General features: G+C 71.1%; 51 protein-coding genes and 1 pseudogene (1 of these 52 running past the window's edge). 22 read left to right on the forward strand and 30 right to left on the reverse strand.

The genetic code is table 11. The features are described from left to right. Positions 1–122 precede the first annotated feature (122 nt). Both ACWEQO_RS19020 and ACWEQO_RS19025 read left to right on the forward strand, forming a co-directional pair. Positions 123–554, forward strand: a complete 432-nt coding sequence (locus ACWEQO_RS19020) for a hypothetical protein (protein ID WP_452984412.1) — start codon at positions 123–125, stop codon at positions 552–554. 71 nt (positions 555–625) lie between these two features. Further along, positions 626–937 carry a hypothetical protein gene (locus ACWEQO_RS19025; RefSeq protein ID WP_452984414.1) on the forward strand — a complete coding sequence of 104 codons (312 nt, stop codon included), beginning with the start codon at positions 626–628 and terminating at the stop codon, positions 935–937. A 1294-nt stretch (positions 938–2231) separates the two neighbouring features. Here the strand turns inward: ACWEQO_RS19025 and ACWEQO_RS19030 are convergent. Next, positions 2232–3104: a GyrI-like domain-containing protein gene (locus ACWEQO_RS19030; protein ID WP_452984416.1), complete on the reverse strand. Its 873-nt coding sequence runs from the start codon at positions 3102–3104 to the stop codon at positions 2232–2234. 198 nt (positions 3105–3302) lie between these two features. Here ACWEQO_RS19030 and ACWEQO_RS19035 point away from each other — a divergent pair, with 198 nt between their 5' ends. From ACWEQO_RS19035 to ACWEQO_RS19045, 3 genes are all read left to right on the forward strand, one after another. Then, a complete protein-coding gene (locus ACWEQO_RS19035) occupies positions 3303–3695 on the forward strand; it encodes a helix-turn-helix domain-containing protein (RefSeq protein WP_452984418.1) in 393 nt (130 codons plus the stop codon). Between the two features lie 89 nt (positions 3696–3784). After that, positions 3785–4195 carry a VOC family protein gene (locus tag ACWEQO_RS19040; protein ID WP_452984420.1) on the forward strand — a complete coding sequence of 137 codons (411 nt, stop codon included), beginning with the start codon at positions 3785–3787 and terminating at the stop codon, positions 4193–4195. Between the two features lie 242 nt (positions 4196–4437). Continuing rightward, positions 4438–5010, forward strand: coding sequence for an O-methyltransferase (locus ACWEQO_RS19045; RefSeq protein WP_452984422.1), 573 nt, complete (start codon positions 4438–4440; stop codon positions 5008–5010). A gap of 17 nt (positions 5011–5027) precedes the next feature. On the opposite strand, the gene ACWEQO_RS19050 is transcribed toward ACWEQO_RS19045, so the two are convergent. The 3 genes from ACWEQO_RS19050 to ACWEQO_RS19060 all read right to left on the reverse strand — a co-directional run bounded on the left by ACWEQO_RS19050 (position 5028) and on the right by ACWEQO_RS19060 (position 6735). Then, complete coding sequence (locus ACWEQO_RS19050; protein WP_452984424.1) at positions 5028–5627, reverse strand: TetR/AcrR family transcriptional regulator; 600 nt, start codon at positions 5625–5627, stop codon at positions 5028–5030. A gap of 114 nt (positions 5628–5741) precedes the next feature. Then, positions 5742–5948 carry a DUF397 domain-containing protein gene (locus ACWEQO_RS19055; RefSeq protein WP_452984426.1) on the reverse strand — a complete coding sequence of 69 codons (207 nt, stop codon included), beginning with the start codon at positions 5946–5948 and terminating at the stop codon, positions 5742–5744. After that, positions 5941–6735: a helix-turn-helix domain-containing protein gene (locus ACWEQO_RS19060; RefSeq protein ID WP_452984428.1), complete on the reverse strand. Its 795-nt coding sequence runs from the start codon at positions 6733–6735 to the stop codon at positions 5941–5943. Before ACWEQO_RS19060 ends, ACWEQO_RS19055 begins: the two co-directional genes overlap by 8 nt. Positions 6736–6865: 130 nt before the next feature. Between ACWEQO_RS19060 and ACWEQO_RS19065 the strand changes: the two genes are divergently transcribed. Both ACWEQO_RS19065 and ACWEQO_RS19070 read left to right on the forward strand, forming a co-directional pair. Continuing rightward, entirely contained in the window at positions 6866–7120 is a 255-nt protein-coding gene (locus ACWEQO_RS19065; protein ID WP_361449467.1) for a hypothetical protein, read from the forward strand. Continuing rightward, positions 7117–7413: a hypothetical protein gene (locus tag ACWEQO_RS19070; RefSeq protein WP_452984430.1), complete on the forward strand. Its 297-nt coding sequence runs from the start codon at positions 7117–7119 to the stop codon at positions 7411–7413. The genes ACWEQO_RS19065 and ACWEQO_RS19070 overlap by 4 nt, the downstream gene beginning before the upstream one ends. 66 nt (positions 7414–7479) lie before the next feature. Here ACWEQO_RS19070 and ACWEQO_RS19075 read toward each other — a convergent pair whose 3' ends face one another. Then, the gene (locus ACWEQO_RS19075) at positions 7480–8301 is read right to left on the reverse strand and encodes an endonuclease I family protein (RefSeq protein ID WP_452984432.1); all 822 of its coding nucleotides are present in this window, start codon (positions 8299–8301) and stop codon (positions 7480–7482) included. Between the two features lie 211 nt (positions 8302–8512). Between ACWEQO_RS19075 and ACWEQO_RS19080 the strand changes: the two genes are divergently transcribed. The 3 genes from ACWEQO_RS19080 to ACWEQO_RS19090 all read left to right on the forward strand — a co-directional run bounded on the left by ACWEQO_RS19080 (position 8513) and on the right by ACWEQO_RS19090 (position 14290). After that, on the forward strand, positions 8513–12244 hold the full coding sequence (locus tag ACWEQO_RS19080; RefSeq protein ID WP_452984434.1) for an ABC transporter ATP-binding protein: 3732 nt from the start codon (positions 8513–8515) through the stop codon (positions 12242–12244). Between the two features lie 159 nt (positions 12245–12403). Beyond that, positions 12404–12745 carry a hypothetical protein gene (locus tag ACWEQO_RS19085; RefSeq protein WP_452984599.1) on the forward strand — a complete coding sequence of 114 codons (342 nt, stop codon included), beginning with the start codon at positions 12404–12406 and terminating at the stop codon, positions 12743–12745. A 102-nt stretch (positions 12746–12847) separates the two neighbouring features. Next, complete coding sequence (locus ACWEQO_RS19090) at positions 12848–14290, forward strand: S28 family serine protease (RefSeq protein WP_452984436.1); 1443 nt, start codon at positions 12848–12850, stop codon at positions 14288–14290. Between the two features lie 49 nt (positions 14291–14339). On the opposite strand, the gene ACWEQO_RS19095 is transcribed toward ACWEQO_RS19090, so the two are convergent. The 3 genes from ACWEQO_RS19095 to ACWEQO_RS19105 all read right to left on the reverse strand — a co-directional run bounded on the left by ACWEQO_RS19095 (position 14340) and on the right by ACWEQO_RS19105 (position 18387). Beyond that, on the reverse strand, positions 14340–14984 hold the full coding sequence (locus ACWEQO_RS19095; RefSeq protein ID WP_452984438.1) for a hypothetical protein: 645 nt from the start codon (positions 14982–14984) through the stop codon (positions 14340–14342). 179 nt (positions 14985–15163) lie between these two features. Next, a complete protein-coding gene (locus ACWEQO_RS19100; protein WP_452984440.1) occupies positions 15164–17098 on the reverse strand; it encodes a glycoside hydrolase family 3 protein in 1935 nt (644 codons plus the stop codon). A 323-nt stretch (positions 17099–17421) separates the two neighbouring features. Further along, positions 17422–18387 carry a LysR family transcriptional regulator gene (locus ACWEQO_RS19105; RefSeq protein ID WP_452984442.1) on the reverse strand — a complete coding sequence of 322 codons (966 nt, stop codon included), beginning with the start codon at positions 18385–18387 and terminating at the stop codon, positions 17422–17424. A gap of 138 nt (positions 18388–18525) precedes the next feature. Here ACWEQO_RS19105 and ACWEQO_RS19110 point away from each other — a divergent pair. Beyond that, a pseudogene (locus ACWEQO_RS19110) lies at positions 18526–19449 on the forward strand (EamA family transporter); the annotation flags it as partial. A 30-nt stretch (positions 19450–19479) separates the two neighbouring features. On the opposite strand, the gene ACWEQO_RS19115 reads toward ACWEQO_RS19110, so the two are convergent. Both ACWEQO_RS19115 and ACWEQO_RS19120 read right to left on the reverse strand, forming a co-directional pair. Beyond that, the gene (locus tag ACWEQO_RS19115) at positions 19480–20280 is read right to left on the reverse strand and encodes a sugar phosphate isomerase/epimerase family protein (protein WP_361449494.1); all 801 of its coding nucleotides are present in this window, start codon (positions 20278–20280) and stop codon (positions 19480–19482) included. Between the two features lie 135 nt (positions 20281–20415). After that, on the reverse strand, positions 20416–21462 hold the full coding sequence (locus ACWEQO_RS19120) for a LacI family DNA-binding transcriptional regulator (protein WP_361449497.1): 1047 nt from the start codon (positions 21460–21462) through the stop codon (positions 20416–20418). Positions 21463–21762: 300 nt separating this feature from the next. Between ACWEQO_RS19120 and ACWEQO_RS19125 the strand changes: the two genes are divergently transcribed. The 3 genes from ACWEQO_RS19125 to ACWEQO_RS19135 are packed head-to-tail and all read left to right on the forward strand — an operon-like array spanning position 21763 to position 24913. Continuing rightward, positions 21763–22914, forward strand: a complete 1152-nt coding sequence (locus ACWEQO_RS19125; RefSeq protein WP_452984444.1) for a Gfo/Idh/MocA family protein — start codon at positions 21763–21765, stop codon at positions 22912–22914. Next, complete coding sequence (locus tag ACWEQO_RS19130; RefSeq protein WP_452984446.1) at positions 22911–24071, forward strand: dihydrodipicolinate synthase family protein; 1161 nt, start codon at positions 22911–22913, stop codon at positions 24069–24071. Before ACWEQO_RS19125 ends, ACWEQO_RS19130 begins: the two co-directional genes overlap by 4 nt. A gap of 41 nt (positions 24072–24112) precedes the next feature. Beyond that, entirely contained in the window at positions 24113–24913 is an 801-nt protein-coding gene (locus tag ACWEQO_RS19135; protein ID WP_452984601.1) for a sugar phosphate isomerase/epimerase family protein, read from the forward strand. A 76-nt stretch (positions 24914–24989) separates the two neighbouring features. Here ACWEQO_RS19135 and ACWEQO_RS19140 read toward each other — a convergent pair whose 3' ends face one another. The 7 genes from ACWEQO_RS19140 to ACWEQO_RS19170 all read right to left on the reverse strand — a co-directional run bounded on the left by ACWEQO_RS19140 (position 24990) and on the right by ACWEQO_RS19170 (position 34790). Continuing rightward, positions 24990–26393: a DUF6177 family protein gene (locus ACWEQO_RS19140; protein ID WP_452984448.1), complete on the reverse strand. Its 1404-nt coding sequence runs from the start codon at positions 26391–26393 to the stop codon at positions 24990–24992. Next, positions 26390–30445: a type VII secretion protein EccCa gene (gene eccCa, locus ACWEQO_RS19145; protein ID WP_452984450.1), complete on the reverse strand. Its 4056-nt coding sequence runs from the start codon at positions 30443–30445 to the stop codon at positions 26390–26392. The genes ACWEQO_RS19140 and eccCa overlap by 4 nt, the downstream gene beginning before the upstream one ends. 85 nt (positions 30446–30530) lie before the next feature. Then, complete coding sequence (locus ACWEQO_RS19150) at positions 30531–31751, reverse strand: hypothetical protein (protein ID WP_452984452.1); 1221 nt, start codon at positions 31749–31751, stop codon at positions 30531–30533. Between the two features lie 21 nt (positions 31752–31772). Further along, positions 31773–33158 (reverse strand): type VII secretion integral membrane protein EccD, encoded by a 1386-nt coding sequence (gene eccD / locus ACWEQO_RS19155; protein ID WP_452984603.1) that lies wholly within the window; start codon positions 33156–33158, stop codon positions 31773–31775. 16 nt (positions 33159–33174) lie between these two features. Next, entirely contained in the window at positions 33175–33444 is a 270-nt protein-coding gene (locus ACWEQO_RS19160) for a hypothetical protein (protein WP_361449515.1), read from the reverse strand. A gap of 309 nt (positions 33445–33753) precedes the next feature. Further along, positions 33754–33963, reverse strand: a complete 210-nt coding sequence (locus ACWEQO_RS19165) for a DUF397 domain-containing protein (RefSeq protein WP_452984454.1) — start codon at positions 33961–33963, stop codon at positions 33754–33756. After that, positions 33942–34790, reverse strand: coding sequence for a helix-turn-helix domain-containing protein (locus tag ACWEQO_RS19170; RefSeq protein WP_452984456.1), 849 nt, complete (start codon positions 34788–34790; stop codon positions 33942–33944). Before ACWEQO_RS19170 ends, ACWEQO_RS19165 begins: the two co-directional genes overlap by 22 nt. A gap of 202 nt (positions 34791–34992) precedes the next feature. Between ACWEQO_RS19170 and ACWEQO_RS19175 the strand changes: the two genes are divergently transcribed. Continuing rightward, complete coding sequence (locus ACWEQO_RS19175) at positions 34993–35319, forward strand: hypothetical protein (protein ID WP_452984458.1); 327 nt, start codon at positions 34993–34995, stop codon at positions 35317–35319. Positions 35320–35659: 340 nt separating this feature from the next. Here the strand turns inward: ACWEQO_RS19175 and ACWEQO_RS19180 are convergent, their stop codons facing one another. The 11 genes from ACWEQO_RS19180 to ACWEQO_RS19230 form a co-directional block, all read right to left on the reverse strand. Beyond that, positions 35660–36400: an immunity 49 family protein gene (locus tag ACWEQO_RS19180; RefSeq protein WP_452984460.1), complete on the reverse strand. Its 741-nt coding sequence runs from the start codon at positions 36398–36400 to the stop codon at positions 35660–35662. A gap of 140 nt (positions 36401–36540) precedes the next feature. Further along, positions 36541–39141, reverse strand: a complete 2601-nt coding sequence (locus ACWEQO_RS19185; RefSeq protein ID WP_452984462.1) for a hypothetical protein — start codon at positions 39139–39141, stop codon at positions 36541–36543. Continuing rightward, a complete protein-coding gene (locus ACWEQO_RS19190; RefSeq protein WP_452984464.1) occupies positions 39138–39527 on the reverse strand; it encodes a DUF6507 family protein in 390 nt (129 codons plus the stop codon). The genes ACWEQO_RS19185 and ACWEQO_RS19190 overlap by 4 nt, the downstream gene beginning before the upstream one ends. A 58-nt stretch (positions 39528–39585) precedes the next feature. Beyond that, positions 39586–39897, reverse strand: a complete 312-nt coding sequence (locus ACWEQO_RS19195) for a pore-forming ESAT-6 family protein (protein ID WP_109382349.1) — start codon at positions 39895–39897, stop codon at positions 39586–39588. A 45-nt stretch (positions 39898–39942) separates the two neighbouring features. Further along, the gene (locus ACWEQO_RS19200; protein WP_279335923.1) at positions 39943–40275 is read right to left on the reverse strand and encodes a hypothetical protein; all 333 of its coding nucleotides are present in this window, start codon (positions 40273–40275) and stop codon (positions 39943–39945) included. A gap of 319 nt (positions 40276–40594) precedes the next feature. Beyond that, positions 40595–40984, reverse strand: coding sequence for a D-ribose pyranase (gene rbsD, locus ACWEQO_RS19205; RefSeq protein WP_452984467.1), 390 nt, complete (start codon positions 40982–40984; stop codon positions 40595–40597). Further along, entirely contained in the window at positions 40981–41886 is a 906-nt protein-coding gene (rbsK, locus tag ACWEQO_RS19210) for a ribokinase (protein WP_452984469.1), read from the reverse strand. Before rbsK ends, rbsD begins: the two co-directional genes overlap by 4 nt. Positions 41887–41997: 111 nt before the next feature. Next, positions 41998–43959: an ABC transporter permease/substrate-binding protein gene (locus ACWEQO_RS19215; RefSeq protein ID WP_452984471.1), complete on the reverse strand. Its 1962-nt coding sequence runs from the start codon at positions 43957–43959 to the stop codon at positions 41998–42000. Beyond that, entirely contained in the window at positions 43949–45559 is a 1611-nt protein-coding gene (locus ACWEQO_RS19220; RefSeq protein WP_452984473.1) for a sugar ABC transporter ATP-binding protein, read from the reverse strand. The genes ACWEQO_RS19215 and ACWEQO_RS19220 overlap by 11 nt, the downstream gene beginning before the upstream one ends. Further along, positions 45556–46623, reverse strand: a complete 1068-nt coding sequence (locus ACWEQO_RS19225) for a LacI family DNA-binding transcriptional regulator (RefSeq protein ID WP_452984475.1) — start codon at positions 46621–46623, stop codon at positions 45556–45558. Before ACWEQO_RS19225 ends, ACWEQO_RS19220 begins: the two co-directional genes overlap by 4 nt. Before the next feature lie 491 nt (positions 46624–47114). Continuing rightward, entirely contained in the window at positions 47115–47732 is a 618-nt protein-coding gene (locus ACWEQO_RS19230; RefSeq protein ID WP_452984477.1) for a hypothetical protein, read from the reverse strand. On the opposite strand from ACWEQO_RS19230, the gene ACWEQO_RS19235 reads away from it, so the two are divergent. Further along, positions 47618–48136 (forward strand): Scr1 family TA system antitoxin-like transcriptional regulator, encoded by a 519-nt coding sequence (locus ACWEQO_RS19235; protein ID WP_452984479.1) that lies wholly within the window; start codon positions 47618–47620, stop codon positions 48134–48136. The genes ACWEQO_RS19230 and ACWEQO_RS19235 overlap by 115 nt on opposite strands. 452 nt (positions 48137–48588) lie before the next feature. Continuing rightward, complete coding sequence (gene darG / locus ACWEQO_RS19240) at positions 48589–49104, forward strand: type II toxin-antitoxin system antitoxin DNA ADP-ribosyl glycohydrolase DarG (protein ID WP_452984481.1); 516 nt, start codon at positions 48589–48591, stop codon at positions 49102–49104. A gap of 1037 nt (positions 49105–50141) precedes the next feature. Here the strand turns inward: darG and ACWEQO_RS19245 are convergent. Then, positions 50142–51020 (reverse strand): aldo/keto reductase family oxidoreductase, encoded by an 879-nt coding sequence (locus ACWEQO_RS19245; RefSeq protein WP_452984483.1) that lies wholly within the window; start codon positions 51018–51020, stop codon positions 50142–50144. A 130-nt stretch (positions 51021–51150) separates the two neighbouring features. Here ACWEQO_RS19245 and ACWEQO_RS19250 point away from each other — a divergent pair, with 130 nt between their 5' ends. After that, positions 51151–51609 carry a winged helix-turn-helix transcriptional regulator gene (locus ACWEQO_RS19250; protein WP_452984485.1) on the forward strand — a complete coding sequence of 153 codons (459 nt, stop codon included), beginning with the start codon at positions 51151–51153 and terminating at the stop codon, positions 51607–51609. Positions 51610–51733: 124 nt separating this feature from the next. Here ACWEQO_RS19250 and ACWEQO_RS19255 read toward each other — a convergent pair whose 3' ends face one another. Beyond that, complete coding sequence (locus ACWEQO_RS19255) at positions 51734–52045, reverse strand: hypothetical protein (protein WP_452984487.1); 312 nt, start codon at positions 52043–52045, stop codon at positions 51734–51736. A 100-nt stretch (positions 52046–52145) separates the two neighbouring features. Here ACWEQO_RS19255 and recD2 point away from each other — a divergent pair, with 100 nt between their 5' ends. From recD2 to ACWEQO_RS19275, 4 genes are all read left to right on the forward strand, one after another. Then, positions 52146–54398 (forward strand): SF1B family DNA helicase RecD2, encoded by a 2253-nt coding sequence (gene recD2 / locus ACWEQO_RS19260; protein ID WP_452984489.1) that lies wholly within the window; start codon positions 52146–52148, stop codon positions 54396–54398. 242 nt (positions 54399–54640) lie between these two features. Further along, positions 54641–55930 (forward strand): citrate synthase, encoded by a 1290-nt coding sequence (locus ACWEQO_RS19265; RefSeq protein ID WP_452984491.1) that lies wholly within the window; start codon positions 54641–54643, stop codon positions 55928–55930. Positions 55931–56595: 665 nt separating this feature from the next. Next, positions 56596–57171 carry an IS607 family transposase gene (locus ACWEQO_RS19270; protein WP_452984493.1) on the forward strand — a complete coding sequence of 192 codons (576 nt, stop codon included), beginning with the start codon at positions 56596–56598 and terminating at the stop codon, positions 57169–57171. Then, positions 57164–57671 carry the start of an IS200/IS605 family accessory protein TnpB-related protein gene (locus ACWEQO_RS19275; protein WP_452984495.1) on the forward strand. It continues 1133 nt past the right edge of the window, so only the first 508 of its 1641 coding nucleotides appear in the window; the start codon lies at positions 57164–57166; the stop codon falls past the right edge of the window. Before ACWEQO_RS19270 ends, ACWEQO_RS19275 begins: the two co-directional genes overlap by 8 nt.

The following is a 57671-nucleotide window of genomic DNA, read 5'->3' on the forward strand; positions in this document are numbered from 1 at the left end:
CCTGAACAGCACCCACAACTCATCCGGTACCAGCCGCTCAACGAGATCCGTCATGCACGGTCCAACGAACGATCACGCCATAAGAAACGACGTCTAAGGGACGCTTCCTCTCCGTCGACCCCGTGACTGGTGGTAGCTGCAACAGCTACGACTACGTGTGCGGCGACCCGGTCAACCTGCTCGACCTCGACGGACGCATGACCGCCCTGGCACTCGTCGGGGCCGCGGGGCTAGGTGTGAGCGCTGGAACGGTGCTCGCCATCATCGGTGTCGGAGCCGTCATCGGCATCGCCGCCCTCATCTGGCTGAAGGGTAAGGCCTGGGCCGTCAAGCAAGTCAAAATCCTGTGGGCGAAGGCGTCAAAAAAGTCCGGCAAGGAAAGAGCCAGCGACGCCCCGAGCTTCGTCAGGGGAAAGAGTAAAATCCCGGGAAAGTCGGCAGAGCAATCTGCGATAGAATACTTTAAGCGGGCGTTCGGTCGGCCCCCTACGAAGCGGGAAAAGGGTGCAGGTGGGCCCATTAGCAAGGCGAAGAAATACTTCGACCGGAAGTAGCGGGCACTTGTAAGCTTTCGGGGGGTACGGTCGCGTACCCCCCGAAAGCTTACCTAAGAAAGAAAGCGTGCATGATGACTGAGCATCACTCCCAGCCCGAGGTTTTCGTCTTGTGGCATGCCCGCCATCTTGCCGTAGAGGAGGACGGGGAGGCGATCCATCGAGATCTGGACGGCGGCATGCATCTGGACGAGGAAGAGTGGCGAATCCTCGGTATCTACAGCGATGAGGAGATGGCCGGGGCGCGGGGTCAGGATGCGAAGCAGTTGCCGGGGTTCCGTGATGAGCCGGATTGTTTCTGCATTTCACCCCTCATGCTTGATGAGGACCTGTGGACCGACGGATATTTTACGGAGTATCCAGAAGGAATTCAGGAGGACTGACTTCCTCATCCATTCGGTGAGCAAAAAGGGGTCTTCGGGCTTGATGGGGGTACGGCTGGCTCTATGCGCGACCGTCGGACTGTCGGCACCCCGGTGCGGACGGAGCGGGTCGTCCGTCCATATTGGCGCGGATGGGTACCGTCCGGTGGCCTGTCCCTGCCAACTTTTAAATCCCGGTAAAGGATTGAAATGAATCGAATTGTCTATCTTTTGGTGCACCGGCATCACATGTCAGTTGAGCCCGAAGATGTAGCACCTGACTTTATGGAAGATGGTGAACCGCTCTTCTGGGATGACAGTGAGGACAGTTTCAAGGTGCTTGGCCTGTACTCAAGCAGGCAGCTGGCTGAAGAACGAATCGAAAGAGCGCGAACCCTGCCCGGGTTCAGACGTTCTCCGAATGGTTTCTTCGTGCACAGATACGTCCTGGATACCATTTGTTGGCCCGATGGGTTCCATGTCGGCACGAGTTGAACGAGGATGGCTGACTGAACCACGATCCGCCGGGTGACGGTCCGTTCGGGGTTTGGGCATGGAAAAGGAGATCCCCTCTGACTAGGGAGAGCGGGAGTCCTGTCAGGGACCTATCGGCGGGGTGTCCTTCGGACCATGGGGTGCTGGTCACGAGAGATACGGAGCGACGGGCTTGAGCACGTCTCGCAAGCGGATATGGGTCGGCATCGATGTCGGCACCCGGCCGGGCGCCACGGTCCACCGCCCGCATCCGGGCGCAACGGGCCATGACCGGGCCCACCCCGGGGGACCCTCGTTCCCCCGGGGTGGGCGGTGGTCGGGTGTAGCGCAGTTCTGTCGGGTGGGTTGAGCGGCGTAGCAGGGAGAATGCCGTGACCGAGGCAGGAAGCAGGCGGCTCAAGGCACTGCAGCACCGACACGGCATCCTTGGCGGATTCCTTGCCGGGACCGGCCTCACTCTCGACAGATCGGACTGACCTCGAAGCGCCGAATTCAGTAAGCGCTCAAATGAGTGACATCTGGACAGTGGGGGCGGATGTGCTCACGGTTTTCACGCGGGTGGGTCACTTCTGGAGGGCGGTGATCCACGACGACCAGTCCGCCACCCAGAAGACCACCGTCGAGGAACCGCGGCCGCCGGAGGCCTCGCCCCGTACCTCGGCCCCGGCCTCACGATCACCGTCCTGGCCGCCCTCTCCGTCACCGTCACCGTCCTCTCCCGGCCCTTCGTGGTCCGGGCCCGGGAGACCCGGGTCGTTTCAAGGCTCTGACCGACATCTCCGGCGTGCGGCGGCGACCCGGGGCCGCCGCACGCCGTCGTTCAGACCGCCGTCCGCTCCAGCTCCACGGGGATCCACAGCTCCGCATCCGCCTGCGCGGCGTCCGGTGACAGGAGGGTCCGCAGGATCTCGGGTCCGGGACGGCTCCGGTACGGATTGGACGGGAACCACTGCGTGAACACGTCCCGCCAGAGGTACTGCAGTGCCTGCGGGAACGGACCGGAGCTCTCGAAGACGGCCCACGTCCCGGCCGGCACGGTCAGCACGTCCATGTCCTCGGGCGCGGCGGCCCGCGTCACCACCCCGTGGTGGTAGTCGAGTTCGGTTCCCTCGGCCCGGCTCGGGTCGAGGTTCACGCTCACTCCCACGATCCCCCGCGGCTCCTGATCGGACAGGTTCCGCATGCGCTGCAGCGTCTCCTGCCCGATGCCCCGGATGAAGTCGACGAGGGCGGGGTTCATCCCCTCGTGCACGAGGGGGACCCGCGCCTTCCTGCCGACCACACGGAACTCGTCCTTCTCCACGATCCTGTAGCGCATGCTGCTGCTCCCTTCGACGGTGAGGCGGAAGGACAGCCGCTGCTGGGACCGCAGGCTCGCACCGGAGCGCCTGGCCTCGCCGGGACCGACGCCGTGCACGGCGCGGAACGCGCGCGCGAACGCCTCCCCGGACGTGTAGCCGTACCGCACCGCGATCTCCAGCAGCGTCCGGTCCCCGGCCAGCACCTCGGCCCCGGCGACCGTGAGCCGCCTGCGCCGGACGTACTCCGACAGCGGCATTCCCGCCAGTGCGGAGAACAGCCGCCGGAAGTGGTACTCCGACGTCGCCGTGATCCGCGCCAGGTCGGCCGCCTCGATCCGCTGGTCGAGGTGGCGCTCGATGTGCTCCATGGCCTGGTTCAGTCGTTCCAGCACCCCGGCCTCCTTCCCTTTTGCCCACCACGTTAGGAAGGGACCACCCTGCCGGACCCGACCTTCCGTGCCCGGTCCGGTCGGGTGCGGCAGGAGGCCGGGCGACGTCCTCCGCCGGGCCGCCGGCGCACGTCGGCGGGGTGCCGGCCGTGCACGGTCCGCGCGTGGCGCGGGGCGGGCGGACCGTGATGGGATGACGGCGTGAACCGCGCCGCCGAGGAGACCAACCGCCGCATGCTCCGGGCGCGGGACGCGATGGACCGCGACTACGCGCGGCCGATGGACGTCCCCGCCCTGGCGCGCGTCGCGCACGTGTCACCGGCGCACTTCTCACGGACCTTCCGGGCCACGTTCGGCGAGACACCGCACCGCTACCTCCAGCGCCGCCGGGTGGAACGGGCGATGTTCCTGCTGCGGGAGACCGGCCGCAGCGTGACGGACATCGGCTTCGAGGTCGGCTTCAACAGCCCGGGAACCTTCAGCCGCACGTTCCGCGACATCGTCGGCCGGTCGCCGCGCGCGTACCGCAAGGAGGCGGCGGCGGTGAGCGTGCCGACGTGCTTCACGATGGCGTGGACCCGGCCGAGTGCCTGACCTCGCCGGCAGGCGTCCGGCCTCCGGCGCCCGGGAACCGAGCAGTTTCGGATAAGTTTTCGTCCCGCCGAGTGGATAGCGTGAGCGTCATGTTCAACGCCATCACGCACTCGCAGATGTACGTCCTCGACCAGGACGAGGCCCTCGACTTCTACGTCGGCAAGCTCGGTCTGGAGGTCACCGCGGACGTCGACATGGGCTTCATGCGCTGGCTGACCGTCGGCGTCCCCGGCCACCCCGAGCGGCAGATCCTGCTGGAGAAGCCGGGCGCTCCGGCGATGTCGGAGGAGACGGCGGAGCAGGTGCGCGAGCTGGTGACCAAGGGGGCCATGGGCGGTTGGTTCATCCTCACCACGGACGACTGCCGCAAGACCTACGAGAGGCTTCTGGAGAAGGGCGTGGAGTTCACCCAGGAACCCACCGAGCGCCCGTACGGGATCGACTGCGGTCTGCGCGACCCCTTCGGCAACCACCTCCGCTTCACCCAGCCGAAGGCCTGAGGCGTTCCGAACGGCTGCCGGGCGGTCCGGGGCCGGCTCGTACGCTCCGCGGCGCACCTGCGCGGAGCCGGACGACCGGTGCCCGTCGCCGCCCGCATCAGCGGTCCGTTTGCTACCGGATCGCCTCGTACCGAGCCGGTACGGCCCATGAGCGGGGACAGAGCGGTCGGACAGCCGGAACTCCGTACGGAGGCTTCTGCCGGTGGATAGCGTGACGTTCACGGTGAAGGGGGGAGGGGCGCATGGCCGAACGTGCGACTCCGCCTCGCGTGGTGGCCGCGGAGCGGGTCGCCTCCGAGGTGGGATTCAAGAAGAGCTGCATCCCTGAAGTGGGCAGGTTGCTCAGGCTGGCCGTTGCCGCGAAGCCCCACGGGGTCATTGCCGAGAGCGGTACCGGCTCGGGAGTGGGCGCCGCATGGCTGCACGACGGCCTGGGTTCCGGGGCACGTCTGGTCACCGTGGAGCGTGACGAGGAACTGGCCCGTCGAGCGGCCGGTGTCTTCGCGGACGACCGGCGCGTCAGTGTTCTCACCGGGGACTGGCGGCTGCTCGAGCGGCATGCACCCTTCGACGTCTTCTTCTGCGACGGCGGGGGCAAGCGTGACGATCCCCAGAGGGTCGTCGAGCTGCTCGCTCCCGGCGGCCTGCTCATCCTGGACGACTTCACCCCCTCGCCCGACTGGCCGCCTCGTTTCGGCGGCGAAGTGGACGAGCTCCGCCTTTTCTACCTCACGCATCCAGCCCTGGACGCCACTGAAGTGCTCACCACACCAGCCAGCTCGGTGGTTGTCGCGGCACGCCGTCTCCGGCCATGAGGGCGTGCTAGGGGTCCTTATGCGGCGGCCCAGGGCTCCAGCAGGTCGCTGAGCAGGTCGGCGAAGGCGTTGTCCAGGGTGTCCTCGCGGAGTCGGTCGCCGACGGCTTCGGGGCAGAGGGCGGCGGGGCGGGCGATCCAGAGGATCTTCCAGGGTCTGGAGGCCAGGGCGCGATCGCCCCAGATCCCGCCGTGCGGGCAGAGGGGATGGAGCAGATCGTCGATGCGGTCCGTCGCGATCCCCACCAGCGGTCCGTCGAGGGCCGTGTGCGCCGCCGCGAACTCCTCGGGGGAGGACCGGGCGACGGCGGCTGTGGTCGGGTGACGGCGGATGGTGCGGACCACTTCCGTCAGGTGCTGGGTGATGCCCGGGACGGTGCCGTCGCTCGGGCAGGCGCGGTCCGCCACGGCGAAGGCGTCCGCGAGTTCGGCCTGCAGTGCGTGCAGATGCAGCGCGGTGACGGATTTCCAGTTCTGGTAGAGGAAGGTGCGGGTGGTGCCGCAGTTCCGGGCGATGGCGGACAGGGGCACGTTCAGGCCTTCGGCGCGCAGGAGGGCGCGCACGGTGCTGATCACCTGCCCCGTGCTGTGGGGGTTGGGGCTGGGGTGCGGGCTCATGGTGGCACCCTTGCCGAAAACCGTGAGCAGTCGGCGGGGAAGTGTCACTCAGGCGCTCAAATGAGTGACCTCTGGACAGGTGGGGCGGATGTGTTCACGGTTTTCACGAGGGGGTCACTGCTGGAGGGCGGCGATGAACGACGCCCACCCGGTCACGGAGAAGACCACCACCGGCCCGCCCGGCACCTTGGAGTCCCGCACGGGTACGCCGCAGCGGTAACCATCGAGCACCTCGAGGCAACTGCCGCCATTGGGGTCGCTGTAGGACGACTTGCGCCAGCCGCTCGCCGTCGGGGTGCCTGATGTGGTCCGGTCAGTCATGGTGTCCGTAGTCCTTTGCAATGGTCCTGAGTAGGTCGAGTGACTCCTTCAACGACAGTGCGTCGCTCAGTGCGAGATCGTAGCGATGCTGCAACTCACGGACGGCGGAAGGGGAGTCGTGCAGTCGCCCCATCCGTAGGCCCTCGCTGTATGCCACCGGCGGCTGGTCCTCGAACCACATCAGAGTGAGCATGCTGTCCATCAGCGGATGAAGCCCCACGCCGAACGGCATCACATGCACGCGGATGCGTCCGGTCTCGGCAAGACGCGCGAGATGCATGAGTTGCTCCGCCATGACGTGCTTGCCGCCCACCGGGCGTCGGAGCACTGCCTCGTCGAGCAGCGCCCACACCACGGGCGTGACCGGGTCTTCGAGAAGCTTCGAGCGGTCAAGGCGTGTGACAAGGCGCCTGTCACATTGCTCGTCGCTCACCGGAGGGAACGCCGAACGCAGGACCGCGCGCGCGTACCTTTTCGTCTGGAGAATGCCCGGCATGTACGACAGGGCGAATTCGCGGATCACGACTGCCTGTTGTTCGAGCAGCCGTACTGCTTCGAAGTAGTCGGCCGCCGCCACGTCCTCCTGAGGCAGGAAGCTGCTCAGCACGTCCCCCGTGCCCAGCTCCCCGTCGAGTCGACGCGCGTCCTCTTTCGACGGCACCCGGCGACCCGCCTCGATGTGGGCGATGTGCGAGCGCGTCATGATGGCCATGTCGGCCAGTTGCTGCTGCGTCAGCCCCGCGGCCTCGCGCTGCGCCTTGAGCCAGTCGCCGTAGATGGTGCCCAATCCGTCAACCTCCCTGTGACAAAAGCTCTGTCACCAGCTCACCTCTGGCGAGCCTAGCGGCAGTCGTCTCACGCTGTGATCGAGTCGCTACACGTGGCGACGCCTTCACGGAACCCGAGGTGCTGACGACATGAACCACCGCATCGCCCGGCTCGTCGAGCCGTTGCTCCACCTTCTGTGGCCCAGCCGGGGACGGCACCGGCGAGTCGCCTCCCCGGTGGTGGTTCCGCAGGCGCCCGCTGCCGACGCCGCACCGCCGGCCGTGGGGCGTGAGGACTCCTGTGTCCTCCGGGGCGAGGACAACGCCATGGTCCGCCCCTACCTCGTGGCTCACGAGCGCCGTGTGCTGTGGCTCGCCGTGCACGGGGTGGAGGTGGCGGCGTGAGGGACGGGAGCGGTGAGATGCGTCTGCTGCCGTGGGCGGGGGAGGAGGGCAAGCCCTGCTATCTGGTCACCGACGGGAGCGGTCCGCTGTCCCGGGTGGCCGACGGTGTCGAGCGCGTGCAGCTCGGGATGGCCGGTGACCTCCTGGAGCACGCCGCCGACCTGCTGGCCGACCGGCGGGCGACCGCCGAGCAGCTCCGGTACCTGCTCGGGTGCATGTGCGAGGCGCTGACGGACGTCCGCCGGATCGCCGAGAGCCGGGGCGCCCGCGCCGGCACGGCCGAACGTCAGTGACGGCCGGGCCCGCCCGGACGGGGGCGCCCGTGGTGCTCGGGGCGCCGAGCACCACGGGGCCGGGGGTCACCAGATCGCCTCGACCCACTCCGGGTGGTCGATGAACGGGTTGCGGTTGTGCTGGTAGGAGTCGTGGATGACCTGGTTGCGGCGCTTCTCGAAGGCGTCCGGCGGGTCCTGCTCGTTCCACGCCTTCAGTACGGAGAGCCTGCCCATGGAGGGGGCGCTGCCGTTGTTGACGTTGTTGTTGGGCTCCAGGTCGGCCCAGCCGTCGCCGCCCTCGTAGCGGACCGCCATGTAGAGGATCATGCGGGCCACGTCGCCCTTGACGGCGTCGCGCGGTTCGAAGGAGTCGGAGTCGGTGCGGCTGCCGCCGCCGTTCGCGACGGCGCTGCCGCCGTTGTCGAAGTCCTTGTTGCCGCGGACGCTGTTGACCTGGACGTCCGTCGGGCGCAGGTGGTGGAGGTCGGTGCCGGGGCCGGTGGCGGTGCCGAAGTTCCCGTGGGACTTGGCCCACACGTGCTCGCGGTTCCAGTTGCCGGTGTTCCCGCCGTTGAGGGACTTGGCGCGGGAGACGCCCGAGTACAGCAGGATCACGTTGTTGCTGTTGTTCGGGTCCTGGTCGGTGACCTTCAGGGCGTCCCAGACGGCCGAGTAGGACAGCTTCGTCTGGCTGCTGATGATCGTGTGCAGCGAGGACTTCAGGGCGGGGCCCGTCTTGCCGACCGCGTTCTTGTAGTACGTCGAGTCGTAGTCCGTGACCGTCGTGGCGGTCGTGGCCGTGGCCGGGGTGGCGGTCAGGGCGGGCGCGGCGAGGACCGTGAGGACGGCGGCCGTGGCGAACGCCACCGCTTTCCGACGCCGGGTGCGCATGCGTATCGCGAGCATGTGGGGGTGTCCGATCTACGCGGGTTGAATGGCGGTATCCGCATCGTGACATGGGCATGCAGTCAAGGGAATGTACGCGACGTGGCGATTACGTGACGTCTTTCGGCGGTCACGGTCGGGAGCGCGGGGATGAAAACCGTCGCGGATCGCGTTGGAGCCTTGCGGAAGATCAGGACGATCGGGTCGTAGGACCGGACCGGAGGGCACCCGCGTGACACCGCAACAGGGATGGGCACGGCGACTGACCGGATACGCCTGGCGCTATCCCAAGGACGTCGTCCTGGCCCTGGGCGCCTCCCTCGGCGGCATGGCCGTGATGGCGCTGGTCCCGCTGATCACCAAGGTGATCATCGACGACGTGATCGGCGACCACAGCCGCGCCATGATGCCCTGGGCGGGCGCGCTGATCGGCGCCGCGCTCCTCGTCTACGTCCTCACCTACATCCGCCGCTACTACGGCGGCCGGCTCGCCCTCGACGTGCAGCACGACCTGCGCACCGAGATGTACCGGTCGATCACCCGGCTCGACGGCCGCCGCCAGGACGAGCTGTCCACCGGGCAGGTCGTCGGGCGGGCGACCAGCGACCTCCAGCTGATCCAGGGCCTGCTCTTCATGTTGCCGATGACCATCGGCAACATCCTGCTGTTCCTGATCTCCCTCGGGATCATGGCGGCGCTGTCGCTGCCGCTCACGGCCGTCGCCCTCGCCGTCGCGCCCGCCCTGTGGTGGATCGCCAAACGCAGCCGTACCCGGCTGCACCCCTCCACCTGGTACGCCCAGGCCCAGGCCGCCGCCGTCGCCGGCGTGGTCGACGGCGCCGTCGGCGGCGTCCGCGTGGTGAAGGGCTTCGGGCAGGAGGAGCAGGAGACGGGGAAGCTGCGCGAGGTCGGCCGGCGGCTGTTCGCCGGGCGGCTGCGCACCATCCGCCTGAACTCCCGGTACACCCCGGCCCTCCAGGCCGTCCCCGCCCTCGGCCAGGTGGCGATGCTCGCGCTCGGCGGCTGGCTCGCCGTGCGCGGCAGCATCACCCTGGGCACGTTCGTCGCGTTCTCCACCTACCTCGCCCAGCTTGTCGGCCCGGTCAGGATGCTCGCCGTGGTCCTCACCGTCGGGCAGCAGGCCCGCGCCGGCACCGAGCGCGTCCTGGAACTGATCGACACCGAGCCGTCCCTCACCGACGGCGCCAAGGAGCTCCCGGCCGACGCCCCGGCCACCGTCGAGTTCGACGACGTCTCCTTCGGCTACGAGCCCGGACACCCCGTCCTCAGCGGCCTCTCCTTCGAGATCCGCCCCGGCGAGACCCTCGCCGTCGTCGGCGCCTCCGGCTCCGGCAAGTCCACCGTCTCCCTGCTCCTGCCGCGGTTCTACGACGTCACCGGCGGCGCCGTCCTCGTCGGCGGGCACGACGTGCGGGAGCTGACCACCGAGTCGCTGCGGGCCGCCATCGGACTGGTGCCGGAGGACTCCTTCCTCTTCTCCGACACCGTCCGCGCCAACATCGCCTACGGCCGCCCCGACGCGACCGAGGAGCAGATCGTGGCCGCCGCCCGCGCGGCCCAGGCCGACCGGTTCATCACGGAACTGCCCGACGGCTACGACACCACGGTCGGCGAGCACGGCCTGACCCTCTCCGGCGGCCAGCGCCAGCGCGTCGCGCTCGCCCGCGCGATCCTCACCGACCCGCGCCTGCTGGTCCTCGACGACGCCACCTCCGCCGTGGACGCCCGCGTCGAGCACGAGATCCACGAGGCGCTGGCCCAGGTCATGCGCGGCCGCACCACCCTGCTGATCGCCCACCGCCGCTCCACCCTGAACCTCGCCGACCGCATCGCCGTCCTCGAGGACGGCCGGCTCGCCGACATCGGCACCCACGACGAGCTCCAGCGGCGCTCCGCCCGCTACCGCCGGCTGCTCACCGACCCCGACGAGCTGGGCGGCGTCTCCCCGGGCCACACCCCGCCCGCCGCACCCCGGGAGGCCCACCCGGAGGACACCTCGGTCCGCGCGGAACTGGACGCCGAGTTCGACGCCGAACGCGGGGTCACCCCCCGCCTGTGGACCGGCGACCGCGAGCCCAAGGACACCGCCCTGGCCGACAGCCCGGCCACCCCCGAGCTGCTCGCCCAGGTCGCGGCCCTGCCCCCGGCGAACGACGTCCCCGACGTCGACGAGAGCCGGGCCGTGCGGCCGGAGGAGTCCTACGGACTGCGCCGCCTGCTGCGCGGCTTCGGCCTGCCCCTGCTGATCAGCCTCGGGCTGGTCGCCGTGGACGCGGGCATGGGCCTGCTGCTGCCGGTGCTGATCCGGCACGGCATCGACGACGGCGTCACCCAGGCCGCCCTCGGCGCGGTCTGGGCGGCCGCCCTGCTCGGCCTGCTCGCCGTGGTCGCCCAGTGGGCCGCGCAGATCGGCGAGATCCGGATGACCGGACGCACCGGCGAACGCGTGCTGTACTCGCTGCGGCTGAAGATCTTCGCCCAGCTCCAGCGGCTCGGCCTCGACTACTACGAGCGCGAGCTGACCGGCCGGATCATGACCCGGATGACCACCGACATCGACGCCCTGTCGACGTTCCTGCAGACGGGACTGGTCACCGCGTTCGTCTCGATGGTCACCTTCTTCGGCATCATGGGCGTCCTGCTGGTGATCGACGTCCAGCTCGCCCTGGTCGTCTTCGTCACCCTGCCCCCGCTGATCGTCGCCACGTTCTTCTTCCGCCGGGCCAGCGTCAAGGCGTACGAACTGGCCCGGGAACGGGTGTCGACGGTCAACGCCGACCTCCAGGAGTCGGTGTCCGGGCTGCGGATCGTGCAGGCCTTCGGGCGCGAGCGGCACGGCAACCGGCGGTTCACCGAGCGCAGCGCCGACTACCGCGCCGCCCGGATCCGGGGCCAGTGGCTGATCTCGGTGTACTTCCCGTTCGTGCAGTTCCTGGCCTCGTCGGCCGCGGCGGCGGTGCTGATCGTGGGCGGGGCCAGGGTCGACGACGGGACGCTGGCGATCGGCACGCTGGTGGCGTACCTGCTCTACATCGACCTGTTCTTCGCCCCGGTGCAGCAGCTCTCCCAGGTCTTCGACGGCTACCAGCAGGCGAGCGTCTCCCTGGGCCGCATCCAGGAACTGCTCCGGGAACCGACGTCCACCGAGGACGCCGCCGAACCCCTCGACGTGCCCTCCCTGCGCGGGCAGATCGCCTTCGAGGACGTGTACTTCGCCTACGGGGACGAGGAGGAGGCGCTCAGCGGCATCGACCTGCGCATCCCCGCCGGGCAGACCGTCGCGTTCGTCGGCGAGACCGGCGCCGGGAAGTCCACCCTGGTCAAGCTGGTGGCCCGGTTCTACGACCCCACCGGGGGCAGGGTCACCGTCGACGGCACCGACCTCAGGGACCTCGACCTCACCGCGTACCGGCACCGGCTCGGCGTGGTCCCGCAGGAGGCCTACCTCTTCCCGGGCACCATCCGCGACGCCATCGCCTACGGCCGTCCGGACGCCACCGACGCCGAGGTCGAGGCGGCGGCCCGCGCGGTCGGGGCGCACGAGATGATCGCCACCCTGGAGGGCGGCTACCTGCACGAGGTCGCCGAACGCGGCCGGAACCTCTCCGCCGGACAGCGCCAGCTGATCGCCCTGGCCCGCGCCGAACTGGTCGACCCGGACGTCCTGCTGCTCGACGAGGCCACCGCCGCGCTCGACCTGGCCACCGAGGCCCAGGTCAACCAGGCGACGGACCGGCTGGCGGGGCGGCGCACCACGCTGGTCGTCGCCCACCGGCTGACCACCGCCGCCCGCGCCGACCGGGTCGTCGTCATGGACCGCGGCCGGATCGCGGAGGACGGCACCCACGAGGAGCTGCTGGCCCGCGACGGGCGGTACGCCGAGCTGTGGCGGACCTTCATCGGGCAGGCCGAACCGGAGGAGCCGGTCGGCGCCGGCCGTTGACCAAGCAACCATTCGCGGTACGCCAGGCGTCCGTATCCGCATACGCCGTTGTGCGCGGCTGATGCGGCGGAGACAACACGTGCTGCGGTGCGGTCCGGGGGAGGAACGGCAGTGGGCAGTAGTGGGGCGATACGGCGGCGGATCGCGCTGGGTCTGGCGATGCTGACCGCGGCGGGGCTGCTCGTCGCCGCCGCACCGGGCCAGGCGCAGGCCGCGGGGCACTGTGCGGGGCGCAAGGTGCGCAGCCTGCCGTTCTCCACCGGCACCGTGGTCGTCCACAAGCGCGGCGGCTACCTCTGCGCCGTCACCCTCGCCAAGAAGCCCGGCGCCCGACGGACGATGTCGGTGAGCATCCGGGCGCGCGGCGGCCGGCCGGTCGTCGACGAGGGCCGCTACACGCGCTACGCCGGCCCGGTCACCGTGCACGCCGGCCGCCGCTGCGTCTGGGTGAAGGGACGGGTGGGCGGCGGCTCGGTCAGCTCCGGCTGGATCCTGTGCTGAGCCACGGGCGCGCCTGACCGAGGGATATCCCCATGTCCCCTGTCGCTGTGGGGAGTTGGTCGGGTAGCTTCCGGCGCACATCTGTCTCACAGGGGAGTGCGCATGCGCAAGGCGCTCAGATGGCTGCTGGCGCTCACGGTGCTCATAGGCACACTGAGTACGGCCGGGGCGGCCACCGCCGCCGAACCGGAGGCCACCGGCACCATCGGCACCACCGACATCAAGGAGAGACTGCTCTCCGTACCGGGCATGAGCCTGGTCGAGGAGAAGCCGTACGCCGGGTACCGCTTCTTCGTCCTCACCTACACCCAGCCGGTCGACCACCGCAGGCCCTCCCGGGGCACGTTCCAGCAGCGGATCACCGTGCTGCACAAGGACGTCGCACGGCCGACCGTCTTCTTCACCGGCGGCTACAACGTCTCCACCACGCCCCGCCGCAGCGAGCCCACCCAGATCGTGGACGGCAACCAGGTCTCCCTGGAGTACCGCTTCTTCACCCCGTCCCGTCCCGAGCCGGCCGACTGGTCCAAGCTGGACATCTGGCAGGCCGCCGGCGACCAGCACCGCGTCTTCACGGCGCTGAAGGGGATCTACTCCAAGAAGTGGATCTCCACCGGCGGTTCCAAGGGCGGCATGACCGCCACCTACTACGAGCGTTTCTACCCGCGCGACATGGACGGTGTCGTCGCCTACGTCGCCCCCAACGACGTGTTGAACAAGGAGGATTCCGCCTACGACCGCTTCTTCGCGAAGGTCGGCACCAAGGAGTGCCGCGACCGGCTGAACGCGGTGCAGCGCGAGGCGCTGGTGCGCCGGGCGCCGCTGGTGAAGCGGTACGCGGCCCTCGCCGCCGAGGACGGCTACACCTTCGACACCGTCGGCAGCCTGGACCGCGCCTACGAGGCGGTCGTCCTCGACTACGTCTGGGGCTTCTGGCAGTACGGCACGGTGGCGGACTGCGAGCAGATCCCGGCGGACGCGAAGAACGCCACCGACGACGAGATCTGGACCTCGATCGACACGATCTCCGGCTTCTCGTTCTACACCGACCAGGGCCTCAGCCCGTACACGCCGTACTACTACCAGGCCGGTACGCAGCTCGGCGCGCCGACCGTCCGCTTCCCGCACATCGAGAAGAAGTACATCCGCTACGGCTACCAGCCGCCCCGCAGCTTCGTCCCCCGCTCGATCCCGATGAGGTTCGAGCACCGGGCCATGCGGGACGTCGACACCTGGGTACGGCACAACGCCCGGCACATGCTGTTCGTCTACGGCGAGAACGACCCGTGGGGCGCCGAGCCGTTCCGCCTCGGGCACGGCGCGCGCGACTCCTACGTGCTGACCGCCCCCGGCATGAACCACGGCGCCAACGTGGCCGGTCTGACCGGTGAGGAGAAGGCGCTGGCGACGGCCCGCATCCTCGACTGGGCGGGCGTCGCGCCGGCCGCGGTCCGCGAGGACCCGGCCGAGGCGAAGCCGCTGGCGGCGTTCGACACCGAGCTGGACCGGCGGGACGTCGAACGGGAGCCGGCCCTGCGCCCGTAGGGGGCCCGTAGGGAACCCGTAGGAACCCCGTAGGGGTGCGGCAGGCGGCTCACACCGGGCGGGCGCAGCCCACCGGTGTGGCGCCGCCGAGCCGGACGAAGAGGGCCGTGGACGCCGGGCACTGCGACTTGGCGTCCACGGCCTCGGTCACCCTGTACTCCGGCCTGTGCTCCCCCTCGCCGTCGCAGGCCGTCTCGCGGACCTTCCCGTCGGGCAGGCCGTAGACGCAGTCGCCGACGATGGTGCGCGGACCGCCCCCGCCGCCGGGATCGCCCGGGTGCGGCGGCTGGAGGTTGCGCATGCAGGCGTAGCCGCGCGGCACCACCCCGTCGCCGTCCTCGTCGAAGGAGGGGTGCTGCTCGCTGATGTGCAGCACGAAGTCCGTGGTGGCCGGGCAGCGCGGCCCGTCGCGCACGGTCCCGTCGTGGCGGGCGACGACCCGGGCCGCCGCCCGTTCACCGGCGCAGGACACCTCGGTGAAACTGGTCCGGCCGAACGAACTGCACTCGTCGACGTCGAGGAACACCGCCCCGTACCCGGAGGTCCGGGCGGGTGAGGGCGGTGCCGGGGAGGACGTCCGCCGCTCGCCCGGGCGGCCGTCCTCCCCGGTACCGCCGAGCGCGCTCTGGCATCCGGTCGACAGCGCCGTGACAAGGGCGGCGAGCGCGCACACCGCTCCCAGGGAACTCCTCATGTCCGTCACCATCCCCCGAGAACCCCCGCCCAGCGTGACCCGCCGGGGCGGGTCACGCCAGACATACGGGATGGTTTGCGCATGTCGGTGACGGTGTGTCGGGTGTGTGGCGTACCGGCGCTACGTCCGTTCGCCCGTACGCGTCCGTTCGCCCGCACGGGTCCGTACGGGGCGGCCGGTCAGTACGTCAGGCCGTGCCCGACGGGGTACAGCACCGTCGACGGGTCGTCCGCGCGCTGCACCGGCACCGGAAGCTTCCCGCGCGGTTCCACCTTGCCCGCGATCACCCGGGCCGCCGCCCGCAGTTCGACGTCGGTCCAGGAGTACGTCGCCAGACACGCCGGCACGGCGGGCAGGTGGGCCACGTCGTACGGGTTGCGGATCGCCACCGCGACCACCGGCCGGCCGGTCGTCAGGAGCTGCTCCACCAGAGTCCGCTGGCTGCTGCCCGCCGAGACGTTGTACGTCCCGACCACCACGGCGTCCGCGTCCCGCGCGGCGGCGACGGCCCCGGCGATCGTCGCCGCGGACGGCGCCGTACCGGTGGGCAGGGCGGTGGCCGTGAAGCCCAGTTCGGTCAGTGCCCGGGCGAGCACGGCGGTCGGCGGGCCCGTCGTGCCGGACGGGGAGGCCGGGTCGGCGCCGACCACCAGCAGCCTGGGCCGGCTGCGCCGGGACAGCGGCAGCAGGCGCTTCTCGTTGACCAGCAGGGTGGTGGTGCGTTCGGCGATCCGGTCGGCCGCGGCCAGGTGCGCCCGGGTGCCGACGGCGCGGTCGACGCCCGCCCGGCTGACGTACGGGTCCTCGAACAGGCCCAGCTTCGCCTTCAGCCGCAGCACCCGCAGGATCGACGCGTCGAGCCGCTCCTCGGTGAGCTCGCCGTCCTGGACGGCCTTCCGGACGGCGTTCCACGCCACGTCCAGGGAGGGCGGGTTGAGCAGCTGGTCCACGCCCGCCTTCAGCGCCAGCACCGGCACCCGGTCGTCGCCGTACTTGGTCCGTACGCCCTCCATGCCGAGGGAGTCGGTGACCACGACCCCGTCGTAGCCCAGCTCCTCGCGCAGGATGCCGGTGAGGATGGGGCGGGAGAGGGTGGCCGGGTCCCCGGAGTCGTCGAGTGCCGGGACCATCAGGTGGGCCGTCATGATCGAGTCGATGCCTGCGGCGATCGCCGCCCGGAACGGCGGCGCGTCCAGCCGCTCCCACTGCTCACGGCTGTGGGTGATCACCGGGAAGCCGGTGTGGCTGTCGACGGCGGTGTCGCCGTGCCCGGGGAAGTGCTTGGCGGTCGCCGCGACCCCCGACCGCTGGAACCCGGAGACCTCGGCCGCGACCATCGCCGCCACCGCGTCCGGCTCGGAGCCGAAGGACCGTACGCCGATGACCGGGTTGGCCGGGTTGACGTTCACGTCGGCCACCGGGGCGTAGTTCTGACGGATGCCCAGGGCGCGCAGCTCCCGCCCGGCGATCCGGCCCAGGGTGCGCGCGTCGGAGCGGGAGCCGCCCGCCCGTCTCCCACCACCACCCTTCTGCGGAAGCGCTTCGCGCCCTGCATATCCCGCGCCGATCGCCATCGCCCCCGGGAACAGGGTCGCCGGCTCGCCGACGCGGGCGACGATGCCGTGCTCCTGGTCGGTGGAGATCAGCACCGGCAGCCCGCGCGGCAGGCCGCGGGAGGCCTTCTGGATGCCGTTGGAGAGTCCGGCGATCTGGTGCGGATCGCGGGTGTTGTGCGCCCAGGAGAAGTAGATGATGCCGCCGACCCGGTACTTCTCGAGCAGTTCGGCGGCCGTGCGCACACCGATCTCCTCGAGGTTGGCGTCGACGTCCGCCTGGTCGGGGTCGGTGGCGGAGTGACCGTAGACGCGCATCACGAACAGCTGGCCGACCTTCTCCTCCAGGGTCATCCGGGAGACGAGGGCGCGGAGCTTCCTGTCGTCGGGGGAGCCGGGAGAACCCGGGGAGCCGGGGGAGTCCGGGGAGGCGGCGGACGCGCCGGCCGCGAGGGCGGTGGTGACGCCCGCGGTCGCGGCGAGGACGGTACGTCTGGACGGACGCGCGGCCCCTGCTGTGTCTCCCGTGCCTGCTGTGTTTCCCGTGCTGCTGTCGGGCACGTGCGCTCCTTCGGAAGGGGGTACGCGGCGGAATCCGCTGAAGGAAACTTCCAGGACGTCACCAATATCCGGGAAGTTTCTGCCAGTCAAGGGAGTGCGCGGCACGGGTGGGCGGACGACGCGCGGGAGGGGCCGCCACCGGCGCGCGGGGAGGGGGTGCGCGCCGATGACGGCGGTGCTGCCGGCCGCGGCACGGCGGAGAGGGTGGGTCGGCGATCGCAGCCGGCAGCGAGGGCCGACACCGCACCACGGAGACTCGTCCGGCAGTCCGGGCATTGGACGGGACGGAGCGGGCGGGGGTTCCAGGGTGCGGGCGGAAATCTTCAGATCGGGGAGGGGGGTGTGCGAGCGGCCGCCGGCGACGGAGGGGGCGCGGGGGGCCGGCGGGCCGCGACGCCGGGCCAGTGGGCGTGCAGGGCACGCACCGTCTCCGCGATCGCCGGACGGCGGGCCGCACCGGTGCGCCACAGCGCGTACACGTGCCGCACCGGCACCGGATCGAGCGGCACCTCCACCACCCCGTCGGGCAGCGGACCGCGTCCGAGCCGGGGGATCAGCGCGATCCCGAGCCCGGCGGCGACCAGGGCGACCAGGGTCGGGTTCTCGTCCGCCTGGTGCACGATCTCCGGCTCGTGCCCGGCGGTCCGCAGGGTGCGCACCAGCCACTCGTGGCAGACCCGCCCCGGCGGCTGGCAGATCCACCGCTCGCCGCCCAGCTCCTCCCGCCGCACCGCGCCGCGCCCCGCGAACGGGTGCCCGACCGGCACCAGCAGGTCGCACAGGTCGTCCCCGACGACCTCCTGCTCCACGCCCGCCGGGGCGGGCAGCGGCGCGATGTCCCAGTCGTGCGCGACGACGAGGTCGACCGCCCCCTTGGCCACCAGGTCCACGGACAGGTGCGGGTCGACCTCGGTCATCCGGGCGTCGAGCGCGGGATGGCGCACGGCCAGGTCGGCCAGCACGGACGGCATCAGTCCGCGCGCCGCCGACGGGAAGGCCGCGACGGTCAGCCGCCCGGACGGCACCCCGCGCCGCTCCTCCAGCTCGGTCTCCGCCCGCTCCACGATCGCCAGCAGCTCCTGCGCGGTGGCGACGAGCTGGTGGGCCGCGTCGGTCAGCCGCACGCCCCGGCCCTCCCGCTCCAGCAGCACCGTCCTGGTCTCCCGCTCCAGCTTGGCGATCTGCTGGGAGACGGCCGAGGAGGTGTACCCGAGCGCCACGGCGGCGGCTCCGACGGTGCCGTGGACGGAGACGGCGTGCAGGGCGCGCAGGCGCTGGAGGTCGAGCATGACGGCTCCCTGACCGGTGGACGGTGCGATCGGCGGGCGGTGCGATCGGCGGACGGTGCGATCGGTAAGCGGTGCTTCATCCCACCATGCAGGAAACATCGCTGGTGCTGAAGGGTTCCGGGCGGTGATCCTCGACCCATGCGACCTTCCCACGTCCTGCTCGCCGTTCTCGTCGCCGCCGTCTGGGGCGTGAACTTCGTGGTCATCGAGATCGGCCTCGACCACTTCCCGCCGCTGCTCTTCTCCGCCCTGCGCTTCCTCGCGGCGGCACTGCCGGCCGTGTTCTTCGTCGGGCGCCCCCGGGTGGCGTGGAAGTGGATCGTGGGGGTGGGGCTCGCCCTCGGAGTGGCCAAGTTCGGGCTGCTGTTCGTCGGCATGGACGCGGGCATGCCGGCCGGGCTGTCCTCCCTGGTGCTGCAGATCCAGGCGGTGTTCACCGCCGCCATCGCCTTCCTGGTCCTCGGCGAACGGCCCGCGGGCGTCCGGCTGGTGGGCATGGCGGTGGCGCTGGCCGGGATCGGCGTCGCCGCCGTCGACGAGGGAGCCTCGGGCCCCCTGGGCGCGTTCGCCCTGGTCGTCGCGGCGGCCGCCTGCTGGGGCGTCTCGAACGTGCTGACCCGCAGGGCCGCCCCCGACGACGCCCTGAACTTCATGGTCTGGGTGAGCACGGTGCCGGTGCTGCCGCTGCTGGCGCTGTCGCTGCTCCTGGAGGGCCCCTCGCGGGACCTGGCGGCGCTGGCCTCACTGGACTGGCGGGGGGCGGGCGCGCTGCTGTTCGTGGCCTGGGGCGCCACCGTGTTCGGCTTCGGGGCCTGGGGGTGGCTGCTGCGCCGTCACCCCGCGTCGACGGTGGCGCCGTTCTCCCTGCTGGTGCCGGTCTTCGGGATGTCCTCGGCGGCCCTGTTCCTCGGCGAGCCGGTGACCCCGCTGCGGTGGTGCGCGGCGGCGCTGCTGGTGGGAGGCGTGGCGCTCGCGTCGGTCGCCTGGCGGGGGCGGGACGGGGAACGGGGGCCGGGGCGGGGCGCGGGGGCGCCGGGCGGCCGGCGGGGGAACCCGCCGGCCGGGAAAGCGGGTCCGCCGACCGGGAGCCGGTCACGCCGATTCGTTGAGCAGGCGGGAGAGGTGGGCGTGGCCGGGGCCGAGCAGGCCGGGGAGGTCGGCGGCCTGCTCGTACCAGCGCTTCTCGTACTCCCAGCAGAGCCAGCCGTCCCAGCCGTGGCGGGAGAGGACCTCCACGCAGTCGGCCAGCGGCAGGATGCCCTCGCCGAGGGGGAGCGGCGTCGTGTCGTCGACGGAGGCGATGTCCTTGACCTGGACGTAGCCGAGGTGGGGGGAGAGGGCCGCGAAGCTCTCCGCGGGCTGCTCGCCGCCCAGCCAGGTGTGCATCACGTCCCAGAGGGCGCCCACCTGGCGGTGGCCCACGAGGCCGAGGATCCTCATCGCGTCGGCGCCGGTGCGGTGGGAGTCGTGGGTCTCCAGCAGGATGCGGACGCCGACGTCACCGGCGTGCTCGGCGGCCCTGCCCAGGCGCCGGGCGGCCGTCGCGTCGGCCTCCTCGGGGGTCTGCTCGGGTGAACCGCCCGGGAAGACCCTGACGTAGGGAGCGCCGAGGTCGCGGGCGAGGGAGAGAAGGGCGCGGATCTCGGCGATGACGGCCTCGTCCTCGCCCGGCGCGGCGACCCTGGTGTACCCCGCGACACTCAGGACCTCCACGCCGGCCGCCTTGAACTCGGCGGCGACCTCGACCCGTTCCTCGGGGGTGAGGCCGGGGTGGACCGGTTCCTCGGGGTGTGCGCGCAGTTCGACGCCGTGGTAGCCGTGCGCGGTCGCGAGGCGGAGCACGTCGGTCACGGGCAGGCCGGGGACACCGAGGGTGGAGAACGCCAGCTTCATGTCCACGGACCTACCCGCGACACCCGCCGACGACTCCCCCTCATCACCCCGGTCCCCCACGCGGGCCCGTCTCAGTCCCCGCCCGCCCCGTGGTGGACGCACACCCGGGCACCCGACTTCGCGGTGGTCGCCCGCTCACCCCCTGGGCGCCCCGGAGGACCCCCGTACCATCAGCTCGCCGCGGATGGACGCGACGTCCCCGGGCGGCGGCTCCTCGCGGCCCATCGCGATCCGCCCGGCCCGGGCCCCCGCCTCGGCGAGCGGCAGCCGTACCGTCGTCAGGGCGGGTACCGCGTCGATGCTGAACGGCAGGTCGTCGAAACCGGCGACCGAGACGTCGTCGGGGATCTTCCGGCCGGAGTCCCGCAGCGCCGCGCACGCGCCCAGCGCGACGGAGTCGTTCGCGGCGACCACGGCGGTCAGCCCGGGGTCCCTGCGCAGGAGTTCGAGGGCGGCCTCGTAGCCGGACCGGCGGTCGTAGCGGCCGTGGACGGTCCAGCGGGGGTCCTCCTCGACGCCGTGCGCGGCGAGCGCGGCCCGGTGCCCCTCGAGGCGGTGGCGCGTGGTGGTGCGCTCCCGCGGGCCGGCGATGTAGCCGAGGCGGCGGTGGCCGAGCCCGATCAGGTGCTCGGTGAGCTCCCGGCCGCCGCCGCGGTTGTCGAAGGTCAGCGCGATCGCCCCGGTGTCCGGGGCCGGCGGCCGGCCGCACAGCACCACCCGGGTCCCGGCGTCCGTCAGCTTGCGCAGCTTCGCGTCCGTCGCCGCCCGGTGCGGGGCGTCCTCGATGGCGCCGCCGGTCAGCACCACCGCCGCGGCCCGCTGCCGCTGCAGCAGCGTCAGGTACGTCAGCTCGCGCTCCGGGGTGCCGCCCGTGTTGCACACGACCGCGAGTCTCTCCCCGCCCGCACGCCCGCCCGGCCCCCCGATCTCGGACTGGATCGCGCTCGCCATGATCCCGAAGAACGGGTCGGCGATGTCGTTCACCAGGATGCCCACCAGGTCGGAGGTGGCGGCGGCCAGGGAGCTCGCGGGGCCGTTGAGCACGTAGTCCAGGTCGTCCACGGCCTTCAGCACCCGCTCGCGGGTGGAGGCGGCCACGGGATAGTTCCCGTTCAGCACGCGCGACACCGTCGCGGGGGAGACCTGTGCGCGGGCCGCCACGTCCGCCAGGGTCACCGTCATGTCTCGTCCTCCGGTCGCGCAGGTCGTCTCGTCGTCGTCCACGCCGGGCCCCCTCGCCGTGGTTCCCGGGGCGCCCGTCGAGCAGACCCTATGGCTCCACGCTCCGCTGTTCGCCCCCTCGAACAAGTCGGATTCGCCATGGTCTTGTCCGGACCGCCGTTCAGAGGCTAGCTTCTAGCTACATAGAAAGCGCTTGCTGTGGCGTTCACCAGTCACCGCGCCCCCGGCTCTCGACCGCCGGCCGACGCGTGACGGGTGGGGCGTACGCGGCGCGCGGGGACCGCGTACGAAGGGAACGACGTGACACGCAAGACGGTGCGTATCGCCATGAACGGTGTGACGGGGCGGATGGGCTACCGGCAGCACCTCGTCCGCTCCATCCTGGCCCTGCGCGAGCAGGGCGGCCTCGACCTCGGTGACGGCACCGTGCTGTGGCCGGAACCGATCCTGGTCGGCCGCCGCGAGCACGCGCTGAAGGCGCTGGCCGAACGGCACGGCCTGGAGCACGTCTCCACCGACCTGGACGCCGTGCTCGCCGACGAGAGCGTCGACGTCTACTTCGACGCCCAGGTCACCTCCGCCCGCGAGGAGGCCCTCAAACAGGCGATCGCGGCCGGCAAGCACGTCTACACCGAGAAGCCGACCGCCACCGGCCTCGACGGCGCCCTGGAACTGGCCCGGCTGGCGGACGCGGCCGGCATCAGGCACGGCGTCGTCCAGGACAAGCTCTTCCTCCCCGGCCTGCTCAAGCTGAAGCGCCTGATCGACGGCGGCTTCTTCGGCCGCATCCTGTCCGTGCGCGGCGAGTTCGGCTACTGGGTCTTCGAGGGCGACTGGCAGGACGCCCAGCGTCCCTCCTGGAACTACCGCGCCGAGGACGGCGGCGGCATCGTCGTCGACATGTTCCCGCACTGGGAGTACGTCCTGCACGAGCTGTTCGGCCGGGTGAGGTCCGTCCAGGCCCTGACCGCCACCCACGTCCCGCAGCGCTGGGACGAGAACGGCAAGCCCTACGACGCCACCGCCGACGACGCCGCCTACGGCGTCTTCGAACTCGAGGGCGGCGCGATCGCCCAGATCAACTCCTCCTGGGCGGTCCGCGTCCACCGCGACGAACTCGTCGAGTTCCAGGTCGACGGCACCGAGGGCTCCGCGGTCGCCGGGCTGCGGGACTGCCGCGTCCAGCACCGCTCCGCCACCCCGAAGCCCGTGTGGAACCCGGACATCCCCGCCACCGAGACCTTCCGCGACCAGTGGCAGGAGGTCCCGGACAACGGCGAGTTCGACAACGGCTTCAAGGCCCAGTGGGAGCTGTTCCTCAAGCACGTCTACGCCGACGCCCCCTACCACTGGGACCTGCTGGCCGGCGCCCGCGGCGTCCAGCTCGCCGAACTGGGCCTGAAGTCCTCGGCCGAGGGCCGCCGCCTCGACGTACCGGAGATCACGCTGTGAGCATCCGACTCCCCGCACCGGACGGGTCGTTGCGCACGTACGAACCCCGCACCGACCCCCTCGCCCTCACCCCCGGAGCCCCCTTCACCTCCCGTACGGTCTTCTCCGCGGCGCACGTCGTCGCCGACCCGTACGCCGACACCACCCCCGACTCGCCCGCCGCCGTCGACTGGGACGCCACCCTCGCCTTCCGCCGCCACCTGTGGTCGCACGGGCTCGGCGTCGCCGAGGCGATGGACACCGCCCAGCGCGGCATGGGCCTGGACTGGGCGGGCGCGGCCGAACTGATCCGCCGCTCCGCCGCCGAGGCGAAGGCCGTCGGCGGCCGGATCGCCTGCGGCGTCGGCACCGACCAGCTCACCTCCGGCACCCTCGCCGAGGTGCGGGCGGCCTACGAGGAACAGCTCGCGCTCGTCGAGGAGTCCGGCGCCCAGGCCATCCTGATGGCCTCCCGCGCCCTGGCCGCCGCCGCCCGCGGCCCGGAGGACTACCTGGAGGTGTACGGCCACCTGCTGCGCCAGGCCGCCGAACCGGTGATCCTGCACTGGCTCGGCCCCATGTTCGACCCGGCGCTGGAGGGCTACTGGGGCTCCGCCGACCTCGACGCGGCCACCGACACCTTCCTGGAGGTCATCGCCGCCCACCCCGACAAGGTCGACGGCATCAAGGTCTCGCTGCTGGACGCCCGGCGCGAGGTCGACCTGCGCCGCCGCCTGCCGCAGGGGGTGCGCTGCTACACCGGCGACGACTTCCACTACCCCGAGCTGATCGCGGGCGACGACCAGGGCTTCAGCCACGCCCTGCTCGGCATCTTCGACCCGCTCGGCCCGCTGGCGGCCGAGGCGGTCCGAGTCCTCGACACGGGGACCCCGGACAGTACGGACGGCTTCCGCGCCCTCCTCGACCCCACCGTCGAACTCTCCCGCCACCTCTTCCAGGCCCCCACCCGCTTCTACAAGACGGGCGTGGTGTTCCTCGCCTGGTTGGCCGGCCACCAGAGCCACTTCACCATGGTCGGCGGCCTGCAGTCGGCCCGCTCCCTGCCGCACTTCGCCCGCGCCTACGAACTAGCCGACACCCTCGGCCTGTTCCCCGACCCGAAACTCGCCGAGGAACGGATGAGGACCCTGCTGCACCTGTACGGAGTGACGCCGTGACCGGCCCCGCAGGCGCTCTCACGCGCTTCAGCATCAACCAGATGACGGTCAAGCAGCTCTCCCTGCCCGAACTCGTCGCCGCCTGCCGTGACCTGGGCGTACCCGGCGTGGGCCTATGGCGCGAACCCGTCCAGGCGTACGGGCTCGAGGCGGCGGCGAAACTGGTCCGCGACGCGGGCCTGACGGTGACGACCCTGTGCCGGGGCGGCTTCCTCACCGCCCTCGACCCCGCCGAGCGGGCCGCCGCCCTCGCCGACAACCGCCGCGCCGTCGACGAGGCGGCCACACTCGGCACCGACACCCTGGTCCTGGTCTCCGGCGGCCTCCCGGCCGGCTCCAGGGACCTGCGCGGCGCCCGCGAACGCATCGCGGACGCCCTCGCCGAACTCGGCCCCTACGCCGAGGAACACGGGGTGAGACTGGCCATCGAACCCCTCCACCCCATGTTCGCCTCCGACCGCTGCGTGGTCTCCACCCTCGCCCAGGCCCTCGACCTCGCCGAACGGTTCCCGGCCCGGCAGGTCGGCGTCACCGTCGACACGTACCACATCTGGTGGGACGACACCGCGCCCGCGCAGATCGCCCGCGCCGGCGTCCAGGACCGCATCCACACCTTCCAGCTCGCCGACTGGACCACCCCGCTGCCCGAGGGCGTCCTCAACGGCCGCGGCCAGATCGGCGACGGCTCGATCGACATGCGGGAGTGGCAGGGGTACGTGGAGGCGGCCGGTTACACCGGTCCGATCGAGGTCGAACTCTTCAACGAGACGCTGTGGGCCCGCGACGGGCGCGAGGTCCTGGCGGAGACGGCCCGGAGGTTCACGGAGCACGTCGAGCCGTGAGCCGTGAGTGGCGACCCGGGACCCGTGTCCCGCGGCCCGGGTCCCGCCCGCGGTGCCCCCTGCGCGCGGCGCGCCCTCAGGTCTCCGCTCCCGGCACACCGGCCCGCAGATGCACCGCCAGGCGGTGCAGCGTGCCGAGGGCGCCGGCGTCCGACCCGTCCCCCAGCGGGTAGTGCAGGGCCGGTTCGGAGGCGGGGCCCAGGGCGACGGGCCGTACCCCGACGGGCGGGCGACGGGCGTGGGTGAGTCCGATGCCCCGCACGTCGCGCGCGCCCAGGGTGAAGGCGACCGGGACGGACGGCGCCTGGAGCACGGGCGCCGTCGTGAGGTCGCGGGAGGCCCGCCGCACCGAGGCCAGCATCGTCGTCAGACCGTGTTCCCCGACGAGGGTCCCGGCGAGGGACGCGATCGCCTCCAGGGGCGGTTCCTCGTCCTCCCCGTACCCGAGGGTGAGCGTCACGTCCTGCTCGACCCCGGCGGTCGTGCGCGTCACCCGGATCCACGCCAGCGCGGGCCGGTCGGGATGCCCCGTCACGAGCAGATGGGTGGGCTCGGGGGCCCGGGCACGGGCCAGTTCGGTCAGCCGGCGCGGCGACCAGGGCAGGTTGACGGGTTCCGCGGTGCCCCAGCCGGCCGGGGCGGAACCCGTGAGCGCCCGCCAGGCCGTCTCGAGCGCCTCGCCCAGGACGATGTCCTCGTGGGCGGGGAGCGTCGTACGGAACGCCACGACGAGCTGCCGGTCGTTCGACGGGGACGTCCGGCCGAACGCCTCGGCGACCGGGGCCGTGCCGTCCGTCCCGAGCGCGGGCGCGAACGTGCCGTCCCGCCAGCGCAGCACCGCCCCGGACAGCCCGTCGTAGTAGCCCTGTGCCGGGTCCTGGACGACCCAGCGGCCCGGCACCTGGAGGAGGGTGGCGCGGGCCGGGGCACTGAGCCGGACGTGCGGCGGGGTGACGATCTGCAGGGCCCGGCCCGACTCGGACGTGCCGCGCAGCACCTCGGAGAGCCAGGTGGTCAGGGCCAGGACGGGCCGGTCGGACAGGACGACGGACGTGGTGTCGGTGAGGACGTCCACGACCGGCTGTCCGTCGTCCGGCACGACGGCCGCGCGCACGTCCACGACCTCGGTGCCCGCCGCCGGCTCGGGCCAGGTGCTGCCGCCCAGCAGCAGGGCGAGCCGCCCGCACACCGATCCCGCCAGCCGCTCGGCCCCGGGCACGGCGCCGGAGGCCCGGACCTCGGTCCACCAGAACGGCACGGGCACGTCCCGCCCGAGCAGCCGTTCGGCCTCCCCGGGGACCTGGACCAGCAGCGGGGCCTCCACCGACACGAGGGGCTTGCCGTCCGGGGCGCACAGCCGCAGCACGGCGCCCCCCGATCCGGCGGTGACGCCCGCCTCGGGTCCGCCCGCGTACAGGCCCGCCAGCAGGGCCCAGGTGTCCGGCATCCTCGGGGTGAGGGCGATGACGTCCTTGGTCATGACGCTGTCTCCTCTTCGGCCTCTTCGGCTCCGGCCAGCGCGGTCTGGACGAGCCGGTGGCGCCGGCCTCGGCGGACCAGGGTGCCGCGGCCGGGTGGTTGCGGGGAGGCGTACAGGCCGGGGAAGAGCTGTCCCTCGGTGCGGTCGCCGTCCATCACCAGGGCGGTGGTGCCCGTCTCGCGCAGGGTGGTCAGCAGCGGCTCGTACAGCGCGCGGGAGGCCCCCGCGGTGCGGCGCGCCAGGACGAAGTGCAGACCGATGTCCTGCGCGGAGGAGACGTACGGCAGGAAGGGCGCGAGGGGCTGCTGTCCGGCGGTGGTGAGGATGTCGTAGTCGTCGACGAGGATGACGATCCGCGGGCCACGGAACGCGGGCTCGCCGGTCTCGGGTGCGTCCGGGTCGGCGGTCTCCGGCAGCCGCTTGTCGAGTTCGGCGGCGATGCCCGTGGAAAGGGCGGCGGCGAGCGTGGCGTTGTGGGCGTAGCCGCCCCGGTACGGCTCCGGGACGACGCCGCGCAGGCCGCGGCGGGGGTCGAAGACGCCGAAGACCAGCTCGTCGTCGGAGTACCGCTCGACGAGCCCGGCGACGACCAGCTTCAGCAGGTTCGTCCTGCCGCACTCGTTGTCGCCGAGGACCAGCAGGTGCTGGTCGCCGCCGAAGAGGTCGAGCAGCACGGGGGCGAGGGCGTCCTGGTCGAGGCCGAGGGGGACCCGCCGCGGTTCGGCGGCCGGTGAGGGCAGCCGGCTCACCGGCAGCCGGGCCGGCAGCACCCGCACCGGGGCGGCGGGCTCGCCGTGCCAGGTGGCGCGGACGGTCCGGGCCGCCTCCTCCAGGGCCGGGCCCAGGTCGCCGGTCGTGGACGAGCCGTCGATGCGGGGCAGGGCGGCCTGCGCGAACAGCTTGCCGTCGGTGAGCACCCGGCCGGGCACGTCCGGCGCGAGGGTCCCGGAGAGCTTGCGGTCGACGGAGGAGTCGGCGGGGTCGTTCAGCCGCAGTTCGACGCGGGTGCCGAAGAGCGACTGGGTGGCGATGCGGACGTCGTTCCAGCGCAGCATGCCCGCCACCACGTGGATGCCGTAGCCGCCGCCCCGCTTCAGCAGGTCGGCGACCGGCTCGTCCAGGTCGGCGAAGTCGTCGCGCAGCGCGCCGAAACCGTCGACGACGAGGACGACGTCGGTGGAGCCGAGCTGCTCCAGCCGGCCCTGGGCGCGGAGCCGGCGGAGCTGGTCGACGGAGTCGATGCCGTGCTCGCGGAAGACCGCCTCGCGCTCGTCGAGCATGGCGCGCACCTCGGCCACCGTACGGGCCGCGCGCTCCCGGTCGGCCCGCCCGGCGATCCCGCCGACGTGCGGCAGGGCGGCCAGCGCCGAGAGGCCGCCGCCGACCAGGTCCAGGCCGTACACGGCGACCTCGCGGGGGGTGTGGGTGACCGCCAGGGACAGCACGAGGGTCCGCAGGAGTGTGGTCTTGCCGGACTGGGGGCCGCCGATCACGGCCACGTGGCCGCCGGCCGTGGTCAGGTCCAGCTCCCACCGGCCCTGCCACTGCCGGGCCGGGTCGTCCAGCACACCGAGCGGCACCCGCATCCCGCCCGTGGCGCGCGCCAGGTGCAGCCCGCGCTCGGAGACCCGGACCGGCCCCGCGGCCGCGTCCAGGGTGACGGCGTCCGGCAGCGGGGGCAGCCAGATGCGGCGCACGGGCGATGGGGGTCCCCCCTGCTCGAGCGGAGCCGAGAGCTTGGGGGAGGCTCCGGTGAGCCCGCCGACCATGAGGGACAGGACGGTCGGGCCGGTATCGCGCCGGGTGGCGGTGGGCTCCTCCTCCGGCTCCTCGCCCCGCTCCGCGGTGTTGTACGCCGGGTAGGGCAGGGCGAGCGGCCCCTCGTCCCGCTGCTCACGCGCCGCCGGACCGCGGTGGGCGCCGGAGACGTACCCGGCCTTGAACCGTTCGTAGGTGGAGGTGTCGACCTTGAGGTAACCGAAGCCGGGCAGCGGCGGCAGGTGGAAGGCGTCGGTGGTGTCGAGGACCGTGCGGGACTCGTCGGCGGAGAAGGTCCGCAGCCCCAGCCGGTACGACAGGTAGGTGTCCAGGCCCTTGAGCTTGCCGCCCTCGATGCGCTGGCTGGACAGCAGCAGGTGGACCCCGATGGAGCGGCCGATGCGTCCGATGGACAGGAACAGGTCGATGAAGTCCGGCTTGGCGGTGAGGAGTTCGCCGAACTCGTCGATGACGACGAACAGGTGCGGGAGCGGTTCGAGGTCCGGCCGCTCCGTCGCGCGCAGCACGGCGTAGTGCCCGATGTCGGCGACGTTGCCGGCGTCCTTCAGGACCTGCTGGCGGCGCTTGACCTCACCGGCGAGGCTGGTGTGGACGCGCTCGACGAGCCCCGCCTGATTCTCCAGGTTGGTGATCATCCCGGCGGTGTGCGGGAGTTCGGCGAAGGGGGCGAAGGTGGCGCCGCCCTTGTAGTCGACCAGGACGAGCGCCAGGTCCTCGGGGGAGTGGGTGGCGGCCAGGGCGAGGACCAGGGTGCGCAGCAGCTCGCTCTTGCCGGAGCCGGTGGCCCCCACACACAGTCCGTGCGGGCCCATGCCGAGCTGGGAGGACTCCTTCAGGTCCAGCAGGACCGGCTCGTGACGATCCGTCAGCCCGATGGGCACGCGGAGGAAGTCGCGTTCGCCGCGGGGCTGCCACAGGGTGGGCAGATCGAGGTCGGCGGGGTCGGCGATGCCGAGGAGCGCGGGGAAGTCGACCGGCCCGGTGACGGGGCTTCCCTCGGCGACGGACTCCGGTGACAGCCGCAGCGGGGCCAGCAGCCGGGCAACGCCCTCCGCCCCGGCCGTGGTGACCGGGTCCACGGTGCCCTCGGCAACGGAAGCACGTACCTCCTCGGTGGCGGAAGCGCGCACGTCCTCGACGACCACCCGCTCGCCCTGGACGGTGAGGCGCACGCTCACCTCGTCCGGCTCGTGCACCTGCTCCTGGAGGAGGTGCACCACGGTGACCCCCATGTCCGCCAGCCCGACCGCCGAGTCGGGGCGGGGCAGTTCGGCGGCCGGCTCGCCGTGGGCGTCGACGACCACCAGCAGCCGGCCCGCCAGCCGCAGCGCGGTCCGGTCGGCCAGACCGCGCCGCACCTCCGCCGCGTACGCGGACCGCCGGCCCAGCTCGTGCCGGAGCCCTTCGGCGAGCTGCCGGACATCGGGCGCGATACGGCGGGCGGCCACCGGACCGTCGTGCGCCTGCGGATCCAGCACGTGGGGCAGCCACTTCGCCCACTCCCAGTCGGCGAGCCGCTCGCCGGGCACGGCCAGGGCGAGCGCGACGTCGTCCGGAGCGTGCGTCACCGCCGTCTGCACCAGCAGGGCCCGGGCGACCCGCAGGACGTCCTCCCGGTCGCCGACGACGCTGACATTTCCCGCCCGGTCCAACGGCACCGTCAAGGGCACGTCGGCGGCCGTCGCGAACCGGCGCTGCAGGGCGCGCGCCTCGTTGAGCATGAACGGGTCCGGCGGCGTCAGCACCCCGCCGGCACCGCTCTGCTGGATCTCCGGCTCCTGGGCCGGCACGTCACCGAGACCGACCCGCACCCGCAGGAAGTCGGCGTCCCGGCGGCGCCGCTCCCACAGCCGGGCGGGGTCCCGCACCAGGTCGTACAACGCGTCCGGCGGCGGGTTCAGCTCCCGCTCCGCGTCGCGCAGCCGGCGCTCCGCGACGCCGAGTTCCTCCCGCAGCTCCTCCAGGTACTCCAGGTAGCGCTCACGCTGGGTACGCCGGGTGCGCTGCGCCTTGCCCCGCTGCGACAGGAACAGCGCCACCGCGCCCAGCAGCGCGAAGACCAGCACGACCGCGCCCACCACCGCGAACCGGCTGTTGCGGATCACGGTCATCATGACCACGGAGCCCATGACGCCGGCCATCGGCAGCAGCGCGGTGGCCGCGTTGCCGATCTTCCCCTCGGGAAGGTTCGGCGGGGGTTCGATCGTGCGGGGCCGGGCGGGTTCCGGGGGGCGGGTGCTGCGGGCGGGCCGATGGACGATCTGCAGGGTCACGGGCGGACTTCTCCGAAGCGGGTCGTGACGGAAGAGACGGAAGAGGGACAGGACGGGCACGTACCGGGACGCACCGACCGGGCGCTCATCGCACCCTCACCGCGCGCCCCATCACCTCGGCGGCCAGCCGCAGCACGGCCTGCTGCGTGGCGTGCGCCAGGAGGTCGGTGCGGATGGGACCCCCACCGGCCAGATGACGGTCGTACGGCACGGAGACGACGGTGACCCCGGCCTCCTTGAGATGCCCCGCGGCCGTCTTGCCGTCGAGGAGCATGTCGGGGGTGCCCGACACCAGCGCCACCACCGTCGTGGCCAGGGCGGAGTGCGGCAACCGGGCCAGCCAGTCCAGCACCTGACGGGTGGCGTTCACCCCCTCCGCGGTGGCCGGCGCCACCACCACCCGGGCGTGCGCGGTGTCCATGGCGGTGCGGGCCACCTCGCCGGGGAGCGTCTCGCAGTCGACCACGGTCACGGCGAAGTAGCGGCGCAGCGCCAGCGTCACTTTGCGGTACGCCGTCATGTCGAGCGGCGGACCGACCTGGCCCCGGCTCGCGGGCAGCAGCCAGCCGCCGTCCGACACCGGCACCAAGTAGCCGGTCACGTCCGTCAGTTGCATGGACGGATGGAGGATCGGCGCGAGATCGGCGCACGTCCAGCGCACCGCCTCCGCGCCCAGGCGCACCGGCAGGGTGCCCAGCGCGGCATCCGCCTCCAGGGTCAGCACCGGGTCGTGCCGGTAGTGGTTGAGGGTGCGCCCGAGCAACGCCGCGACGGTGGACTTGCCGACACCGCCGCGGATGGAGGTGACGGCCACCACCCGGCCCGTGGTGACGGGCTGCTGCAACTCCCGCGCGATCCGCGTCTGTTCGGCGACTTCCTGAGCCACGGACGAGGTGAGCTTGCGCAGCGCCCTGCCCGTACGCCGGGTCACGGAGTCGCCGTGCAGGGGGCGCCCCAGGGCGAGGAGGAGACGGGGGTCGAGGGTGGGGGAGGACTCGGGGGCGGGGGCCGCGGGGAGGTGGGGGGCACGGGTGGGGACGGGGGCGGCAGGCGCCGCGGGCCGCTCCGGGACCGGCTCGTCGGCGGCCCGGTCAGCCGGTATGGAAGAGGGGGACGCCGAACCGAGCGCGTCACCTTCCGTGCCCGCCCACGCTTCCGCACCGGTGTGCTCACCCGCATCCGAGGGGCCGCTCACCCCGCCGCCCAGCTCCCGCAGCACGTCCCGCTGCCAGTCACCGCCACCGTCGCCACCGCCGCCACCGCCGTGCGCCGACGGCTGCTCCCGCCCCTGCTCCCCGTTCGTCATGCCGCCGCGCCCCTCAAGCCCTCATGCGAAGGTGCCGAGCAGTCGCCCGTACACACCGAACACGCCGACCAGCAGCGGAAGCAGCGCGATGACCCCCACCGACTCGAGCAGGTCACCGGTCCGCCGCAGCCGGACCCGTACGTGCTCGGCCGGCTGCACGGCGAGCACGACGAGCGGCAGGACCGCCAGCACCACGAGGACGACCAGCGGCGCCACGTCCGAGGACTCCTCCGCCCACACCACCAGCAACCGCACGGCGACGCCCGCCGCGGCGGCCAGCAGCACAATCACCTCGGCGACCAGCGGAAACGCCCGGGCGCGCAGCGCCAGCACCACCGCGACGACCGCGGCCAGCGGCACCGTCCACCCGGAGGGATCCCGCAGCGCCAGTACGGCGGCCACGGCGGCCGACCCCGCCAGAGTGATCGTGGCGAGCACCAGCCCGCGGTGGGCGGCGGCCAGGGCGACGGACACCTGGTGGCGGCTGACGGAGACCCCGCCGGCCCGACGGTCGTCGAGCCCGGAGAGCCCGGACGCCATCAGCGCGAGCCGTGGCAGCACGCCGAGCACCACCACCGAGACCACGCCGACAACGGCCCCGACCCGGGCCTGCTGCTCCGCCGTCCCGGCACCGGACTGCACGGCGACGACGACCTCCCAGCCGACGGCGGTCAGAGCCACGGCCCCGGCACCCACCAGCCCGCCCCGCCCCAACGGCGTGAACAGCCCGAGCAGGGCGAGGACCAGCACACTCACCACAGCCACTCCGGCGAGCCGCAGCGCACCCGCCGACGACCCGCCGAGACCGTCGACCAAGCTCCACACACCCAGCACACCGAGCGCGCCACCGGCACACAGAAGAGTGGCGGAGAGCCCGTGCCTGCGCACCCGCCCCAGCACCGCGCCCGCGACCGCGGCCGCACCGGCGGCGGCGAGCAGCGCGGCGGCGACGACCGAACTGTCGTACCGCGCACGCGCGAACAAGGCGGCGACGACCACCCAGCCCACGCTCGCGACCCCCGCCGTGACCCGCCGCGCGGCCGGCCCCCACACCCATGCCCGATGACCGAGATCCTCCGCCACCTCGTCGGTGACGTCGTGCACGACGGGGGCGGGCGGGGCGTCCTCCGCGCGGACGAGACGCAGGACGGCACCGTCGCGGATGCCCGCCGTCTCCAGGGTGCTGTCGTGATCGAGCGCGGAGCCGTCCACCGTGACGAGGTGACGCGAGGCGGGCCGCCCCTCCACACGGTCGTCCAGCAACCGCATGATCTCGGGCAGCAGCAGCCCGACCGGCTCCCGCGCCGGAAGCACCAGGTCGACGCGGCGCCGCTCACCGACGAGCGTGACCCGGCTCAACACCGTCGGCCCACCGGCCGTTTCCCTGCTCAAGGCCCCCGGAGACATCACGCTCGCGAACCTATCACCGGCCTGTAGGACTATTAGAGGGCGTGGAAACGCCGGGGGAGTACGGACTGTTGCCCTGCCCCATCAGCCGATGCGACACGAACGACCACCCCACACACCCCGCGCACAGCACGGCCGCGATCACCATCCCGGCGATCACCTTCCCCACCCGCTCGTCCACGGCCCGCCGTTGCCGCTGCGCCCCGAACAACAGGGCGTCCCGCAACCGCCGCCGCCGCACGGAAACGGACTCGAGAAGCTGGCTGTCGTAGTCCTGAGCGGACATGCTGCTCATTCACCTCGTGTCGGGTCAGGTGGGGAATTCGCCGAGCCGGCTGCGCTTGAGCAGATTCACGGGCAAGTACTCCGACTCGACCTCGATCCTCCCGGAACCGCTCCCCCAGGACGCATCGCGGCCGCGGCCCGACGGTCGGGAATCTGCTCAGGGCGCCTGCGAGGGGTCATCGAGACGCCGGCTTCTCATCGGTCGGCCGTCCTCGTCCCACCGGTATTCCTCCTGGACTGTGAGACCGCCGTAGTCCTTGTTCCGGAACGGGCCCTGGAACATCGCCAGGGCTCGTTCCGCGTAACCGCCCTACAGGGAGCCGTCCTTGACGCCGGTGACGAACGGCTGCCAGGCCGCCCCGCCCAGCATCAGGACAGGGCCGGTCAGGTTCTTGCTGTCGCGGACGGGGACCGCGCCGGCGAAGTCGTCGCAGACTTCGACGCAGGCATCCCCCTGCTGGTTTCCGCTGTAGGAGGACTTACGCCAGCGGGCGACGTTCACGTCCGGGGTGACTCGCATGGCTCGTACATCTCCATCGTCGCTTCGATCAACGCCGCTGAATCCCTTGGCGGGAGGGCGCTGGCCTTCATCAGATCGTACTCTCGCACGCGCTGTGTGACGGTCTCGCGGTCGTCGAAGATCTCGCCGTTCCTGGGACCTTCCTGGTACACGATGGTGGAGTTGTCCGGGAGCGTAAGCAAGATGAGTGCGCCGTTCATCAAGGTGCATGAGCCCGCCGCGAACGGGACGATCTGGATCGTCGTGCAGCGCGATTGCACCAGGGGAAGCAGTGTCGCGAGTTGCCCGTACATCACCTCCGGTCCGCCCACCGCCTGCCGTAGAGCCGCTTCGCCGAGGATCCACCAAAAGTGCGGAGGGCTGTCACGGCGCATGACTTCCTGACGACCCAGGCGTGCGGCGACCAAAGAGTCGATCTCCCCGGAGCTCATCTGGGGGTTTCCCTCGGTGAACAGCGCACGCATGTATGCCGATGTCTGGAGCAGACCGGGGACGATGCCCGCACAGAACTCCTGAATCCGCACCGCCCGGGCCTCCAGCTCCAGACAGTGATCGAACCGCCTCGGCGTGTACTCCCGCTTCACCGCACCCCACAACCCCTGGAACAACTCCCCTGTCCCGAAAGCCGCGTCCAGCTTCTCCGAGATCGGCGGCAGCGGAAGCCGTTCTCCCGTCTCCACTTCGTGCAGATGCGTCTTGCTGTAGTTGACGATGTCCGACATCCGGTCCAGCGACAGCCCGATGAGCTGGCGCTGACGGCGCAGCTCGACGCCGTACAGGTCGCGGGCGGAGTGGACGGGTTCGAGGTCCCGGGAGGGCTGGGTCATGGCGGTCGGTGCTCCCTTGCCGTGTGCCGTGTCGGCATGCCGTCCCGCGTTCCCGAGGGAACGGACATCCATCAAAGCTAGTCGCTGTTGGTGACAGTGTGAGTGCAAAAAGTGATAGTGCCCAGGTGGCAGCCGTTCCGGAGCCCGGTTCGGAACACCGTCACCCTGGCCGGCCACCCTTGCCCGCCGTGACGCTGAGAGCGTGAACAGTGAGAAGCAGCAGGAGGCCGCACCCTTGCCCTCCCGCGGACGTAAGACGACCGACACGACGCCCCGCCCAGGCCGCCCCGAACTGGACACGAGTCGGCTCCCGATCGGTGAACTCGCCCGTGACCTACGGCAGGAGAGGCGCGGGATCGTCATGGACCATCAGGACGGGTTCGTATGGCTGCGCCCGGAGGGCGGCGGCACGGAGTGGACGGCGCTGCCCGGCGACGTGCAGCCGTTGAACGTCCATGAACGGGCCGAGGAACCGATGTGGGCGCGGGTGGCCAGGGCCAACGCCCGCAGCAGAGGGGAGGTTCTCTGAGGTGGGAGACGCGGAACAGGCGTGTGAGGACCTGCGCGAGGCGCTCCGGGCGGTGGGGGTGACATTGCCGTCCCTCGGGCTCGATGTCGCTTCGTACGCCGGGTCCACTCCGCTCGCGCTGATCGACCTGGGGCGCTGCAACGTGGCCACGGCCCGTGCACTCACCTCCGCACTCCGGCCCGACCGGGGGGCGGCACGGTGAGGCTCGGCGAGAATCACGGGCAGGCGTGTTGGCGCGTCACTGGCGCGAACCATCAAGTGGTGCATCACGAGTAGTGCGTCCGGTAGAGGGATGGCTCTTGTGCAGAACCGTCCTGAGCGGTCATGCCGGCCATCTGGCTCATGTGGGGAATTCGCCGAGCCAGCTGCGCTTGAGCAGGTGCTCGGGCAGGTACTCCGATTCGACCTCGATGGGCCGCCCGGCGTCGTGGGCGAGACAGGTGAGGGCCAGAATCGCAAGGGGGATGTCGCCCTCGCCGGATTCCTCACGGTCGGGGTCGGCGTTCCAGTATTCCTTGTGCAGTTGGAGTGCCTGGATCAGGGCTTCGTTGAACTGGTCGGGGTCCTGGCCGATGAAGCGGTAGAAGAGGTTGATCGGCGGATACAGGACCTTGAGCATCGTCTCGCGGTCGAGGAATCGCAGCCGGTCCGGGTCGGTTCCGTCGAACGCGGCAACGAGTTTGTCCCCGAGCCCGGGTCGCTCCAGCCAGTACGCCTGGAGTGCATCCACCCAGTAATAGATGTACTCCTCGAAGACGGCGCCGGAGGCGCGCAGTGTCTCGATCGGCACCTGGCACAGATGTGTCATCCGCGCCTGGTCCCGGCAGACGACCGTCAGCCAGAAGGCGTCCAGCCAGGTGCCGGCGTCCACGAAGTGCGTGATCCCCACGGCGGGGATCGTTCGCATCTTATGGCCGATCATGCACTCGACGGTGGAGCCCTCCGGAGCGGTCGCCGAGGAGAACAGGGCGGACCCGACCTGCATGGCCATCACCCAGGCCTCCCACGTCTCCAACTTGGCGGCAGTGGGATCATCGAGGGTCTGCAGCTTAGCTGTACTCAGTGCGCTGCTGAAGGTCAACCCGAAACTATCCGGGTACTTCTCGAGGTTTTCAATCTTCGCAAGCGTGCGAGTGTTCAATTTTTCGCGGAATGCGTCCGGAATCGGGTTACTGCCCTCCATTTCGGGGCGTGAAATATTCGCTACCACGTGCAATTTCCTCATTTCTTTATGTTGAATTGTAGCATTTCATATCCGGCATACTTGGTGCCGTCGGGCTTAGCTTTTACGAGGACGTAGTCCACTTGTTCTTTTTCGAGTGCCTTATTTAGGTCGTCGGCTAGCTTGCGTTCCGCCTCTGCTGATTTTAGTAGATCCGCATCTCCGGATTTCATCCCCTTTCTTTCGTTTCTGTTAGCCCTCTTTTCCATTTCCTTCAAGATTGTTTCAAAGTACTCCTTCGTCCCCTGCGTCACCAGTCGATTGCTGTGCCCCTTGCGTACTCCGAGAGGGGCCGTCGTGGACCCCTTCGCCTCGACGACGACATACCGGCCGTCCGTCGTCCGGTACACCTGGTCGAACCGATTGTTGCCGAACGCCCCGTCGTCCAGACGCACCGCACCCTCGTAGTGCTCCGGGATCGCGTGGCGCTCGGCCGCGTACTCGCCGAGCAGTTCTGCCTGCCGGTTGGCGTCGCCGTGGAGCGGTGAGTGCGTCTTGTCGGCGAGATCCCTCGCGGCGGCCAGTTCGTCCGTGCGGTTGGCGGCGTAGGCCTTCTCCGCGTCCTTGAGGACGTCCTCCGCCGCCTTGTCGGCTTTGACCGCTGCATCCCGTCTGGCGGCCTGTTGGTCCAGGTACTCCCGGGTCGTGTCGGGGAGATCCGCCGGCTTGCCCTTGATGGGGTCCGGACGCACATAGCTTTCCTTGATCGCCGGAGGCATGTCACTGGCCGCGATCCATTTGGGCGGCGCGAAGGGGTTGGCGGTGATCTGGGGCACGGCCTGGCCGTAACCGCCCTCTGCGGTCGTGTCGCGCCGGTATCCGTTCTCCCGGTAGTGATCCTTGAACCACTGGGGGTCGTTGTTGGCCCGTTCGACCTGCCGGCGCATGACCTCGCGTTCGAGGTCCAGCGGATCGCGGCTGCCGGACGGCGGTCCGCCCGAGCCGTCCCCGCCCGCGTGACCGCCCCCGGCCCCGCCGTGCTGGGCGGGAATCGCGCCACCCTCGGCCCCACCACCGCCGGCGGGCCCGTCGCCGCCCGCCGTATGCCCTCCGGTGTCGCGTGCGGGCACCGTGTCCGTGCCGCGCGCCCCGGCGTGCTCACCGACGTGCGCGGTCGCCGCCGTGTTCCCGCTGACCCGCCCCGTCGCGTCGCCGCCGACGTGGGCCGCCGTGCCCCCGGCGGCGTGCGCGCCTGCCCGGTCGCCCGCCCCGACCAGCGCACCCTCCTCGCGCGGCAGGCTCCGCTCCAGGAACTCCCGGTCCGCCGCCGACAGTTCCACCTTGGCCGGTGCCGCCGTCCCGTCCGCGCGGACGACCGAGCCGTCGTCCAGGTTCAGGCGGGTGCCGTCGGGCCACTCCACGACGTTGTCGCGGATGACCGGCGTGTCGTCGGCGACCCGGACCACGCTGCCGTCGGGCTGGACGCGCCCCGCGCCGGCGAGGACGTCGTCGTAGGCGCCCGCGTGCACGCCCCGCAGGCCGGCGAACAGGTCGGTGACCTTGACCGTGCCGAACGTCGCGGCCTTGCCCAGGTACGTCATGGGGTCGACCAGCCGGGCCGTCCTGCCGAGCGCGCCGGCCGTGCGGGCCACCGCGCCGCTCTTCGCGGCCGCTCCGGCGCCTCCGGTGAACACCGTGGTCAGCACGTTGAAGGTGACCGCGCCGCTCGCGCGTGCGGGGTTCTCGCCCCACTGGTCCCAGGCGACCAGCGCCTTGCCCGTCTCCTTGACCGCGTTGCGGGAGTCGCGCAGGTAGGAGGGCAGTTTGTCCTCGGGCATCGCCCAGTAGGCGACGCCGACGACGGGCACCGCGGTGATGAGCACGCCGGTGGCGAGCTTGCCGAGCCCTTTCCAGGCCTCGCCCGCCGCGTCCCAGCCGTCGAAGCCGACCAGGGTGCCGAGGCCCTGGATCGTGCCCCACACCCCGTCGACGAAGAATCCCTTGCCGAACTCCCACACCTGGTGGCCCAGCCAGTCGAGCCCGTGCCGCTCCTTCTCCACGATGCTGCCCCAGGGCAGTTCCTCGGACTGGTTCAGCAGGTCGGCGGTGAAGCCGTAGGTGCTGGTGCCGCGCTCCACCAGGCGCTTGTCCGCACCGTCCTCGAGAATCAGCTTCGAGCCGCCCACCAGCGCGGTGATCGTGTCGTGGCAGGTGATCTCCGCCAGCCAGAAGGCCTCCGTGGTGGCGTTGACGTCGTACACCAGGTCGTTGTTGAGCTGGACGTTGTCGTCGTCCTCGCGCCAGTCGTCGTCCCCCGCTATCTGCTGCCGGAAGGTTTCCGCACGCCGCTTGAGGCTCTTCAGCCTGGCCACCAGCGGCTGGATCTCCGTCTCGTACGCGCTGAGAGCCGCCGCGACCTTCTCCAGATCATCGGCGAACTCGTCCGCCTTGGCCGCCACCGGCGCGGTCGTGGCGAACAACTGCTCCGCCTCCGGTGCCGTGTAACACGCCGACAACCCCTGGAAGCGGGCGTGCACGTCGGATCCCGACTGGCGGAAGACGAGGGCCTCCCCCGTCAGAAGCATGTGGTCCGTGACCAGTTGCTCCAGGTCGCCGGTGAACTGCGGGATCTTCTGCGGGTCGATCAGGTCCGTGCTCACGTGCCCCCCTGCCCCCCGCCCGCCCCCGGCAGGTCGATCTCCGGTTCCTTCAGCGCGTTCGCCTGGGCCTGCGCGGCCATCTTCAGGTCGCCCTTGACGTACTCGTTGGTCGCGGTGGCCGCTCCGCTGAGGGAGTTCGACGTGCGCACCGCGACGTACATCAGCTTCTCCTGGTAGGCGGTGAAGAACTCGCCCAGCGCCGCCGCGACCGGGCCCTGGACCCCACTCTTCTCCACACCGCCCTGCTGGACCGTGCCGGCGGACTTCGCCGCACTCGGCAGCGTCTCCTGCAGGGCCTTCCCGGTGTCCGAGAGGCCCTCGGCCGCCTCCGCCGTCTTCGCGAGAACGCGCTGCACGCCGGACGGCGAGATGTCCCACCCCGTCATGTGGATTCCCCGTAACTCCCGTGCGCCGTCATCCCACCCACGCGCCGACGCGACCGCGTCAGCCGATGTTGTCGACCGCCGCCCGCGCCTTCGCCATCGTCGCCTGGGCCGTCCCGTCGTTGTCCTCGAGGGTGGTGCGCACCAGTTGGATGATGCTGCGTACCTCGTTGGCCGCGCGATTCCAGCGCAGTTCCTTGCCGTGGTACTCCTCGGAGACCCCGTCGGCCTGGAAGTCGGCCATGGCGGCCTTCACGGCCTTGTCGCGGTCGGCCAGTACGCGCTCCAACTGGCCGACGATGCCCTGCAGGCCGCCCTGCACCTCGCTCGACGCGCCGGTGTCATAGGAGCGGCGGTCCAGATTCTGACCCATCGTCAAAACCCCCTGTGGTTGTCGGTCTCTGCCCCGGCCGGCGGTCTAGCGCGCGCCGAAGCGGGCCGCGTCGAAGTTCGCCGCCCCCATGTTCTTGTGGGCGTTGTCCTGCTGTTCCACGTCACCGGTGCCGAACGCGGTGTCCATACCGCCCTGGCCTTCGAGGATCGCGCCGAGCGACTGGTTCAGCGCGGCGGTGATCTCGTCCGCCCGCGTCTTGAACGAGTCGAAGGCGACCTTTCCGGATCCGTTGAACTTGCCCTCCAGCGGCTCGGCCGCCTGGATGAGCATGCGGATCAGCGTGCCCAGATCGGTGCTCGAACCGACCGTGTTCTTGCCCAGATCCGACAGGGTCGTGGACCCCATGTCGAACTTCACGTGTGTCACCCCCGTGCGTCACGTACACATCACAAGCCTGTTCGAACATGCTGTCGCACAACCCGTCGCGGATGCAACGCCGTTGAGCGTGATGTGACGTGATCCGGACATGTCGGGGACGACATCTCACGGCTCGCCGGGAAATTTTTTCCGCGAAGGCGTACAACCCTCCCCGCACCCCGCGGGTCGTACGTGCTGTCAGGGCTTCTGTGGGGGGACCCGGGGGGGATCCGAGAGGTTCTGACAGGGGAGGGAACAGGGGGAGGGAACCGAGGGGGCCCGGTCGACGGACCGGGCCCCCTCGAAGCGTGCGGGACGTTCAGAAGAACACCCCGCACCGCAGCAGCACGTTCGCGTACGGTCGGGCCTCGCCGGTGCGGACGACGAGCCGGGCGCCGGCCGTCAGCTCCTTGAGGTGTTCGTGCGGGACCAGGTCGAGGGCGGGGAAGTGGCCCGCCAGCAGCTCCGCGGCGGCCGGGTTGGCCTGCCGGATCTCGGTGACGGCCGTCGCGCCCTCGATCACCAGCTCGGCCAGCAACCCCTCCAGCACCTCCGCGAAGGACGGCACCCCGGCCCGGAACGCCAGGTCCACCACGCGCGGCCCGTCCGGGACGGGCATGCCCGCGTCGCACACCAGCACCCGGTCGGTGTGGCCCAGTTCGGCCAGCGCGGCGCACAGGTGCCGGTTCAGGATCCCGCCCTTCCTCACAGCGCCGCGACCTCCTCGGCCGTCGGGAAGGACACCTGCGCGCCCTCCCGGGTGACCGTCACCGCGCCCACCCGGGCCGCGTACGTCGCCGCGTCGGCCAGGGACTCGCCCAGGCCCAGCCGCCAGGCCAGCGCGGCGGTGAAGGAGTCGCCCGCACCCGTGGTGTCCACGGCCCGCACCTTCACCGGGGGGATGCGGGAGATCCCGTCGGACGAGGCGACCAGCGAGCCCTCGCCGCCCAGCGTCACCACCACCGAGCGGGGGCCCTTCGCGAGCAGCAGCCGCGCCCAGTCCTCGGGCTCCTCACCGGCCCGTGCCCCCTCGCCGAGGATCACCTTCGCCTCGTGCTCGTTGAGGATCAGCGGGTCGCAGACCGCCAGCACCTCGGACGGCAGCAGCTGCGGCGGCGACGGGTTCAGCACGAGCCGGCTGTCCGGCGCCAGCGTGCGCGCCACCTCCTCCACCGTCTCCAGCGGGATCTCCAGCTGCGTGGAGACCACCTTGGCGGCGTGGAAGAGGCTCCCGGCGGCCCGTACGTCGTCGGGCGTCAGCCGGCCGTTGGCGCCCGGGGAGACGACGATGCTGTTGTCCCCGGACGGGTCCACCGTGATCAGCGCGACGCCGGTCGGGGCCCCGCCCACCAGCACGCCCACCGTGTCGACCCCGGCCTCCCGCTGCGAGTCCAGCAGCAGCCGCCCGTGCGCGTCGTCGCCGACCCGGGCCAGCAGGGCCGTACGGGCGCCGAGCCGGGCGGCGGCGACCGCCTGGTTGGCGCCCTTGCCGCCCGGGTGGACGGTCAGGTCGGAGCCGAGCACCGTCTCCCCGGCGTCCGGTCGGCGCTCCACACCGATCACCAGGTCGGCGTTGGCCGACCCCACGACCAGCAGGTCGTAGTCGTACATGGAATGGCTCCCCACATGGTCGTCACCTGGTCGTCGCACGGTCGCCGCACGGCGGTCCGGGGGCGGCCGGCTGTGACGGCCGACCGCCCCGGACCCGGTCGTTCGTCGGTGTCAGCCGCTGAACTCGGCCACGTTCTCCTTCGTGACCACCTTCACCGGAACCATCACCGTCTCGTCGATCTTCTCTCCCTCGGCCACGCGCAGCGCGTTGTCCACCGCGATCCTGCCCAGTTCCCGCGGCTGCTGCGCGACGGACGCGTACAGCGTGCCCTGCTCGACCGCCTCGAGGCCGTCCGGCGTGCCGTCGAAGCCGACGACCTGGACGGACTTTCCGGCCTTGGAGCCGAGCGCCTTGATCGCGCCGAGCGCCATCTCGTCGTTCTCGGCGAACACGCCGTCGATGTCGGGATGGGCCTGGAGCAGGTTCGTCATCACGTCGAGGCCCTTGGTGCGGTCGAAGTCCGCGGGCTGCTTGGCGACGACCTTGATGCCCGGGTACTCCTTCAGCCCCTCGGCGAAGCCGGAGCCGCGCTCGCGGCTGGCGGAGGTGCCCGCCTGCCCCTGGAGGATCACGATGGTGCCCTCGCCGCCCAGCTTCTCGGCGAGCGCCTCGGCGCCCTGCCGGCCACCGGCCACGTTGTCGGAGGCGACCAGCGCGGACGTCTCGGCCTTGTTGACGCCGCGGTCCACGGCGATGACCGGGATGTCCGCCTTGTTGGCGGAGCGCACCGCGGGTCCCGCCGCGTCCGAGTCCACCGGGTTGACGATGATCGCGTCGAGGCCGCCGCTGGTGAAGTTCTGCAGCTGGTTGGCCTGCTGCGAGGCGTCGTTCTGCGCGTCGGTGACGGTCAGGTCCAGGCCCTGCTTCTTCGCCTCCTCCTGCGCGCCCTCACGGATCTGCACGAAGAACGGGTTGTTGAGGGTCGACACGGACAGGCCGACCTTCTGCGCCTTCGCCTCCGAGGAGCCGTTGTGCAGGAAGGACAGCGCGCCGACGATCGCCGCCGCGACCACCGCGGCGAGCAGATAGGTCGCCGCCTGCTTCTTCCGTCCGGCCCCGCCCCCGCCCGGCGCACCGGACGCGGTCGGGGTCGCCCCCGCCTTGCGGCGCAGCGTGTCCAGGAGCACGGCCAGCGCGATGACGACACCGATCACGACCTGCTGCCAGAACGCCGACACCGACAGGAGGTTGAGGCCGTTGCGCAGCACCGCCAGGATCAGCGCGCCGATCAGCGTCCCGGACGCCTTGCCGGTGCCGCCCGCGAGGGAGGCGCCGCCGATGACGACGGCGGCGATCGCGTCGAGTTCGTAGCCCTGCGCGGCCTGCGGCTGCGCGGAGGCCAGCCGGGCGGCGAGCACGATGCCCGCGACGGCGGCGAACAGGCCGGACAGCGCGTAGACGGCGAGCTTCTGCCGCTTCACCCGCAGCCCGGACAGCCGGGCCGCCTCCTCGTTGCCGCCGATGGCGTACATGGAGCGGCCGATGTACGTGCGGCCGAGGATGAACGCCGTGATCAGGCCCATGACGATCATCACGAGCACCGGCACCGGCAGCCAGCCGCCGAGGGTGTCGCCGAGGTGCGAGACGGAGTCGGGGAACGGGATCGGGGAGCCCTGGGAGATCACCAGGGACAGACCGCGGGCCACCGACAGCATGGCGAGCGTCGCGATGAACGACGGCAGCTTGCCGTACGACACGAGGACGCCGTTGACCAGGCCGCAGGCGATGCCGGTGGCGATCGCCAGGATCACCGCCAGGACCACGGGAACGCCCGCGGAGGCGGCGCTCCAGGCGAGGACGGTGGCCGACAGGGCGGCGACCGAACCGACCGACAGGTCGATGCCCGCGGAGACGATCACGAAGGTGACACCGAAGGCGAGGATCGCGACGACCGCGGCCTGGACGCCGATGTTGAGCAGGTTGTCGGCCGTCAGGAAGTCGCCGGACAGCGCCGACATGGCGATGACGAGGACGATGAGCGCGGTCAGCGCCCCGTTGTCGAGCAGGAGGCGGCGCAGGCCGCCCGAGGCGGAGCCCTTGCCCCCTGTGCTCTTGAGCGTGTCAGTGGCCACGGGGGCCCTCCTTGCCGTTCTGGTCGGTGGTGCCGTCGTTCTTGCCGCCGGTGCCGGTGCCGGTGCCGGTGCCCGCGCCGCTGTCCGCGCCGCTGTCTGCGCCGCTGCCCGCGCCGGTGCCGACCGCGAGGGCCATCACGGCGTCCTGCGTGGCGTCCTCGGCCGGCAGTTCGCCCGCGATGCGGCCCTGCGCCATCACCAGCACCCGGTCGCTCATGCCGAGCACCTCGGGCAGATCGCTGGAGATCATCAGGACGGCGGCGCCGGCCGCGGTGAGTTCGTTGATCAGCTGGTAGATCTCGACCTTGGCGCCGACGTCGATCCCGCGCGTCGGCTCGTCGAGGATCAGCACCCTGGTGTCGGCGAGCAGCCACTTGCCGATGACGACCTTCTGCTGGTTGCCGCCGGAGAGGGTGCGCACGTGCTGGCCGAGGCCCGCCATCCGCACCCCGAGCTGCTCGGCGATCCGGGCCGCCGCGGTGTGCTGGCCCTTGAGGTCGACGAGGCCCGCGCGGGTGGCCGAACGCAACGTCACCAGGCCCAGGTTCTCCTCGACCGAGGCGTCCAGGACGAGGCCCTGACCCTTGCGGTCCTCGGGGACGAGCCCCATCCCGGCCGTCATCGCCGCGTTGACGTCGTGCGCGCGCAGCGTGCTGCCCGAGACCGTCACGGTCCCGCTGTCGTACGGGTCGGCGCCGAACACCGCGCGGACCACCTCGGTGCGCCCGGCGCCCACGAGACCCGCGATGCCGACGACCTCACCGGCGTGCACCTCGAAGCCGACGTCGTGGAAGACGCCGTCACGGGTGAGCCCCTCGACCCGGAGCAGGGTGTCCCCGGCGTCGGGCCGACGGCGCGGGTACTGCTGCTCGATGGACCGGCCCACCATGAGGCGGACCAGTTCGTCCTCGGGCGTGGTGGCCGGGACCTGGCCGACGCTGCGGCCGTCCCGGAGAACGGTGACCCGGTCGCCGAGGGCGGCGATCTCCTCCAGGTGGTGCGTGATGAACACGATGCCCACTCCGCCCTCGCGCAGCCTGCGCACGATGGAGAAGAGCCGGTCCACCTCCTCCGAGGTCAGCACGGCGGTCGGCTCGTCCATGATCAGCACGCGAGTGTCCAGGCTCAGCGCCTTCGCGATCTCGACCATCTGCAACCGTGCGATGCCCAGTTCGCGGACCCGCGCGGAGGGCGACACGCGGACGCCGACCCGCTCCAGGAGAACGGCGGCGTCGGCCTCCATCTTCTTGCGGTCGATCATCCCGAAGCGGCGCGGCTGCCGCCCCAGGAAGATGTTCTCGGCGACCGTCAGATCGGGCACCAGGTTGAACTCCTGGTAGATGGTGGCGATCCCGAGCCGTTCGGAGTCCTGCGCACCGTGGATGCGCACCTCCTCGCCGCCGACCAGGATGCGGCCCTCGTCGGGGGTGTAGGCGCCGGACAGCATCTTGATGAGGGTGCTCTTGCCCGCGCCGTTCTCACCGAGCAGCACGTGCACCTCGCCGCGGCGCAGGTCGAAGTCGACGCTGTCGAGGGCGACCACGCCCGGGAAGGTCTTGCGGATGCCCTCAATGCGCAGCAACTCGTCCGGGTTGCTCACGACGTACTCCTTCGTACGGGGGACTGGGTGGGGATCGGCGGACCGGAAGCCGGTGGGGCCGGGGGCCGTGGGGCCGGTTCGCCGCACGAGCGGCGTACGACGAGCCGGGCGGGGAGGGTGACGGACTCACCGGGCCGCCCCTCGATCCGGTCGACCAGCGCGCGCACGGCGGCCCGCCCGAGGTCGCCCGTGGGCTGGGCGATCGCGGTGACCGGCGGATCGGTGTGCACGAACCAGGGGATGTCGTCGAACGCGGCGAGCCCGATGTCCTCGGGAACCCGCAGCCCGCGCGCCCGGACGGCGTCCAGCGCGCCGAGCGCCGTCAGGTTGTCGGCCGCGAACACGACCTCGGGCGGCTCGGGCAGGGCGAGGAACCCCTCGGTGACCCGGCGGCCGCTGTCGGCCTGGAAGTCGCCCTGACCGATGTAGGCGGCGGGCAGGGGGAGCCCGTACGCGCCGAGCGCCTCGCGGAAGGCGTCGACGCGCTCGCGCCCGGTCGTGGTGGCGGCCGGCCCCGCGATGATCGCGAGCCGCCGGTGCCCGAGCCCGTACAGGTGCGCCACCAGATCCCGCACGGCCGGCACCCCGTCCGACCGCACCACGGGCACCTCGACGCCCGGTATCCAGCGGTCGACGAACACCATGGGCGTGCCCGCGCGGGCGGCCTCCAGCATCCGCGGCGAGCCGCCGTCGGTGGGGGAGACCAGCAGGCCGTCGATCCGGCGGTCCAGCAGGGTCGTGACGTGGTGGTCCTGGAGGTCGGGCCGCTCGTCGGCGTTGCCGATGATCACGCTGTAGCCCAGCGCGCGGGCCTCCTCCTCGACGGAGCGGGCCAGCTCGGTGAAGTACGGGTTCATCACGTCGCTGATGACCAGGCCGAGGGTGCGGGTCTGGTCGGTGCGCAGCGACCGGGCGACGGCGTTCGGTCGGTAGCCCAGCGACCGGACGGCGGCCAGCACGCGCGTACGGGCGTGTGCGCTGACCGACGGGTGGTCGTTCAGGACACGCGACACCGTGGCGACCGAAACACCCGCCTCGGCGGCGACGTCCTTGATGCCCGTCATCGCCTCCACCTCCTTGTGGAATCGATTACACGTGCCGTGCACCAAGGATTGGAATCGATTACACGAAGGGAAACAAGGGGGGCGGAGGCGGCCGAGACCACATCGTGACCAGACTGTGGAGCGGCGTGCGCCGCGCCGAGCGCCGCCGGCGCGCACGCCGGGAACTGATCGCCGGCCGCCGCCGTCATGGTGTTCATGGCACAGGGCGGGAGCACGATGGGCGAGGAGCCGGCGGGGGCGGAGCTGCTGCTGACGGTCTTCCTCATGGCGGCGGTCCCCACCCTCGTCGGAGGAGCGGTGCTCCTGTCCCTCTTCGGGCTGACGATGTGGGCGACGGCACCGCTACGGAGGCGTAGACGGGCCCGTGCCGAAGAGGGCCAGGTTTTTTGTGGATCAGCGGGCGGCGGCGGCCATCGGGGGGCAGGCGCCCCCACCGCACATCAGCCAACGGCACGACAGGACCGACGATCCGATGACCGGAAAGAAACGCCCTAGCCGTGCCGGGTGAAGACGTCGCGGACGCCGGACAGGTCCGCTTCCTTCTCCTTCTCGTCCTCGTACTGGCCGTTCTCGTCCCGGATCGCCACGACGGTCTCCGGGGTGAGGTCCTGGCCGAAGCGGTAGACGTCCAGGCAGTAGTCGAAGCCGGACTCCCCGAAGAGGTCCGCGTCCTCGCGGCGGCAGTATTCCGTCAGACCGTCGGACACGTGCCAGTGCGTGCCGTCGTACCAGAAGACACCGCCTGCGTAGTGAATCGTCCGGCCCGTCGCGGGGTCCGTGAGGTTCAGCGACTCATAGGTCTCGGGACGGTCGCGGACCAGGGCGACGAGCGATTCGGGGACACCCTCGTAGAGGGACTCCTGAAGAGCGAAATCCCCCTCGGCGTACAGGTTCAGCTCCGACTCGTGGTCGAACGTCAGCAGCAGCACGCGGCCGTCCTCCGTGAAGTACCAGACCGCGGACTGGCCGCCGCCGTCGTTCCAGGCCAGACGGCGTGCGCCGGGCACCGTCACCGGTTCGATCTCGGCGAGGTCGTCCACGACGGCCGCGCGGTGCCGTACTTCCGGGAGGGGGGTCGCTACCAGGGCGTCCCACATCGCGTGACTCATTCCCGCAGGCTATCCACTGCCTACGACAAGGCCGCCGCCGCCCACCACGCCGCAGTCCTCACCTAATCAGCAGGGCGACCCGGAAGGAACGCCCTGGGCGGTTCCGGAGAGGGCGCCCAGCTCGCACCGGTGCGAGGCCTCGCCCCGAGCTCACGCGAGAGGAGATTGAGCTGCGCGTCCGTCACAAGCTGACGCGTCAAAGCAGAGCCGCTTTCCCCCATGAGGTCGTGATCCACGAGTCGGCCCTCCGTACCAGGGTCGGCGACCGTGCCGCCATGAGAGCTCAACTCGCACACTTTCTGGAGGCTTCCGAAAAGACCTCCACCCGGGCCACCCTCACCTTCCCCACCACTGTCTTCACCTCCTTCCTCGACGCCCTGAAGGAGTCGGCGAAGGCGCTGTGATGCGTCACGGAGCCGTTGTGCCGATGCGGGGCTCAGGAGGCGTCGGCAGTGTCCGCGGAGGCGCTTCGTGGCCGGCGAGGTGGAGTCTCAGGCGTGTGAGGTCCTCGGCCTCGGCGAACACCTGCTGTCCCCAGTGCGCGGTGAGAGACAGAAGCAGAGGTCGTCTCGGCTTCAGTGCCGGTGCCGGTGCCGGAGCTCGGTTTCGGTACCGGCAGGCATCGGAAGCCCCAGGCGCCGCGATAGTTCCGGCAAGGGTTCCGAACCCGCCCCGGGGGAGCCCTTGGTCTGCCGGGCATGTGGCCAGCGGCCTTCCCGACCCCGTCGGCGTTGCCTCAGCAGGCTCGGCTGTCACCTGCTCAAGGAGGCGGGGACCGAACTCTCGGTGAGTGTCAGACGTGAGTGCTACTACTGAGCCGGCGGAAGAGAGCTACCCCTCCGAGAGCAGGACGACAGTGATCACACGCGGTACCGGCAACCTGCTTCTGGCGGACGTCGATGCCCTCGTCAACGCGGTCAACACCGTGGGCGTCATGGGCAAGGGCATCGCCTTGCAGTTCAAGCGGGCCTATCCGGAGAATTTCAAGGACTACAAGGCGTCCTGCGACCGCGGAGAGGTGACGGTCGGCCGAATGCACGTGCATGAGGTCGGGCGGGCAGCGGGCCCCAGATGTGTCATCAACTTTCCGACGAAGCGTCACTGGCGCGAGCCCTCTCGTATCGAAGACATCGCCTCGGGGCTTGTCGCGTTGCGTGACGAGATCATCGAGAGGGGGATCAGGTCGATCGCGGTCCCTCCACTCGGATGCGGCAACGGCGGACTGTCCTGGCATGAGGTCGAGCCCATGATTCGCCAGGCGCTGGGCACCATCCCCGGAGTCGAGGTCCGGGTGTGGGAGCCGGCCGCCGCACCGAACGCCACCTCCATGACGAACGCCACCGAAGTGTCCCTTCACGAACCGCGAGCATGAGGCTTTCCTTATCGGTGGTGCTGCTCGGTGGGGCGGTCGGCTGTTCGCGCGGGCGGTTTTCCTCGTCCGCCTGCGGGGTGCGGTCTCGATGTGTGCGATGCCGGGGAGCCCGTCCGCGCCCCGAGGAGGACACCCCCTCCCGAAGTCGTGAGCACTTCGGCCACTACTGTCCCGATGCCGCTCATGTGAGCGCTTGAGTGACACATACCCGCCGACTGCTCACGGTTTCCGGCACGGCACCCGTCTCCGGCCCCACGGAGCCGGGGCCACGGAGAATCCCTGCACCACCCGAGGGGACACCATCTGGAGCTCAGGCAATCCTGGAACCGACAAGGGCTGTGTGGAGGAAGCCGAGCGGTTTCTCGATCGTGTCCGCGGACGGGAGGGGCGCAAGCGGTGCTCGTGCGCACAGGCTCAGGTGCGCACGGTGTGGCAGCGCCTGTCCGAGACGGACCTCCTGCCCTTCACGAACCCGGCCCACCCCTGTGAGGGAGCGGGACCTGATCCGCGTCACCCGTGCCACCCGTGTCGGCCGTGCATCCGGCCGGGGGGTGTGTGCCGGCCTCGCCGAACCGCTCGAACGGCAAGTTCGCCCGTGAGGAACTCGGTGGTTCGGGGCAATTTTCCTCGGGGCCACGACGAGGGGGTCGTAGCTGAGGCCGGGCTCTTGCCGCCGGTCGGCATCCGGGTGCGCACGACCACCCCCTTCCACTCCGCGGCGCCGAGTGGTTTGCCCAACCGGGTATCGCCCATGACCGCGATGGCGTAGGGCAGAGCGCGGGCCGGCTCGGTGAAGCTCGCCCATGTTTTCGACATGAGCTTCATGCAGGGGACGCGGATCGGGCCGTTGCCCCCGGGCCGGGCGCCGAGACGGGGTGGTCGGCGGCGTGACCACCGAGAGGTGATCGACGCGATCGCCCTCGAGTTCCGCACCGAGACGCAACGGGTCCACTTGCCAGAGGAGTACGGCGACTCACGGGGCCACCGACACGCGGCCGGAGCGCGGAGAAGAGGGTCCCGGCCGGCGTACCGGCCGATCACGCACGGCCGACGCCGTCCAGTTCGGCCACGTCCTCCTCGGAGAGGGAGAGCCCGGCGCCCGCGATGTTCTCGCGCAGATGGGCGGTGGACGAGGTACCGGGGATGAGCAGGATGTTCGGCGAGCGTCGCAGCAGCCAGGCCAGCGCGACCGACATCGGCGTCGCCTCCAGCCGGCTCGCGACCTTCGAGAGGGCCTCGGACTGGAGCGGCGTGAAGCCGCCCAGGGGGAAGAACGGCACGTAGGCGATGCCGTCGGCGGCGAGGTGGTCGACGAGGTCGTCGTCGTGGCGGTGGGCGAGGTTGTACATGTTCTGCACACACACGATCGGGGTGATGCCGCGCGCCTCGGCGACCTGCTCCGCGGTGACGTTGCTGACGCCGAGGTGTCGGATCAGACCCTCTTGCTGGAGGGCGGCAAGTGTTTCGAACGCCTCGGCGATCGATCCGGGCTGAGGGCCCTGAGCGTCACCCATGCGCATGTTGACCAGGTCAAGGGCCTCGACACCGAGTGAGTCGAGGTTCTCGTGGACCTGCCTGCGCAGGTCTTCGGGGCGCCGGGCCGTGGGCCAGCCGCCCTGCGCGTCGCGGGTCGCGCCCACCTTGGTGGCGATGAACAGCGACTCCGGGTAGGGGTGCAGCGCTTCGCGGATCAGCTCGTTCGTGATGTGCGGTCCGTAGGCGTCGCTGGTGTCGATGTGGGTGATCCCGAGGCCGACCGCCTCGCGCAGGACGGCCAGGGCGCCGTCGTGGTCGGCGGGCGGCCCCATGACCCACGGGCCGGCGAGCTGCATCGCGCCGTAGCCGAACCGGGTGACGGTCGAGTCACCCAGCCTCCAGGTCCCGCCGGGAAGAGGAGGTGTGAAGGCGGTCTCCATCGCAGTGCCTTTCGCTTCTTGTCGGGGGTGGTGTCTCCGTCCCCCTTGCATCAGCATGGGAGACCTGCTTCCCCTCGGGAAGTAGGCACTCCGAAGTGCGTAACCACCCCAGAGGTCGGCAGGGAGACCAGTGACGACGACGAAGGCCGAGCAGAGGGCGCAGGCCAAGGCGGAGTACGACGCGTTCCTGGCGGTGTGCCCCAGCCGTCAGCTCCTCGACCGGATCTCGGACAAGTGGGTCGTCCTGATCCTGTGCGCACTGGGCGGTGACGCATCCGGACAGCCCGCCGCGTCGCACGCCCCGAAAGCGATGCGCTACTCCGAACTCGCCCGGCTGCTGGCGGGCGTCAGCCAGAAGATGCTGACCCAGACCCTGCGGGCCCTCGAACGCGACGGCTTGCTCATCCGCACCGTGACACCCACGGTCCCCGTCACCGTCACCTACGAGCTGACCGACCTCGGCCTCTCACTCCACCACCTGACACGCGGGCTCAGGCAGTGGGCGCAGACCCACATGGACCAGGTCCTCGCCAACCGCGAGAAGCACGACGCGGGAGCCGCCCAGGGCCTGCCACGTGGCCGTCCGTGACTCGAAGGTCCGCGCCCGCGCCGCCCCCGTCTTCCCGGCCGAGGCCTTCGCCCCCTTCCTCGAAGCCCCCGAGGAGGCGGCGAGGGAGGGGTGACGCGTACGCGGGTTGGTTCCGGGGCGAGGTTCAGGAGGGCGTCGGCAGTGTCCGCGGACGTGCCTCGTGGCCGGCCAGGTGGAGTCTCAGGCGGGTGAGGTCCTCGGCCTCGACGAACACCTGCTGCCCCCAGTACGCGGTGAGGCGCTGGGCGACGTCGACCAGCCGGCGGCGGTCCTCGGGCGTGTATGCGGGGAAGCGCGCATGACCGTGGTCGGCGATCTCGTTCCCGAGTTCGCTGAAGAGCACGGCCCGGAAGCGCTGCTCCTCCTCGTCGGTCAACGGCGCGACGGCCTCGGCCTCGGCGGATCGCAGCCGGACGTTGTACAGGTCTCGCATCATGCGCGCTCCGCCATCAGCTCGAGTTCGTCCGCGGGAGCCTACCCGCCCCGGTCTCCCGGTCAGGACCCTGGCTGTCACACCCCACCGGTACGGTCGGAGCATGTCCAACCACTCCGCGGCGGCCCCCGGTGAGCGGCGGCTCGCCACCCTCGAAGGTGTCCTCGAGCGCATCACGTACGCCAACGAGGAGAACGGCTACACGGTCGCCCGGGTCGACACCGGCCGGGGCGCCGGCGACCTGCTCACCGTCGTCGGGGCGCTGCTCGGCGCCCAGGTGGGCGAGTCGCTGCGGATGGAGGGGCGGTGGGGGTCGCACCCGCAGTACGGCAAGCAGTTCCACGTGGAGAACTACACGACGCTGCTCCCCGCCACCGTCCAGGGCATCCGCCGCTATCTCGGCTCGGGGCTGGTCAAGGGCATCGGGCCGGTCTTCGCCGACCGCATCACCCAGCACTTCGGGCTGGACACCCTGACCGTCATCGAGGAGGAGCCCAAGCGGCTCATCGAGGTGCCCGGTCTCGGCCCCAAGCGGACCAAGAAGATCGCCGACGCCTGGGAGGAACAGAAGGCGATCAAGGAGGTCATGCTCTTCCTCCAGACCGTCGAGGTGTCGACGTCGATCGCCGTGCGGATCTACAAGAAGTACGGTGACGCCTCGATCTCCGTCGTGAAGAACCAGCCCTACCGGCTGGCGTCCGACGTGTGGGGCATCGGCTTCCTCACCGCCGACCGGATCGCCCAGTCCGTCGGCATCCCGCACGACAGCCCGGACCGGGTCAAGGCGGGCCTGCAGTACGCCCTGTCGCAGGCCACCGACCAGGGGCACTGCTACCTCCCCGAGGAGAAGCTGATCGCCGACGCGGTGAAGCTGCTCCAGGTAGACACCGGGCTCGTCATCGAGTGCCTCGCCGAGCTGGCCGCGGAGCCTGAGCAGGGCGAGGACCCCGGGGTCGTCCGGGAGAAGGTGCCCGACCCGCAGGGCGGCGACCCGGTCACCGCGGTCTACCTCGTCCCCTTCCACCGCGCCGAGCTGTCCCTCTCCGCCCAGCTGCTGCGGCTGCTGCGCACCGGCGAGGACCGGATGCCGGGCTTCCGGGAGGTGGACTGGGCGAAGGCCCTCGGCTGGCTCAAGGGGCGCACCGGAGCCGATCTGGCGCCCGAACAGGAGGCCGCCGTGAAGCTGGCGCTCACCGAGAAGGTCGCGGTCCTCACCGGCGGCCCCGGCTGCGGCAAGTCGTTCACCGTCCGCTCCATCGTGGAGCTGGCCCGCGCCCGGAAGGCCAAGGTGGTGCTCGCGGCGCCGACCGGCCGCGCCGCCAAGCGCCTGGCCGAACTGACCGGCGCCGAGGCCTCCACCGTCCACCGCCTGCTGGAGCTCAAGCCCGGCGGCGACGCGGCCTACGACCGGGACCGGCCGCTGGACGCCGACCTGGTGGTGGTCGACGAGGCGTCCATGCTGGACCTGCTGCTGGCCAACAAGCTGGTCAAGGCCGTGGCCCCCGGCGCCCACCTGCTCTTCGTCGGCGACGTCGACCAGCTCCCCAGCGTCGGTGCGGGCGAGGTGCTCCGTGACCTGCTGGCGGACGGCAGTCCGGTCCCCTCCGTCCGTCTCACCCGCGTGTTCCGCCAGGCCCAGCAGTCGGGCGTGGTGACCAACGCGCACCGGATCAACGCCGGGCAGCACCCGGTCACCGACGGCATGAAGGACTTCTTCCTCTTCGTCGAGGACGACACCGAGGAGGCCGGCCGGCTCACCGTGGACGTCGCCGCCCGCCGCATCCCGGCGAGGTTCGGCCTCGACCCGCGCCGGGACGTGCAGGTCCTCGCCCCCATGCACCGCGGCCCGGCCGGCGCCGGCACGCTCAACGGACTGCTCCAGCAGGCCGTCACCCCGGGCCGCCCGGACCTGCCCGAGAAGCGGTTCGGCGGCCGGGTCTTCCGCGTCGGCGACAAGGTGACCCAGATCCGCAACAATTACGAGAAGGGCGCGAACGGGGTCTTCAACGGCACCGTCGGCGTGGTCACCTCACTCGACCCGGTCGACCAGCGGCTGACGGTGCTGACGGACGAGGACGAGGAGGTGCCGTACGAGTTCGACGAACTGGACGAACTGGCCCACGCCTACGCGGTGACCATCCACCGCTCCCAGGGCAGCGAGTACCCGGCCGTCGTCATCCCGGTGACCACAGGAGCCTGGATGATGCTCCAGCGCAACCTGCTCTACACGGCGGTCACCCGGGCCAAGCGGCTGGTCGTCCTCGTCGGCTCCCGCAGGGCGATCGGACAGGCGGTCCGCACGGTGTCGGCGGGCAGGCGCTGCACGGCGCTCGACTTCCGGCTCGCGGGCGCCTGATCCGCCGTTGTTGCGGTCCTTCGCCCCGACCCCGGAAGAAAAATGATCGATCAAATGAGTCGTAAAGGTCACAAGGGCTTCCGGAAGCGGAACGCAGCGGGCAGGATGAGAAAGTTGGCGGCACTCAGTGCCGTCAATGGGCCCGATGGTCGACCCCGAGTGCACTCTCCTGGGCCAAATGGGGGATGGTAGAGACAGTCAGGGCACCTCGAAGATGAGGCACTACGTCGGTGAGGGAAGACGTGAGCGACAACTCTGTAGTACTGCGGTACGGCGACGGCGAGTACACCTACCCGGTGGTCGACAGCAGCGTCGGCGACAAGGGCTTCGACATCGGCAAGCTCCGCGCCCAGACCGGACTGGTGACGCTGGACAGCGGCTACGGCAACACCGCCGCATACAAATCCGCGATCACGTACCTGGACGGTGAGGGGGGCATCCTCCGTTACCGCGGGTACCCGATCGAGCAGCTGGCCGAGCGCTCCTCCTTCCTGGAGGTCGCCTACCTGCTGATCAACGGTGAGCTGCCGACCGTCGACGAACTCAGCACGTTCAGGAACAACATCACGCAGCACACCCTGCTGCACGAGGACGTCAAGAACTTCTACAAGGGCTTCCCGCGCGACGCCCACCCGATGGCCATGCTGTCCTCGGTCGTCTCGGCGCTGTCCACCTTCTACCAGGACAGCCACAACCCGTTCGACGAGCGCCAGCGCAACCTTTCCACCACCCGGCTGCTCGCCAAGCTCCCGACCATCGCGGCCTACGCGTACAAGAAGTCGATCGGTCACCCGTTCGTCTTCCCGCGCAACGACCTCGGTTACGTCGAGAACTTCCTGCGCATGACCTTCTCGGTGCCGGCCCAGGAGTACGAGCTCGACCCGGTCGTCGTCTCCGCCCTGGACAAGCTGCTCATCCTGCACGCGGACCACGAGCAGAACTGCTCGACCTCCACGGTGCGCCTGGTCGGTTCCTCGCAGGCGAACATGTTCGCCTCGATCTCCGCCGGCATCTCCGCCCTGTGGGGCCCGCTGCACGGTGGCGCCAACCAGTCGGTGCTGGAGATGCTCGAGGGCATCCAGGCCGAAGGCGGCGACGTCGACTCCTTCATCCGCAAGGTGAAGAACAAGGAGGACGGCGTCCGCCTGATGGGCTTCGGCCACCGGGTCTACAAGAGCTTCGACCCCCGCGCCAAGATCATCAAGGCCGCCGCGCACGAGGTGCTGTCCGCCCTCGGCAAGTCCGACGAGCTGCTGGACATCGCGCTCAAGCTGGAGGAGCACGCGCTCTCCGACGACTACTTCGTCTCGCGCAGCCTCTACCCGAACGTCGATTTCTACACCGGCCTGATCTACCGGGCCATGGGTTTCCCGACCGAGATGTTCACGGTCCTGTTCGCCCTCGGCCGCCTTCCGGGCTGGATCGCCCAGTGGCACGAGATGATCAAGGAGCCGGGCTCCCGCATCGGCCGCCCGCGCCAGATCTACACGGGCGTGGTGGAGCGGGACTTCATCCCGGTCGAGCAGCGCTGACCGACACCGGTCGCTCACGCGAACGCCGGACGGCATGCCCCCGGGGGTGTGCCGTCCGGCGTTTTCGTCGGCGGGCCGGGCCGCTCGGGGCCGAAACCCGAGTCCCGGGAAAGCGAGAAGGCGCCCCACGCCGGTCCCCCCACGGGCCGACGTCAGGGCGCCTTCCCATGTCCCGGTGCGGATTCCCCCCACGGGATCCGGCCGGGCGTCTGTGAAGAACAGCGCCTGAATCGCTGTGCGAGCACAATGAGCAGAACGGAGCCCACTGTTCTCATGCGGTCTGCCGGGACAGCGCACGGTCGGGAGGGCCGCTCAAAGCTCCCCGATGTACGTGCCCCGGCAACGCGTTCTGGGAAAGTCCCCCAAAGACATCCCCAGGTGCCGGGTCACGCCCCCCAAGACGCTTCCCGACATCGCCAACTTAGACCTTCGAACCCCTTCGATGGTTACGTTCACTTCACTGTGATCTGCGTCTCCTGCGTATGTCCGTTACCTGCGCAAGGGCCCCGTTATCGCCCAATGGGGCCCTTGCGTAAGGGCGGTGCGTACGCCTTGTGAAGAGCTTATGTGAAAGGTCGTACCGGACTCCAGGGGTTCTCGGCTGCTGTTCCATAAAGCCGAGTGAGTGAGCGTAACCCTGCACGGGTGAGTGTCGTTGTCCGGTTGTGAATCTGACGGAGTGGGCCAGGGCGCAGGGTGTGCATCCGCAGACGGCGTACCGGTGGTTCCGTGAGGGGACGTTGCCGGTGCCTGCCCGGAGGGTGGGTCCGCGCACGATCCTGGTGAACATCGACGCTGTTGCCGTGCCCGCGGCGGTGGGCGGGCTGGGTCTGTACGCCCGGGTGTCGTCGCATGAGCAGAAGGCGGATCTGGAGCGTCAGGTGGCTCGCCTGTCACGGTGGGCGGCGCAGGCCGGTCATCGGGTGGTGCGGGTCGAGCCGGAGGTCGGTTCGGGGTTGACTGGCCGTCGGCCGGGGGCCAGGCGGCTGCTCGCCGACCCCGAGGTGGCCACGGTGGTGGTCGAGCACCGGGACCGGCTGGGCCGGATGAACACCGAACTCGTCGAGGCCGCCCTGTCCGCGACGGGCCGCCGTCTGGTCGTCCTGGACGCCGGCGGGGCCGAGGACGACCTGGTGCGGGACATGACCGAGGCGCTGACGTGGTTCTGTGCCCGCCGGTACGGGCGCAGGTCGGCGAAGAGCCGTGCCCGGGCCGCGCTGGAGGCCGCCGGGCATGGCTGAGCCGAAGAAGAAGCCGCTCAGGGCCATCAAGGCGCCGTTCGTCGCCGACGGACCCACCGGCGTCAGCATCCGCACCCGTCTCAAGGGCGTCACGAGCGAGGACGAGGAGGTGCTGCGGCTGGTCGGCGCGCACCTCGGCTCGCTGGCCTCCGCCGATCTCAAGCGCAGGTGTGCCGACGGCCCGGAGCACTCCACCGACACCTGGGCCGAGCGCAAGCGCGCCCTGACCGCCGAGTCCTCGTCCCGCTGGGCCGGGTCGATCACCAAGGCGTCGCACGATCAGTGGGCGCTGTCCCGTCGTGCTCAGCTCGCGCACATCCAGGGGCTGGAAGCGGGCGTCGAGACGATCGCTCACCGGCTGTCCCTGCCCGTGGGTGAGAGGGGATCCAAGCGGGCGCCGGGCGGCTACCGCACCCGGCGGGAGTGGTTCGCCAAGACCCGGCGCCTGCATGTGCTGGAGGACCGGCTGGAACGCGAGCGGTCCGATCGTGCGGCCGGTG

This window comes from Streptomyces sp. NPDC004051 (assembly GCF_053604275.1).

Coding starts and splice junctions, on each gene's coding strand:
- ACWEQO_RS19025 (WP_452984414.1), top strand. CDS start 626: ATGATGACTGAGCATCACTCCCAGCCCGAGGTTTTCGTCTTGTGGCAT.
- ACWEQO_RS19040 (WP_452984420.1), top strand. CDS start 3,785: ATGTTCAACGCCATCACGCACTCGCAGATGTACGTCCTCGACCAGGAC.
- ACWEQO_RS19045 (WP_452984422.1), top strand. CDS start 4,438: ATGGCCGAACGTGCGACTCCGCCTCGCGTGGTGGCCGCGGAGCGGGTC.
- ACWEQO_RS19050 (WP_452984424.1), bottom strand. CDS start 5,627: ATGAGCCCGCACCCCAGCCCCAACCCCCACAGCACGGGGCAGGTGATC.
- ACWEQO_RS19055 (WP_452984426.1), bottom strand. CDS start 5,948: ATGACTGACCGGACCACATCAGGCACCCCGACGGCGAGCGGCTGGCGC.
- ACWEQO_RS19065 (WP_361449467.1), top strand. CDS start 6,866: ATGAACCACCGCATCGCCCGGCTCGTCGAGCCGTTGCTCCACCTTCTG.
- ACWEQO_RS19075 (WP_452984432.1), bottom strand. CDS start 8,301: ATGCTCGCGATACGCATGCGCACCCGGCGTCGGAAAGCGGTGGCGTTC.
- ACWEQO_RS19085 (WP_452984599.1), top strand. CDS start 12,404: ATGCTGACCGCGGCGGGGCTGCTCGTCGCCGCCGCACCGGGCCAGGCG.
- ACWEQO_RS19090 (WP_452984436.1), top strand. CDS start 12,848: ATGCGCAAGGCGCTCAGATGGCTGCTGGCGCTCACGGTGCTCATAGGC.
- ACWEQO_RS19095 (WP_452984438.1), bottom strand. CDS start 14,984: ATGAGGAGTTCCCTGGGAGCGGTGTGCGCGCTCGCCGCCCTTGTCACG.
- ACWEQO_RS19105 (WP_452984442.1), bottom strand. CDS start 18,387: ATGCTCGACCTCCAGCGCCTGCGCGCCCTGCACGCCGTCTCCGTCCAC.
- ACWEQO_RS19115 (WP_361449494.1), bottom strand. CDS start 20,280: ATGAAGCTGGCGTTCTCCACCCTCGGTGTCCCCGGCCTGCCCGTGACC.
- ACWEQO_RS19120 (WP_361449497.1), bottom strand. CDS start 21,462: ATGACGGTGACCCTGGCGGACGTGGCGGCCCGCGCACAGGTCTCCCCC.
- ACWEQO_RS19135 (WP_452984601.1), top strand. CDS start 24,113: ATGACGGTCAAGCAGCTCTCCCTGCCCGAACTCGTCGCCGCCTGCCGT.
- ACWEQO_RS19140 (WP_452984448.1), bottom strand. CDS start 26,393: ATGACCAAGGACGTCATCGCCCTCACCCCGAGGATGCCGGACACCTGG.
- ACWEQO_RS19150 (WP_452984452.1), bottom strand. CDS start 31,751: ATGACGAACGGGGAGCAGGGGCGGGAGCAGCCGTCGGCGCACGGCGGT.
- eccD (WP_452984603.1), bottom strand. CDS start 33,158: ATGTCTCCGGGGGCCTTGAGCAGGGAAACGGCCGGTGGGCCGACGGTG.
- ACWEQO_RS19160 (WP_361449515.1), bottom strand. CDS start 33,444: ATGTCCGCTCAGGACTACGACAGCCAGCTTCTCGAGTCCGTTTCCGTG.
- ACWEQO_RS19165 (WP_452984454.1), bottom strand. CDS start 33,963: ATGCGAGTCACCCCGGACGTGAACGTCGCCCGCTGGCGTAAGTCCTCC.
- ACWEQO_RS19170 (WP_452984456.1), bottom strand. CDS start 34,790: ATGACCCAGCCCTCCCGGGACCTCGAACCCGTCCACTCCGCCCGCGAC.
- ACWEQO_RS19190 (WP_452984464.1), bottom strand. CDS start 39,527: ATGACGGGGTGGGACATCTCGCCGTCCGGCGTGCAGCGCGTTCTCGCG.
- ACWEQO_RS19195 (WP_109382349.1), bottom strand. CDS start 39,897: ATGGGTCAGAATCTGGACCGCCGCTCCTATGACACCGGCGCGTCGAGC.
- rbsK (WP_452984469.1), bottom strand. CDS start 41,886: ATGTACGACTACGACCTGCTGGTCGTGGGGTCGGCCAACGCCGACCTG.
- ACWEQO_RS19225 (WP_452984475.1), bottom strand. CDS start 46,623: ATGACGGGCATCAAGGACGTCGCCGCCGAGGCGGGTGTTTCGGTCGCC.
- ACWEQO_RS19230 (WP_452984477.1), bottom strand. CDS start 47,732: ATGAGTCACGCGATGTGGGACGCCCTGGTAGCGACCCCCCTCCCGGAA.
- ACWEQO_RS19245 (WP_452984483.1), bottom strand. CDS start 51,020: ATGGAGACCGCCTTCACACCTCCTCTTCCCGGCGGGACCTGGAGGCTG.
- ACWEQO_RS19255 (WP_452984487.1), bottom strand. CDS start 52,045: ATGATGCGAGACCTGTACAACGTCCGGCTGCGATCCGCCGAGGCCGAG.
- recD2 (WP_452984489.1), top strand. CDS start 52,146: ATGTCCAACCACTCCGCGGCGGCCCCCGGTGAGCGGCGGCTCGCCACC.